The 51,279-nt window shown below is 43.9% G+C and carries 46 protein-coding genes and 1 pseudogene; 31 read left to right on the top strand and 16 right to left on the bottom strand.

The genetic code is table 11. From position 1 onward, the window contains the following. Nucleotides 1–147 precede the first annotated feature (147 nt). The 4 genes from tyrS to DQQ10_RS26655 all read right to left on the bottom strand — a co-directional run bounded on the left by tyrS (nucleotide 148) and on the right by DQQ10_RS26655 (nucleotide 4,132). Nucleotides 148–1,407 carry a tyrosine--tRNA ligase gene (gene tyrS, locus DQQ10_RS26670; RefSeq protein ID WP_112750010.1) on the bottom strand — a complete coding sequence of 420 codons (1,260 nt, stop codon included), beginning with the start codon at nucleotides 1,405–1,407 and terminating at the stop codon, nucleotides 148–150. Between the two features lie 54 nt (nucleotides 1,408–1,461). Further along, entirely contained in the window at nucleotides 1,462–2,115 is a 654-nt protein-coding gene (can, locus tag DQQ10_RS26665; RefSeq protein ID WP_112750009.1) for a carbonate dehydratase, read from the bottom strand. 9 nt (nucleotides 2,116–2,124) lie between these two features. Then, nucleotides 2,125–3,753: a SulP family inorganic anion transporter gene (locus DQQ10_RS26660; protein WP_112750008.1), complete on the bottom strand. Its 1,629-nt coding sequence runs from the start codon at nucleotides 3,751–3,753 to the stop codon at nucleotides 2,125–2,127. Nucleotides 3,754–3,901: 148 nt separating this feature from the next. Then, nucleotides 3,902–4,132, bottom strand: a complete 231-nt coding sequence (locus DQQ10_RS26655) for a hypothetical protein (protein ID WP_133259778.1) — start codon at nucleotides 4,130–4,132, stop codon at nucleotides 3,902–3,904. A 263-nt stretch (nucleotides 4,133–4,395) separates the two neighbouring features. Here DQQ10_RS26655 and DQQ10_RS26650 point away from each other — a divergent pair, with 263 nt between their 5' ends. Continuing rightward, complete coding sequence (locus DQQ10_RS26650) at nucleotides 4,396–4,866, top strand: pyrophosphohydrolase domain-containing protein (protein WP_112750006.1); 471 nt, start codon at nucleotides 4,396–4,398, stop codon at nucleotides 4,864–4,866. Nucleotides 4,867–4,893: 27 nt separating this feature from the next. Here the strand turns inward: DQQ10_RS26650 and DQQ10_RS28040 are convergent, their stop codons facing one another. Next, nucleotides 4,894–5,043: a hypothetical protein gene (locus DQQ10_RS28040; protein ID WP_165824140.1), complete on the bottom strand. Its 150-nt coding sequence runs from the start codon at nucleotides 5,041–5,043 to the stop codon at nucleotides 4,894–4,896. A 68-nt stretch (nucleotides 5,044–5,111) separates the two neighbouring features. On the opposite strand from DQQ10_RS28040, the gene DQQ10_RS26645 reads away from it, so the two are divergent. The 10 genes from DQQ10_RS26645 (at nucleotide 5,112) to DQQ10_RS26600 (ending at nucleotide 18,053) form a co-directional block, all read left to right on the top strand. Beyond that, on the top strand, nucleotides 5,112–6,002 hold the full coding sequence (locus tag DQQ10_RS26645) for a hypothetical protein (protein WP_245970554.1): 891 nt from the start codon (nucleotides 5,112–5,114) through the stop codon (nucleotides 6,000–6,002). 133 nt (nucleotides 6,003–6,135) lie between these two features. Beyond that, nucleotides 6,136–8,175: a carboxy terminal-processing peptidase gene (locus DQQ10_RS26640; RefSeq protein ID WP_112750005.1), complete on the top strand. Its 2,040-nt coding sequence runs from the start codon at nucleotides 6,136–6,138 to the stop codon at nucleotides 8,173–8,175. Between the two features lie 120 nt (nucleotides 8,176–8,295). Beyond that, nucleotides 8,296–11,373: an ATP-binding cassette domain-containing protein gene (locus DQQ10_RS26635; protein WP_112750004.1), complete on the top strand. Its 3,078-nt coding sequence runs from the start codon at nucleotides 8,296–8,298 to the stop codon at nucleotides 11,371–11,373. A gap of 48 nt (nucleotides 11,374–11,421) precedes the next feature. Next, complete coding sequence (locus DQQ10_RS26630; RefSeq protein ID WP_112750003.1) at nucleotides 11,422–11,886, top strand: hypothetical protein; 465 nt, start codon at nucleotides 11,422–11,424, stop codon at nucleotides 11,884–11,886. Between the two features lie 119 nt (nucleotides 11,887–12,005). Then, a complete protein-coding gene (sdaAB, locus tag DQQ10_RS26625) occupies nucleotides 12,006–12,683 on the top strand; it encodes an L-serine ammonia-lyase, iron-sulfur-dependent subunit beta (protein WP_112750002.1) in 678 nt (225 codons plus the stop codon). Nucleotides 12,684–12,688: 5 nt separating this feature from the next. Next, on the top strand, nucleotides 12,689–14,152 hold the full coding sequence (locus tag DQQ10_RS26620; protein WP_165824139.1) for a TolC family protein: 1,464 nt from the start codon (nucleotides 12,689–12,691) through the stop codon (nucleotides 14,150–14,152). Between the two features lie 12 nt (nucleotides 14,153–14,164). Further along, nucleotides 14,165–15,532: an efflux RND transporter periplasmic adaptor subunit gene (locus DQQ10_RS26615; RefSeq protein ID WP_112750000.1), complete on the top strand. Its 1,368-nt coding sequence runs from the start codon at nucleotides 14,165–14,167 to the stop codon at nucleotides 15,530–15,532. Between the two features lie 55 nt (nucleotides 15,533–15,587). Beyond that, nucleotides 15,588–16,127, top strand: a complete 540-nt coding sequence (locus DQQ10_RS26610; protein ID WP_112749999.1) for an inorganic diphosphatase — start codon at nucleotides 15,588–15,590, stop codon at nucleotides 16,125–16,127. 39 nt (nucleotides 16,128–16,166) lie between these two features. Then, nucleotides 16,167–17,000 (top strand): glycosyltransferase family 2 protein, encoded by an 834-nt coding sequence (locus tag DQQ10_RS26605; protein WP_112749998.1) that lies wholly within the window; start codon nucleotides 16,167–16,169, stop codon nucleotides 16,998–17,000. A gap of 3 nt (nucleotides 17,001–17,003) precedes the next feature. After that, nucleotides 17,004–18,053 (top strand): glycosyltransferase family protein, encoded by a 1,050-nt coding sequence (locus DQQ10_RS26600; RefSeq protein ID WP_112749997.1) that lies wholly within the window; start codon nucleotides 17,004–17,006, stop codon nucleotides 18,051–18,053. On the opposite strand, the gene DQQ10_RS26595 is transcribed toward DQQ10_RS26600, so the two are convergent. The 5 genes from DQQ10_RS26595 to accC form a co-directional block, all read right to left on the bottom strand. Beyond that, nucleotides 18,029–19,252 carry an O-antigen ligase family protein gene (locus DQQ10_RS26595; protein WP_165824138.1) on the bottom strand — a complete coding sequence of 408 codons (1,224 nt, stop codon included), beginning with the start codon at nucleotides 19,250–19,252 and terminating at the stop codon, nucleotides 18,029–18,031. The two genes, DQQ10_RS26600 and DQQ10_RS26595, sit on opposite strands and share 25 nt — an antisense overlap. Before the next feature lie 153 nt (nucleotides 19,253–19,405). After that, the gene (locus DQQ10_RS26590) at nucleotides 19,406–20,332 is read right to left on the bottom strand and encodes a CPBP family intramembrane glutamic endopeptidase (RefSeq protein ID WP_112749995.1); all 927 of its coding nucleotides are present in this window, start codon (nucleotides 20,330–20,332) and stop codon (nucleotides 19,406–19,408) included. Continuing rightward, on the bottom strand, nucleotides 20,332–20,901 hold the full coding sequence (locus tag DQQ10_RS26585; RefSeq protein ID WP_112749994.1) for a Maf family nucleotide pyrophosphatase: 570 nt from the start codon (nucleotides 20,899–20,901) through the stop codon (nucleotides 20,332–20,334). Before DQQ10_RS26585 ends, DQQ10_RS26590 begins: the two co-directional genes overlap by 1 nt. Further along, the gene (locus tag DQQ10_RS26580; protein ID WP_112749993.1) at nucleotides 20,898–22,202 is read right to left on the bottom strand and encodes a DUF1015 domain-containing protein; all 1,305 of its coding nucleotides are present in this window, start codon (nucleotides 22,200–22,202) and stop codon (nucleotides 20,898–20,900) included. Before DQQ10_RS26580 ends, DQQ10_RS26585 begins: the two co-directional genes overlap by 4 nt. A 10-nt stretch (nucleotides 22,203–22,212) precedes the next feature. Next, nucleotides 22,213–23,700 (bottom strand): acetyl-CoA carboxylase biotin carboxylase subunit, encoded by a 1,488-nt coding sequence (gene accC, locus DQQ10_RS26575; protein ID WP_112749992.1) that lies wholly within the window; start codon nucleotides 23,698–23,700, stop codon nucleotides 22,213–22,215. Nucleotides 23,701–23,812: 112 nt separating this feature from the next. Between accC and DQQ10_RS26570 the strand changes: the two genes are divergently transcribed. Together DQQ10_RS26570 and DQQ10_RS26565 are read left to right on the top strand one after the other, a co-directional pair. Continuing rightward, on the top strand, nucleotides 23,813–25,069 hold the full coding sequence (locus DQQ10_RS26570) for an aminotransferase class I/II-fold pyridoxal phosphate-dependent enzyme (RefSeq protein WP_112750012.1): 1,257 nt from the start codon (nucleotides 23,813–23,815) through the stop codon (nucleotides 25,067–25,069). A gap of 87 nt (nucleotides 25,070–25,156) precedes the next feature. Continuing rightward, nucleotides 25,157–25,333, top strand: a complete 177-nt coding sequence (locus tag DQQ10_RS26565; protein WP_112749991.1) for a histone H1 — start codon at nucleotides 25,157–25,159, stop codon at nucleotides 25,331–25,333. A 183-nt stretch (nucleotides 25,334–25,516) separates the two neighbouring features. Here DQQ10_RS26565 and bcp read toward each other — a convergent pair. From bcp to DQQ10_RS26550, 3 genes and pseudogenes are all read right to left on the bottom strand, one after another. Next, nucleotides 25,517–25,960, bottom strand: a pseudogene (gene bcp / locus DQQ10_RS26560) (thioredoxin-dependent thiol peroxidase); the annotation flags it as partial. A 14-nt stretch (nucleotides 25,961–25,974) separates the two neighbouring features. Next, entirely contained in the window at nucleotides 25,975–27,903 is a 1,929-nt protein-coding gene (locus tag DQQ10_RS26555; protein ID WP_165824137.1) for a M23 family metallopeptidase, read from the bottom strand. After that, on the bottom strand, nucleotides 27,890–28,504 hold the full coding sequence (locus tag DQQ10_RS26550; protein ID WP_112749988.1) for a fumarylacetoacetate hydrolase family protein: 615 nt from the start codon (nucleotides 28,502–28,504) through the stop codon (nucleotides 27,890–27,892). Before DQQ10_RS26550 ends, DQQ10_RS26555 begins: the two co-directional genes overlap by 14 nt. A 171-nt stretch (nucleotides 28,505–28,675) precedes the next feature. On the opposite strand from DQQ10_RS26550, the gene DQQ10_RS26545 reads away from it, so the two are divergent. Next, nucleotides 28,676–29,470 (top strand): M48 family metallopeptidase, encoded by a 795-nt coding sequence (locus DQQ10_RS26545; RefSeq protein ID WP_112749987.1) that lies wholly within the window; start codon nucleotides 28,676–28,678, stop codon nucleotides 29,468–29,470. A 24-nt stretch (nucleotides 29,471–29,494) separates the two neighbouring features. Next, a complete protein-coding gene (locus DQQ10_RS26540; RefSeq protein WP_112749986.1) occupies nucleotides 29,495–30,121 on the top strand; it encodes a DUF1684 domain-containing protein in 627 nt (208 codons plus the stop codon). Between the two features lie 179 nt (nucleotides 30,122–30,300). Here DQQ10_RS26540 and DQQ10_RS26535 read toward each other — a convergent pair whose 3' ends face one another. Together DQQ10_RS26535 and DQQ10_RS26530 are read right to left on the bottom strand one after the other, a co-directional pair. Next, nucleotides 30,301–31,116 (bottom strand): 3'-5' exonuclease, encoded by an 816-nt coding sequence (locus DQQ10_RS26535; protein WP_112749985.1) that lies wholly within the window; start codon nucleotides 31,114–31,116, stop codon nucleotides 30,301–30,303. 33 nt (nucleotides 31,117–31,149) lie between these two features. Next, on the bottom strand, nucleotides 31,150–32,526 hold the full coding sequence (locus DQQ10_RS26530; protein WP_112749984.1) for a UDP-N-acetylmuramate--L-alanine ligase: 1,377 nt from the start codon (nucleotides 32,524–32,526) through the stop codon (nucleotides 31,150–31,152). Between the two features lie 356 nt (nucleotides 32,527–32,882). Between DQQ10_RS26530 and dnaB the strand changes: the two genes are divergently transcribed. The 3 genes from dnaB to DQQ10_RS26515 all read left to right on the top strand — a co-directional run bounded on the left by dnaB (nucleotide 32,883) and on the right by DQQ10_RS26515 (nucleotide 37,230). Next, entirely contained in the window at nucleotides 32,883–34,415 is a 1,533-nt protein-coding gene (dnaB, locus tag DQQ10_RS26525) for a replicative DNA helicase (protein ID WP_112749983.1), read from the top strand. 100 nt (nucleotides 34,416–34,515) lie between these two features. Continuing rightward, entirely contained in the window at nucleotides 34,516–35,319 is an 804-nt protein-coding gene (locus DQQ10_RS26520; RefSeq protein WP_133259777.1) for a hypothetical protein, read from the top strand. Nucleotides 35,320–35,385: 66 nt separating this feature from the next. Beyond that, the gene (locus tag DQQ10_RS26515; protein WP_112749981.1) at nucleotides 35,386–37,230 is read left to right on the top strand and encodes a tetratricopeptide repeat protein; all 1,845 of its coding nucleotides are present in this window, start codon (nucleotides 35,386–35,388) and stop codon (nucleotides 37,228–37,230) included. Here DQQ10_RS26515 and DQQ10_RS26510 read toward each other — a convergent pair. Continuing rightward, nucleotides 37,191–37,508, bottom strand: coding sequence for a tetratricopeptide repeat protein (locus tag DQQ10_RS26510; RefSeq protein WP_112749980.1), 318 nt, complete (start codon nucleotides 37,506–37,508; stop codon nucleotides 37,191–37,193). The two genes, DQQ10_RS26515 and DQQ10_RS26510, sit on opposite strands and share 40 nt — an antisense overlap. 122 nt (nucleotides 37,509–37,630) lie before the next feature. On the opposite strand from DQQ10_RS26510, the gene DQQ10_RS26505 reads away from it, so the two are divergent. The 13 genes from DQQ10_RS26505 to rplT all read left to right on the top strand — a co-directional run bounded on the left by DQQ10_RS26505 (nucleotide 37,631) and on the right by rplT (nucleotide 51,132). After that, the gene (locus tag DQQ10_RS26505) at nucleotides 37,631–38,371 is read left to right on the top strand and encodes an electron transfer flavoprotein subunit beta/FixA family protein (RefSeq protein ID WP_112749979.1); all 741 of its coding nucleotides are present in this window, start codon (nucleotides 37,631–37,633) and stop codon (nucleotides 38,369–38,371) included. A gap of 31 nt (nucleotides 38,372–38,402) precedes the next feature. After that, complete coding sequence (locus DQQ10_RS26500; RefSeq protein ID WP_112749978.1) at nucleotides 38,403–39,356, top strand: electron transfer flavoprotein subunit alpha/FixB family protein; 954 nt, start codon at nucleotides 38,403–38,405, stop codon at nucleotides 39,354–39,356. Between the two features lie 74 nt (nucleotides 39,357–39,430). Then, on the top strand, nucleotides 39,431–40,027 hold the full coding sequence (locus DQQ10_RS26495) for a bifunctional nuclease family protein (RefSeq protein WP_112749977.1): 597 nt from the start codon (nucleotides 39,431–39,433) through the stop codon (nucleotides 40,025–40,027). Nucleotides 40,028–40,124: 97 nt separating this feature from the next. Further along, complete coding sequence (locus DQQ10_RS26490; protein ID WP_112749976.1) at nucleotides 40,125–41,429, top strand: NupC/NupG family nucleoside CNT transporter; 1,305 nt, start codon at nucleotides 40,125–40,127, stop codon at nucleotides 41,427–41,429. 115 nt (nucleotides 41,430–41,544) lie between these two features. Beyond that, nucleotides 41,545–42,729: a parallel beta-helix domain-containing protein gene (locus DQQ10_RS26485; RefSeq protein WP_112749975.1), complete on the top strand. Its 1,185-nt coding sequence runs from the start codon at nucleotides 41,545–41,547 to the stop codon at nucleotides 42,727–42,729. A gap of 7 nt (nucleotides 42,730–42,736) precedes the next feature. Continuing rightward, nucleotides 42,737–43,786 (top strand): SO2930 family diheme c-type cytochrome, encoded by a 1,050-nt coding sequence (locus DQQ10_RS26480; RefSeq protein WP_245970553.1) that lies wholly within the window; start codon nucleotides 42,737–42,739, stop codon nucleotides 43,784–43,786. Nucleotides 43,787–43,844: 58 nt separating this feature from the next. Further along, complete coding sequence (locus DQQ10_RS26475) at nucleotides 43,845–44,525, top strand: TrmH family RNA methyltransferase (RefSeq protein ID WP_112749974.1); 681 nt, start codon at nucleotides 43,845–43,847, stop codon at nucleotides 44,523–44,525. Nucleotides 44,526–44,661: 136 nt separating this feature from the next. Continuing rightward, the gene (locus DQQ10_RS26470; RefSeq protein ID WP_245970552.1) at nucleotides 44,662–45,189 is read left to right on the top strand and encodes a SanA/YdcF family protein; all 528 of its coding nucleotides are present in this window, start codon (nucleotides 44,662–44,664) and stop codon (nucleotides 45,187–45,189) included. A gap of 68 nt (nucleotides 45,190–45,257) precedes the next feature. Beyond that, a complete protein-coding gene (locus DQQ10_RS26465; RefSeq protein WP_133259776.1) occupies nucleotides 45,258–47,762 on the top strand; it encodes a DUF5686 and carboxypeptidase-like regulatory domain-containing protein in 2,505 nt (834 codons plus the stop codon). 143 nt (nucleotides 47,763–47,905) lie between these two features. Further along, nucleotides 47,906–49,840: a threonine--tRNA ligase gene (thrS, locus tag DQQ10_RS26460; RefSeq protein ID WP_112749971.1), complete on the top strand. Its 1,935-nt coding sequence runs from the start codon at nucleotides 47,906–47,908 to the stop codon at nucleotides 49,838–49,840. A 116-nt stretch (nucleotides 49,841–49,956) separates the two neighbouring features. Beyond that, nucleotides 49,957–50,493, top strand: coding sequence for a translation initiation factor IF-3 (infC, locus tag DQQ10_RS26455; RefSeq protein ID WP_112749970.1), 537 nt, complete (start codon nucleotides 49,957–49,959; stop codon nucleotides 50,491–50,493). Between the two features lie 20 nt (nucleotides 50,494–50,513). Further along, the gene (rpmI, locus tag DQQ10_RS26450) at nucleotides 50,514–50,708 is read left to right on the top strand and encodes a 50S ribosomal protein L35 (protein WP_112749969.1); all 195 of its coding nucleotides are present in this window, start codon (nucleotides 50,514–50,516) and stop codon (nucleotides 50,706–50,708) included. 79 nt (nucleotides 50,709–50,787) lie between these two features. After that, nucleotides 50,788–51,132 carry a 50S ribosomal protein L20 gene (gene rplT, locus DQQ10_RS26445; RefSeq protein WP_112749968.1) on the top strand — a complete coding sequence of 115 codons (345 nt, stop codon included), beginning with the start codon at nucleotides 50,788–50,790 and terminating at the stop codon, nucleotides 51,130–51,132. Nucleotides 51,133–51,279: the final 147 nt, after the last annotated feature.

Raw genomic sequence — 51,279 nt, 5'->3', positions numbered from 1 at the left:
AAGACTACTTTTGTTTTAGTACACACAAGCAAGATAACGACTTGCAACTAGAAGAGGACTCACGTTCTCTTCTTTTTTTTTATCCATACACAAAAGAAGAGGCTGCCCTTTTGAGACAGCCTCTTTTGCTTTTATAATGATTATGCGTTATTCGATGATCACCAGGAAGTAATCTTTCTTTCCTTTTTGAGCAAGCATGTATTTCCCATGAAGCAAATCTTCGTTGGTAACTTTTTTGTCTAGCGTAATCTTCTGCTTGTTAAGACTTACACCATTACCCTGAATTGCTTTTCTTGCTTCTCCTTTAGATTTATAAATCGTGGTGAGTTCACCTAACAAACTCACGGTGTCAACGTCGGGTGCGAGGATGGATTTGCTTAAACGGTACGTTGCATTTTGGTCAAAGGCATCTTCGATATCTGCTGGCGTAAGCTGAGTGAATCTCTCGAAGGAAGAACCAAAAAGAATGTCTGTCGTATTGAGTGCATGTTGCAACGCCTCAGGACTGTGTACACGTGCTGTAATATCTTCTGCCAATGCTTTCTTCAACGTATTTGGATTACCATCGGCTTCCAGCGCTGCAATCTCCTCTTGATTTTTGAAAGTGAAAATGCGAATGAAGTTTGCGATATCGGCATCAGCTACGTTTCGCCAAAACTGGTAGAACTGATAAGGTGACGTTTTTGCTGGGTCAAGCCATACATTTCCGCCTTCTGTTTTTCCGAACTTCGTGCCGTCAGCTTTCTTGATGAGTTTTGTCGTTAATGCAAAGGCATCGCCTCCTGATTTTCTTCTGATCAATTCAGTACCAGTCGTAATATTTCCCCACTGATCCGAGCCGCCCATTTGCAACTTGCAATTCTTGTTCTGATTCAACCAATAGAAATCATATCCTTGCACGAGCTGATACGTGAACTCTGTAAAAGATAATCCAGACTCGAGGCGCTTTTGAACAGAATCCTTAGAGGTCATGTAATTAACGGTGATGTGCTTGCCAACGTCGCGAATGAAATCCAAGAATTTAAACTCTTTGAACCAGTCGTAGTTATTGACCATCTCGGCACCTGACGTACCCGTGAAATCCAAAAACTTTTCGAGTTGCTTTTTGACACATGATTCGTTGTGTCTTAGAATTTCTTCGGAAAGCAGATTGCGTTCTGCAGATTTTCCTGAAGGATCGCCTACCATTCCGGTGGCACCACCCACCAGGGCTACAGGCTTGTGCCCGCAGCGCTGGAAGTGCATAAGTGTCATGATCTGAACCAAATGCCCGATGTGTAACGAATCGGCCGTTGGGTCAAATCCAATATATCCTGCTGTGCTTTCTTTCGAAAGTTGCTCCTCTGTACCTGGCATGATATCATGTAACATGCCGCGCCAGCGTAATTCTTCTACAAAATTCTTCATCGCTATTAAACTGGCGCAAATATAGAATTTGCCTGCGGATTAATAAATCGTTGCCTAATCTTCAGCGTACTGAAAAACAGGCGCTTCATAGCGATAAATGGGGTCTACCTCCGAATTTGAATCAAGCATGCAGACCTCATCTAAAATGCCGTTTTCAATGTGATATACCCATCCATGAATGTTCGGGCGCTGTCCCTCGCGCCACGCCTGCTGGATCACCGACGTCTTGGCAAGGTTCATACATTGCTCTACAACATTCAATTCAGTTAAACGATCCGCACGGTCATCGAAATTCGGAATCGCCTCAAGCTCGTTACGGTGAATTCTATAGGTATCCTTGATGTTGCGCAGCCATTTGTTGAGCAAGCCAAGATCTTGATTGGTCATGGCGGCTCTAACACCACCGCATCCATAATGACCACATACGATAATGTTCTTGACTTTCAATACTTGAACGGCATATTGAAGCACGCTCAGTACGTTCATGTCAGTATGAATAACAAGATTGGCAATATTTCGATGAACGAATATATCGCCAGGCTCAGTACCTGTTACTTCATTTGCTGGAACCCGACTGTCCGAACAACCGATCCAAAGAAATTCCGGCGTTTGTGTCGTTGCATGTCGAGCGAAATACTCGCTGTCCGATTTTATACGATCGTTTGCCCAGGCTTTATTTTGTGCTAATAGTTTTTTATAGGATTCCATGTGTGTTTCTTAATGTGTTTGGTGTTCTTTAACGAGTTGACCATGCTCTTTTTTCATCGTCACAGCAATGTTTCGTGACGGCGCGTCTTGTATAAAATCATCGATGGTATTTCGAATATCGTTGTCAATGTATTCGGCATGCTCACTGTCGATGACGAGTGTTGAACCTTCCGGAATACGTTCGAATGTCTGACGAAGTACTGAGCGATTCAAGAATGAAACATCCTTGTTGAGTTTGATCAAATACTTCTCGCCCTGTTTCATAATCGTGATTGCAGACTTAATCTTTTTGAAAATTGAAAATCTTCCATTCCCATTTCCGTCAACGCCATTTTCATGATGGTGACTGCCGCGAATATTCGACCGTACCACAAAGAATAATCCGACGACCATACCAACTGCGATACCTACCAATAAGTCGGTGAACAGAATAGCGAGTACGGTGATGATGAAAGGAAGAAATTGGTCCCAACCTTTACGGAAGAAATCTCGGTAGATCGAAGGCGATGTTAATTTGTAACCGGTCATCAACAGGATCGCGGCGAGAGCCGACAAAGGAATCATGTTGAGGACAGTTGGAATCAAGATTACTGTCGACAGCAGGAGCGTGCCATGAACGATAGTAGAAAGCTTTGTCCTTGCGCCAGCGTTGATGTTGGCAGAAGAGCGAACAATTACGGCTGTGATCGGAAGCCCGCCGAGCAATCCTGATATAGTGTTACCGATACCTTGTGAACGAAGTTCTCGATTCAATGGCGTTGACCTCTTGAATTGATCCAACTTATCGGCGGCCTCGATGCTAAGAAGACTTTCGAGACTGGCAACCAAAGCAAGTGTAACCGCTACTTTGTAGATCAACGGGTTAGAAACTTGTGAGAAATCTGGAAGCGTAAACAGCCCTACAAATTCTGAGAAGTTTCGAACAGATTGGAGACTCACAAGGTGTTCTTGCGCTAAGGCTAGGCCGTCGGAAAACTGATTGAACAATGTATTCAATACGATACCAACAATCACCGCGATGAGTGGACCGGGAATGAACTTGAGTACCTTGTTTTTCTTGATTGCCGGCTTATCCCATAAAATCAAGATAATGATCGCCGTGAGCGAAATGATAATCGCGCCGGGCGTTACTTTGCTCGCGGCGTTTATGATTTCAGAGAAAGTGTTTTGTCCATCTTGTTGGATGAATGTTTCATCACCTTCATAATCCTTGTCGTATCCCAACGCATGGGGTATCTGTTTTAGAATAAGAATAAGTCCGATCGCCGCGAGCATACCCCGAATGACGGATGAAGGAAAGAAAGCTCCGATCGTACCGGCTCGGAAAACACCCAAAAAGAATTGGAGAATGCCACCAAACATCACAGCAAGGAGGAAAGCTTGATAGGAACCGAGGTCGTGAATAGCAGCGATAACGATAGAGATCAACCCAGCTGCGGGACCACTCACGCTCAAGTTAGAGCCGCTAAGTGATCCGATCACGATACCACCGATAATCCCCGCGATGATACCCGCCAAAATCGGGGCACCACTGGCGAGAGCTATTCCTAAGCAGAGGGGAAGGGCGACAAGAAATACAACGATACTTGCCGGCAAATCATATTGAAGGTTCCCAAAGGGATTCGAAACATTGCGCATTTTGAAAAAAGATAATGTAGGCGACAGCCAATTTCAGACGAAGCGCGCATGACCGATTAAAGCAATCATACTAGCCCCTGTTGATTTTGGAAGTCAGATAATTCAAAAAAATCTAAAAGGAGAAGGCTGCGAGATGTTGCAGCATGAATTATGCCTTAGGCGGCGGGGAGAGTGTTTCGCGATAAGCAGCTTTTGTGTCGAAAGTGGTCCAGCAGTGCAGCGTCATTTTCTTAGACTCCTTCGTGCTGGAAAAATCATGTAAGGCTGGTGTGAATAAGACTGTCTCTTTGGCAACGGATTCTTCTTCAACGGATTTTGAGAAATCCTTTTCCTCTTCATTCGCCGCGCCAGCAAGGAGCTTGTAAATGTTTACTTTCATCTGGCCGTCATTTAGAAGCTTAAGAGCTTCGACTTCAGCGAGAAACAAACTCATATTCATAACCAGAAGACCCGTAATCACGGTCATTATCTTCCGACAGAATATGGTCCTAAACATTTTCATGTTCAAAAATACGTCATTTTTTTAAATTAGTTACCTTTCCGTTTTATGAATGCTGATCAAACCCGGATCAATGGTGAATTCGACCTGATCAGTTGTGGTCACCGAAGGACGAAAACTTTAATATAGATTTAATCTTACCTATGAAACAGCCCGACGCGCTAAACCTAGTCGCACAATTCCATCAAACATTTAAACATCCAGTGCTCAATACGCCCACCATACCCCATGAAGATCGGTGTAAGCTGCGTGTGGCACTGTTGGCAGAAGAACTAAAAGAACTTGAAGTGGCCATCTTGGAAAAAGATATCGTAGGTGTAGCCGATGCGTTGTGTGATCTTCAATACGTATTGTCGGGTGCAATTTTAGAGTTCGGTCTTGCTGAAAAGTTCGCGGCGCTGTTCGAAGAAGTTCAACGCTCAAATATGAGTAAGGCTTGTAACTCTGAAGAAGAAGCGAAAGCCACAGTTGAACACTATTTAAAAAAAGATGGCACCGAATGTTACTACAAAGAGGAAGCAGGGAAGTGGTTAGTGTATCGCAAGGCTGACAATAAAACCATTAAGTCAATCCAGTACAGTCCTGCCGAACTCGAATCGATAGTTCTCAAGTAAAGGGTTGATAGACTGTCCTTTAAAGGGTTAGTCCAGGGCATTCTTTGTGACCCAGTAACGGTAGGCAACCAATACCTTGTCGACATTTGATAGGCGGTTAATGTCGCGCTTACTATAGCGCGGCAGTATTGCTCTGTTGATGCGCGCGAGTGTTTTAAAAACAATCTTTTTGAACATGGTCTTATATCGAGATAGGTGGTGATTTCGTTTTTATAAATTATATTTAAAATTACTAACTAAGACGAATGGAAACCACAAATACATTTCTCGACATATGGAATACCATTATGCTCTCTGGCGCACTTGTGATTGCCGGCTTGGGCATATTGATCTACCTCTTACACAAACTTCGTGTAACAACAATCCAAGATTACAAAGCGAAGTACGACTACATCAATCAATATGAAATCAAAACGTATAAGCGCGTTTTTCTTTGCTTCGCCATCGCTGCAGCAATGGTGATAAACCTTTACGGGATGAGCAAATTGAAGACGGTCGAGGTCTGGTTCTTTGTACGACTCTTCATGTCTATTGCGGGCGGAACTTTAATTGCTTACGTAGCGGCGCTTGTGCTTGATTATTACTATCCAACCGTGTTGAATAAAAAGCTTCGGAAGTGGCGCTATTTATCTCGTCCGAGTAAAGCCGGTGGTAAGATGAGGTTATTAAGCGAGGATGAAGAGGATGTTCACCTGGAAGAAGGGATGCAAGCCGAAGAAAATGTGTTCTCTATCGATTATGATGTGTGGCTTGATGAAAGTTCAGGCGAAATTAGAATTGATAAATATCCCGGTCACCTGCAAGCGTTGAAGTGCAATAGCTGTGGATTTTATACGATGCGTGTCGTGAAAGAAGAAATCACACGCCATCCAAGCAAGGATGCTAACGGCGAGTTGATTAAGCATTTTCAGTGCTCGTATTGCAAGTCGGTACGTGCAACCGCGTACAATATATCAACAAAAGAAGCTGGCGATTATAAAGCGGCAACGGAACACAGCTTTAGAAAGAACAAGAATATTGATTTGGTGCGCGTGGAAATACATTCCAATGTCGCAGGGAAAAAATTCTTTGATTTTTCAAACATCGAGCAGGCGCAGAAGTTTTTAGAAGAATACGACGCCGAAAAAGTGTCTTGATCTGGAGAATTTTATCGCCGATTGAAACGTTTTTCGTTGTAGTTATGTAAAAAACATGGCCTGCTTGATAGCATGGACGTTTAGAAGGGAAAGGCATGGATTTTGCCTAAGTATTACATTAATCGTGGGAAAGATGAAGAAAAAAGTATTAGCAGGGCTTATGGGTTTGACCCTAATGGTCACCAGCCTGGCGCAAGCAAATGTAGCCGACACAACGCGACTAAAACCGAAAGCGGTCTATGGGAAAGAAGCGAAGGCTATAGCGTATCTTCTGGATAACAACCATTATCGTAAAATTGCACTGAACGATTCTTTGTCGAGTGTGATCTTAACTGAGTTGATCAAGAATCTGGATAATAATAAAACGTATTTCACTACTTCAGATATTCAGACGTTTGAAAAATACAGAACAAAACTCGACGACCAAATCAAGGCCGAAGATGTGAGCATTGCGTATGAAGTGTATGCGCTTTTCAGGAAACGTTTCGATGAACGAATGACATACGTATTCAATAAGCTGATCAATCAGACTTTCGACTATTCTGCGCAAGAGGATTATGAAACGGATCGTGATAAAGAACCTTGGTGCAAGAACGAACAAGAATTGAATGAAGTATGGCGTAAGTTGATTAAGAGTCAAGCGTTAAGCTTAAAGCTTGCAGGTAAAACGCAACCTGAAATAGAAAAGACGTTGCGCGATCGTTACGAACGATTCCAAAAGAATATCGTGCAGTTTAACACAGAAGACGTATTCAGTCTCTATATGAATACGGTAACAGAAGCGTATGACCCACATACCAACTACTTTTCTCCAAAAGCAGCCGACTTGTTTAAACAAAGCATGAGCTTATCGTTAGAAGGTATTGGTGCACGTTTGCAAATTGAAAACGATTATACCAAGGTAGCCGAGATCATCAATGGTGGGCCTGCTCAAAAAAGTGACCTCATACACGCAGGCGATAAAATTACAGCTGTAGGACAAGGTGAAGACGGGCCACTGGTTGATGTGGTGGGATGGCGTTTAGATGAAGTGGTGAAGTTGATCAAAGGTCCTAAAGGAACAAAGGTGAAACTTCAGATCTTACCATCTGAAACAGGGATGTCGGGGCCATCAAAAACGATTGTGATTGTTCGCGATAAAATTAAACTCGAAGACCAACGCGCTCAAAAAGATGTGAAGCGCTATACAAAAGATGGGAAGGATTTGAAACTCGGCGTAATTACGCTTCCAAGCTTTTACATGGATTTTGAAGCGTATCAAAAAGGAGATCCTAACTACATGAGTACCACTCGCGATGTTCAAAGGTTGATCAAAGAGCTTCAAGCCGAGAAAGTTGATGGCTTAGTGTTGGACCTTCGTAATAATGGCGGAGGATCACTGACCGAAGCGATCGATCTCACCGGGTTGTTTATTAAAGACGGCCCAGTGGTGCAAGTGAAAAATTCAGCAAATAGAATAGAAGTGGGTGCCGACGATGATCCAGGGGTCGTCTACAACGGACCGTTGGTGGTAATGACGAACCGATTTAGTGCTTCAGCTTCCGAAATTTTTGCAGGCGCAATCCAAGATTATCACCGTGGTGTGGTGGTAGGCGAGTCTACTTTCGGCAAAGGAACTGTGCAGACTGTAATTGACCTTAGTAGGTTTATCAACGATGAAGAACAGGTAGGAGAGTTGAAATTGACGTTCCAGAAGTTCTATCGTGTTACGGGAAGTAGCACCCAAAATAAAGGGGTAACACCCGATGTGAAATTGCCAACAGCGTTAGACCCGGAGCAGTTTGGTGAAAGCGCTAGTCCAAGTGCGCTTCCATGGGATGAAATCCGCGGGACGTTGTTTCAAAAGACACCAGTGATTACCGATCGCGTGATTACAGGATTGAATAAGTCCTATCAGGAGCGTTTGAAGTCTGATCAAATTCTTCATCGCTTTGTTACCGATACAGAAGAAGTTAGGAATAGCTACAAAGAGACACGTATATCATTGAATGAGGCTGTGCGGAAGAAAGAAATCGAGGAAGCTGAGAAAAAGAAACAGAATGCTGCCATGAGCACTGAGATTGGCGGTGAAAATAAGAAAGTCAATTCTGGCGGTTTAGAAGATCTTGATGATGAATACCTTCGCGAAGGCTTGTTCGTACTTGGCGATTTGATCACTTCCAAGATTGGATGACCTCAATCTGCTAGCATAAAAGAAGGGAGCGAAAATTCGTTCCCTTTTTTTGTATCCGATGCCATAAGAATAAGTGTTATTTGGATCAAATTATTATTTTCGGGCTGCTTAGGATAACTCATGAGTGAAGAACTACTCAAAGCCATCATTCAACTTTTTGCAATCGTTGCCCGCGAACGGATCACCGAAGATGAGCGAACGAATATTAAAGAGTTTTTAAGTCTTCACCTGAATCGTGAGGCAACCAGCTACTATCTCAAGCTGTTTGATGAATTCTGTCAGGCACAGGAGTCCGGCGTAAATCAGGAGTTGAGTCTAGATGCCGACACGCAACAATTCGTTGACGATTGGGCCAAGATCATGCAGATCGTTAAGAAGGTTAATCAAGCCTTGACGATGCAGCAGAAGCTGGTACTCATTGTCAAGATCATTGAACTCGTTACAGCTGACAATGAGATTTCTGACCGGCAAGGAAACCTGATCTTTTACATCGGGCAAGCGCTGAAAATTCCGCAGTCTGATGTGCATGCCCTTCAGCAATTTGTCATGGGGCAAGACATTGATGAGCTTGCTTCCAAGAATGTTCTCATCGTCGACGAAGGTTCTGGAGATTATATCGGCCCGAGGTTGATAGAGAAAGACCTGACAGGTCTTATTGCTGTTTTAAGACTTCCGGATGCCGAGGCATACTTTATCAAATATTTGGGTATTACCACGCTGTATCTGAATAGTATACTCCTGAAAAGCCGGAAGATTGATGTCTTTCCGACGGGAAGTACGATCCGCGGCGATAAAGTCGGACCAATCTACTATAGCGACATCGTTGGGAAATTCCTCATCGATCATAGCAAATCTCAAATTACGTTTACGGCAGATCATATTTTTTACCATTTCAAAAGTGGTCGTGCCGGAATTCAAAATATCAACATCGCTGAGCAAGGTGGGAAATTGATCGGCTTGATGGGCGCCAGTGGCTCGGGTAAGTCAACGCTGCTAAATGTTCTTAATGGAACGGAGAAACCGTCCAGTGGTCGCGTGTTGATTAATGGAATAAACATTCATGAGCACCCTGAAAAAGTTCAGGGAATCATAGGTTATGTTCCTCAAGATGATTTACTCATCGAAGATCTGAGTGTATTCGAAAACTTATACTACGCTGCGAAACTTTGCTTCGGGCATTACACAGAGCGACAAATCATGGAACTTGTCGTACGTGTGTTGATGAATCTGGGGCTTACCGAAATTAAAGATTTGAAGGTTGGCTCGCCGTTGCAGAAAACAATCAGCGGTGGCCAACGGAAGCGATTAAATATTGCACTGGAGCTTTTGCGAGAGCCTACCATTCTTTTTGTTGATGAACCAACATCAGGGCTTTCGTCGCGGGATTCCGAAAATATCATGGACTTATTGAAGGAACTTGCACTTCGTGGGAAGATGGTATTCGTGGTGATTCATCAGCCGTCGTCCGATATTTTCAAGATGTTCGATAGTTTGATCATCATGGATGTTGGCGGCTTTCAGATTTATTATGGCAACCCGGTTGAGGCTGTGATCTATTTTCACGAAATCATCCATGCGGCTAACAAAACGCCAGGCCCTTGTCCGGAGTGTGGTAATATCAATCCAGAGCAGATTTTCAGTATCATTGAGACGAAAATTGTAAACGAGTATGGTCGTCTCACCAATACGCGCAAAGTTTCGCCAGGGCAGTGGTATCAATACTTCAAACAAAAGATTCGTGTCGGTAGGGTCGAACATACCCAAGCTACACTGAGCGTTGCGCAGGAAATACCCAATTGGTTCAGCCAATTGAAGGTGTTTGCCACAAGGGACGTGCTGGCGAAGTTTGCCAATAAGCAATATTTATACATCAATATTTTAGAAGCTCCCGTGTTGGCATTCTTTATCGCATTCATGGTAAAGTATTACAACGTGCTTGATAGTACGCCGGAGTATAGTTTCTATCATAACCACAACGTGCCGGTTTACTTTTTTATGAGTGTTGTCGTGGCGTTGTTCTTTGGATTAACCTTGAGCGCCGAAGAGATTTTTCGTGATCGGAAGATTCTGAAACGGGAACAGTTCTTACACTTGAGCAGGAGCAGCTATTTGGTGTCTAAGGTGCTTATCTTGTTCGTTATTTCCGCAGCGCAGACGTTGCTGTTCACGGTTATCGGAAATGCTATTCTTGAAATTCCTGTGCTTGAAACGAGGTATTGGGTTATCCTATTCTCGGCGGCGTGTTTTGCTAACATGCTTGGGTTGAATATTTCAGCCTCCTTTAATTCGGCTGTAACCATTTACATTCTTATTCCCATTCTCATTATTCCGCAGCTCCTTTTGAGTGGTGTGGTGATTAGTTTCGATAAGTTTAATCCGCGTGTAGGAAAGCCAGTGGGTATTCCCGTAATCGGCGAAGTGATGGCTTCGCGATGGGCGTTCGAGGCGTACATGGTAACGCAGTTTAAAGACAACGCATTCGAAAAACAATTTTACGAATGGGATAAAACGGCCGCGATAGCAGAGTATAAACGTGTGTACTACATCCCGGCGTTGGAATCAAAACTGGCGTATTGTCTCAATCATCGTGGCGACTGGCGCAACACCCGCAACGAAAAAATGGTGGGTAACTTGGCACTGGTTCATCACGAGATCACCAATGAGTTGGAACTTGTCGGTAAGGATAAGTTTCCAGAAGTTGACCTGCTGACCATCGGAAAATTTGATTCCTTGGTGGCGAATAAGGCTTCCAATTTCTTGTCTACTTTAAAACAGTTTTATGCCAATCGCCTGAATAAAGCTGCCGAGGCGAAAGAACATTTGATAGATTCCTTAACCTCCACACCAGAACTGTCGGAGGAGTATGCAAGTGCCCGTGAACGTTATACAAACAAATCGGTGATTGATGCGGTCAAGAACACAACAAGTCCCGAGCGTATTTTGGAGTATGATGGTCGGTTGATTCAAAAGCTTTATCCGATTTATCAAGACGAACATCATCCTTCTCATTTCCTTGATTTTTCGGCAAGCCTCTATCAACCGACAAAGCATTTTGCCGGAAAAACCTTTGATACGTTGTATTTCAACCTGGCTGTAATTTGGTCGATGGTCATCTTGCTCTATATCACGTTATACTACGACGCATTAAAACGCATTATGCACAAGCTCGAGCGGCACCGGAAATACCGCATAAAATAGAATACATTTGTCGGGCTTTATTATTTTTGCAACAAAGGCTAAACATCAATGAAAAGAAATTATTATCTAATGTTGGGCGCCCTGATATGCTTCGCGGTGGCCATTGCGTCTTGCGGTAAGAAAGATGCTAAAGCGGAAGAAGAGAAACACGATCACGCACACGACGAACATGCTGAGTGGAAGGAGATGGACGCATTTCATGAATTGATGGCGGCGTCATTTCATCCTTACAAGGATACAATGAACCTTGCGCCGGCAAAATCACTTGCGGATAGCATGAAGGTCTCTGCTGAGCAATGGTTCAATGCACCGCTCCCTGAGAAAGTTAACAATGACGAGACGAAGGCAAAGTTGCAGGCCCTGAGAGATGGAACGGCATCATTCGCCGATCTCGTAAAATCTGGCGATGACAAAGCCGTTGGCGATGCACTCAATAAGCTTCATGACCTGTTCCATGAGATTCAGAATTTGTGGTACGGAGGCAAGGGGCACGACCATCATCACGAGCATTAAACATAAAAAACAAAGCAAGGCCGGTTAAAAAAAAAGACTGGCCTTTATTTTTTTTAAGGTTTTTTGCAATTTTTTGTAACGATTCAAATTCAATCACGACAGATTCCACATTCTAACCAATGGCAGAAAAAAGTAGCGTTTTTGATATGATCGGCCCTGTAATGATTGGCCCTTCAAGTTCTCACACCGCGGGTGTGGTACGCATTGCGCGTGTAGCGTTCAAGTTGCTGGGAGGGAAGCCTGACGTGGCAGACATTACTTTTTATAACTCATTTGCAAGCACTTATGAGGGCCACGGGAGCGATAGAGCAATTATCGCCGGGCTACTGGATTTTAAGACTGATGATAAGCGAATCAAAGATTCGTTGACGTTGGCTAGGCAGGAGGGCGTACAATATCATTTTAAGTCGGTAGGAAATGCTTCGACGCTGCATCCCAACACCATCCGTCTTAACCTTCAAAAGGGAGACAAAAAGGTTGAAGTTCTGGGCGAAAGTCGTGGAGGCGGGATTATCAATATTGCAGAAGTGGATGGCTTTAAGGCCGACTTTAGCGCGAACTTGCATACCCTAATTATAACAGCCGAAGATAAGAAAGGCAGCATTGCCTTCATTGCCGATGTGCTGGCCCATGACGACTGCAATATTGCAACCATGTCTGTGTCGCGTAAAGGTAAAAATGACGTGGCTTGTCAGGTAATCGAGATGGATTCTGGTCTGAAGCCTGTAACATTAGAATACCTTCGGAGTCTTAGCTGGATTAAAGCAGTAATTTATATACCCGATATCGATCGTTGATGAAAATGAAAAAAGTATCAGTTCTAATTCTTTCGTTCTTCACGCTTCCGTTTCTGGCGTCGGCACAGGTCGACTCGCTCGCTACGGAATGGACCTTGAAGCAATGTATTGACTATGCATTGGCCAATAGCCTTACCGTTAAACGGAGTACGTACGCCGTCGAAACAAGCGAGGTAGATTATGATGAAGCGAAATATTCACGACTACCATCTGTGAATGGGCAGGTGTCTTACGGCTCTAGTTGGGGGCGTGGTCTTGATCCGGTAAGTAATGACTTTGTTACCCAACAGATTAACTCATCTAACATCGGTGCGCAGGCATCCCTACCGCTGTTTAATGGTATGCGAATTCATTCGGCCATCAAGCAGTTGAGAACTGCAAATGCTGCCGCCGAGCAAGACTTGGCTAAAACGAAAAACGATATTACCATCAACGTTGCTACGTTGTTTATCAATGTGGTTTTTAATAAGGAGTTAGTTGAAAATGCGAAATACCAACTTGCGTCAAGTCAACAGCAATTGGATAGAACGAAGAAGCAAGTAGCAGCCGGATCCTTAGCAAAATCGGAGGAGCTTAACCTGGATGCGCAGGTGGCTACGAATGAGGTTAATCTTGTGCAGCAGGAGAACGCGCTTGCGCTATCCCTACTTCAATTAAAGCAGGCGTTGCAGATTCCGGCGTCGCAGCCTTTCGATGTAGAGATTCCAGCCATTGAGCCGCAAGATGTGATGTTGACACAATCGCGCGATGAGGTTTTCGATATTGCCAAACAAGTAATGCCTGAAATCAAGGCAGCTGAATATAAAGTTCAAAGTTCAGAATTTGCTGTTAAAGCAGCACGCGGAAATTTGTATCCTCGATTGAGCTTGATCGGAAACATCAACACAAACTACTCAAGCGCAGCGAGTCCGCGTCGAATTGTCGACGAGGGACGTTTCCTCTATGACGACTCGAATGGTGATGGGGTCGCAGATCTTGATGCTGCAATTGGAATGTCAAATGGCCAGCCTGTATACACCTATGTGCAAAATTCACATATGGAGAATTATAATGCGAGACGTCAATTCGAAGATAACATTTATCGGACCGTAACGCTCCAATTGTCGATTCCGATTTTCAATAGTTATCAAGCACGCGCAAGTGTGAGAAGGTCAGTCATTCAACGCGAAGTGGCGAAAGTAAGCGCTGCAGAAACAGCACAAACCCTTCGTCAAGATGTTGAAACGGCATACAACAATGCGGTGGCGTCGTCGAAAAGTTACAACGCGAATACACGTCAAGTACAGGCGCGTGAAGAAGCTTTCAGAATGATGAAACAACGATACGAAATTGGCGCTATCAATTTCGTAGAATATCAAGTTTCAGAAAACGATCTGTACCGGGCAAAATCAGATCTGTTGAGAGCGAAATATGACTTTATCTTCAGAACGAAAGTTTTGGATTTGTATCAAGGAAAATCAATCTATTAATTATCTACATCCATGGCAAAGCAGACAAAGAATTCAAATCGTACTCTTAAGCGCGTGATTATAGGCATCGTCGTTGTTATCGGCGTGTTAGTCATCGCCAAGATGAATGGATGGATAGGTAAGACCAGCGACATTGAGGTCGAACTAAGCAAGGCGAAACGTGTAACGATCACCGAACGCGTAAGTGCATCGGGAACTGTGCAGCCTGTTACAGAAGTAAAACTGGCGCCGGAGGTTTCCGGGGAAATCCGTGAGTTGCTCGTGGAAGAAGGAGATTCCGTAAAGAAAGGACAGTTACTCGTAAAAATTCGCCCAGATACATGGGTTTCGCAGGCGGAACGCGCCGAAGCTGCCTTGAATCAGCAACGCGCGAATCAAGTGTCTTCCGAAGCTGCGTTATCGAGAGCAGAAGCAACCTACATCCGAGCGCAGCAAGAGTTCAAGCGTCAGGAAAAACTCTGGAATGAGAAGGTGATTTCAGAAGCTGACTGGCAACTCGCGCAGCAAAATTTTAAAATTGCTGAAAATGACCTTAAGTCTGCGAAGCAGTCACTAGAAGCAGGTCGTTTCATTGTGAAAAGCAGTGAGGCAAGTTTACGCGAAGCACAAGAAAACGTGCGCCTTACAAGCGTTCTTGCGCCCATGGACGGTATCGTGTCTAAGTTGAGTGTAAAGAAAGGGGAACGGGTGGTAGGAACACAAACAATGGCCGGAACGGAAATGCTTCGTATTGCGGATCTTAATGCAATGGAAGTTCGCGTAAATGTGAATGAAAATGATATCGTGCGCGTGCAAGTTGGCAATGAAGTGGCCATCGATGTAGACGCTTACTCTAGTCAAAAGAAAGAATTTAAAGGGAAGGTTACGCTAATTGCAAACACGGCAAAGGATAAGGTTTCCGCAGACGCCATTACCGAGTTTGAAGTTCGCATCCTGATCGATAACGAATCTTATAAGGATCTCGCACAAGGTAAAGTTCCTTTCCGTCCGGGGATGACAGCCAGCGTTGATATCATGACTCAGAAAAAAGAGAATATCCTTTCTGTGCCGTTGGCAGCAGTAACTACGCGCAACCCGGATAAGAAAGAAGAAGGTAAGGACGGTCCTCCAAGTGACGAAGCTCAGAATAGTGATAAGCCTAAGCCAAAAGGTCAGGATCAAACCGTCGTATTTGTAAACCAAGGCGGAACAGCAAAGATGATCGAAGTAAAAACAGGTATTAGCGATTACGACAATATTGAAATCGTCAGCGGTGTTGCCGATAGCACTGAAGTTATCACAGGCCCGTTCTTGGCAGTATCAAAAAGGTTGAAAGATGGTGACAAAATAAAAACTCAACCGAAGCCGGAATCGAAACCGAAGACGGCAGAAAATAAGTAAAGTGAAAGCCTCGTTTTGAACGGGGCTTTTTTATTTATATTCAGGCAAAAAAAGTATGGTTAAGCACCCTTGGCATGAAGTATCGGTAGGAGAAAACCCTCCAGAAAAAGTAAACGCTATCATCGAGATCCCAAAAGGTTCACGGGCAAAGTACGAGATAGACAAGGATAGCGGGTTGATCAAACTCGATCGCGTTATTTTTGCCTCGATGTATTACCCCTTAAACTACGGCTTTATTCCGCAGACACTGGGCGAAGATCATGACCCATTGGATATCGTCGTTCTTACGCAAGTAACCGTGGTGCCCCGTTGTTTGATACCGTCAAAAGTAATTGGTGTCATGCAGATGATCGACCGTGGAGAAGCTGATGATAAGATTATCGCGGTAGCAGAACAAGATCCTAGTGTGAGTCATCTCACCGATGTAAAAGATCTGCCGGATCATTTGATGGCAGAGCTAAAACATTTCTTCGAGAACTACAAAACACTCGAAAATAAGAAAGTAATTGTCGATGAGTTCCTTGGGAAAGAGGAAGCGATGAAAATCATCAATACCAGTATTGATTTTTACAAACAACATTATCCAAAAAAGTAAGCGCCTTCATTCCACTTCAAATCTTTATCTTTGCCGCTGATGAAAATATCTGTAATCATCAGTACGTATAACTCGCCAGCGTGGCTTGAGAAAGTCTTGTGGGGCTACGAATGTCAAACCTTTAAGGATTTTGAAGTGGTAATCGCTGACGACGGTTCGGGTGAACCTACACGTCAACTTATCGAACAATTTAAGCAGGCGGGTACGCTCAATATTATTCATGTGTGGCATGAGGATAGGGGATTTCAAAAATCCGAGATCCTCAACAAAGCAACCGTCGCGGCGTCGGGTGATTATCTCATTTATTCCGATGGTGATTGTATACCAAGAAAGGATTTTGTTGAGGTTCATCGTCTGAAAGCCGAGGTGGGATATTTCTTGTCGGGCGGGTATTTTATGCTTCCGATGGACACAAGCAAGGCCATCGAGAAGGACGATATCTTAAACGGGAGTGCGTTTGATGTGCAGTGGCTATCAGAACATGGCTTGCCCAATACCTTCAAGACAATGAAGCTTACCAGCACGGGTTTTAAAGAACGATTCCTCAATTTCATCACACCCACAAAGCCTACTTGGAATGGACACAACGCCTCGGGTTGGAAAAAAGATATCCTTGCCGTGAATGGATATAACGAGCAAATGCAGTATGGCGGACAAGATCGGGAGTTAGGTGAACGTCTTGTAAATAAAGGCATACGCGGCAAACAAATTCGGTATAGTGCAATTTGTGTACACTTGGATCACAAGCGCGGATATAAAACACCAGAATCAATTCAGAAGAATCAGAATATTCGGAAAGAAACGCGTCAGCAGAAAAAGGTGTGGACTGCATTTGGAATTCAAAAGACTGCCGCTCCACCAACAACGCTCTAGCGCATGCGCCGAAAAGTACTGCTCGTTGAATTCAAATATCACCAAGAGATTATTCCGTCTCAGTTGATGCTATTACTCGACGCTGGGTATGACGTCCATGTTTTTCTCGATAAAAATCTCTGGGATGAACAACTTCTTGGTGTGTTCAAAGATCGTGTTTCGTTCACGCTTCTTCATGACACTAAAAAAATATTCCGAAAAATTGCGGCCATTTTTCAACTCCGGAAATATGTGCGCAAACACGGAATCTCACACCTGGTAATTAATACGCTCGATTCAAATTTTAATTACTATGTACTGAAGTTTTTGCCAGGCCTTCATGCCGTTGGTATTGTGCACCAAGTACATCGGTTTGTAAAAAAGCAATCTCATCGTAAAAGTCTGAATAAGGTAAATGCTGTTGCAACGCTGTCAGACTATACGCTTGATTATTTTCGAAAGCACATAGTGCTGAAAGTTGAGTCTGCTTTTTTCTATCCAATTTATTTCGAGACAAAATACCAAGCCACAACAAAAACGCGTGCCGAGGTGACCGTTGTTGTTCCCGGTCAACTGGATTTACGGAAACGCGACTATTTCCAATTGATAGCAGCGGTTGAACGTATGCCAAAATTGGAAGGCGTTAAGTTTATCTTGTTGGGGAATAAAAATAAAAATGATGGCAAAGCTGTAGTTGCTACAATTGAATCGAAAGGATTGTCAAAGTATTTTGTTCTCTCGGAAGGGTTCCTTCCTTACGACCAGTTTTTTCAATACATCGCTAGTTGCGATTATGTGATGCCGCTTTTGAGTGATAACATTTCAAATTATCGTCAGTATCTACAGAGTCAGATATCGGCTAGTTTTAATTGGGGTTACGCTTTTAACAAGAAGCTACTCCTGCATATCGATTTTTCACAGGTGGTGAAACGAGTTGATGCTGTTTTTTATGATAACGACACGTTGTCGAATGTTCTATCGCAACTAAAGAAGGAAGATACCTCGATGGTGAGGTCCGAGTACTTTGATTTTAAGAAGCAGCAGGAAGCTTATCTTTCTTTGTTTGGGACCTGAATGTCGGTACGCCCAAGTTGATTTAACTTCATCATTCGGAATAGAATTGCATTGAACATAGTGAAGAAAAACAAAGCGCTTTGCAAGTTTAATGTGTTAAAAAGGAATGTTGCCATCCACATTAATAGAAATGCTACGTATAAATAATTTTGGCTGCGCAAGGCCATCAAGCATGGTATAAATAAGCATCCAACCAATAAAAGCAGCTCCGTAATCCCTGTTCGAATCATCGAGCTTAGGTATTCATTATGGGCATTTTGTCTTTCGTGCATCATAATTACCCAGCCGTGTGATTCATAGCAAGGTTGAAGTACATCCTTCTCGTCGCCGGATCCATATCCTGTGAAAAAGTGATGGTCGCTAAGCAAATCAATAGCACAATACCATGAGCGCAGGTGGTAAACGGTCGACAGAGATGATGATGCTGAATTGTCGATCTCAAAATCAGATTTCATCGCGATCGCTGCGGCATCGTCAAGACCTAGTTGCATTCGCGTGACAACAGACTTACTGTTGAATACGACAATTCCTACAACGACGAGCAAGACAATGATTCCGGCAATCGCCATTCGAGCATTGATTTGCGATCGGATGACAAGGACCAGGACAAATGCCAACACAATGAAAACGAATGCCGCGAGCGGGGCACGTGATTGCAAAAGAAAATTAAAGACGCATAGGTATGCAGCAAGCCCAATTAAGATACCTCGCTTGAGTGTAGATGCCGCGTAGGTGTATAGATCATAGGCAATAAAAAACACTGCGAAGGATACGAAGACGGTGACAAACGAAGGATGAAGATCTAGAAAATCAACAAGATTGAGGTAAGTGATTTGATCAAAGCTCCGCACGTCTGGGGGGGCCGAAAGCATGTTATATCCCGCTTCAGCCAAACTGATGAACGAGCAAATACTTAAGCCCACAATGAAGGCATAACAAATTGCTCTAAGTTGATGTCGATCGAGGTCGCTAAAGAATACAAGCAGTGGAAAAATCAGGTAACTTAATCTGGACTCCAGTCGCAGATAGCCAGCGTCCATGTCTTCGGTTAATATCAGTCCCGGAATGTTAATCAGGTAGAGTGAAGCAAACAGGAATAAAAATTTGCCGTAAACACCCCATTCATAACGAATATATTTTATCGAAGAAACGGCCCACAAAATGAATGAGATTGCTACAAAAAGTTTAGTTACGACCATGTCAAAAGGGATGAGCAAGGCCACCAGGCACAAACTGTAGAAGAAAAGCTTTCCTTTAGACATTCGAAGGCGTAGGCTAAGTAAAGCGCAAATAGCACTTAAATTTTTAAAATTAAAAAGCACAAATCATAGTAAAGATCACCAGAAAAAATGCTAATGTTTTGATAAGTAAGCGGCTATTTCCATCAGCCAAGCAATTCCCATATGAACGATGATCCCGCCCCACACACTCCTCGTCTCCAGTGCCACCACACCCAGAATAAAACCACCAAAAATTGAACTAATCGCTTCGCCCATAGGCTTACCGAAATGAATGAAACAATAGGCAGTAATCATCGGCAGAATGCACTTACGTCCGAGGACATGCGCCATGCCGATCACCATGAATCCGCGGAATAGATACTCGACGGTAACAAAATCTAACCCGTACACCAGCTCATAAATCCCAGCGGTGACCCACTCGGGAATGCCTAAATAAATATGAGCACCCGAAGGCTTATACATCGGGTATTGCCGGCCAAAACTTCCTTCGATTGAAGCAATCGCGATCAAGGGTATCATGATTGCCAGCATGATAAAATAAGGTCTAACATTAAAGCGGTCTGGCTTAAGACCATAGATGTGCTTCTCCGTACGATCAAATTTGTAATAGTACAGCAGCAATGGAATCATGATGATCATCTGACTCAGGATGTTGTTGCCAACTTTATACACCCACCGCTGCAAGTCTTCATGAAAAAAGTAAGCAATCACTTCCCGCACGTATGGCATACTGCAGTCTATACTAAGGATTATCAATACAAGAAGACTCTTACGCCAGAATATACGATCTGACCAAAATGCATCCTCGTTCCTGAAAAAAGTGTATGTTGATAACGCGACATAATACGCTGTGGCATACGTAAGGAAAAAACAAAAGACTTTGAATACGCCTACTTGCTTGTCAAGAAATCCGTTCTCCAGATTAAACGTGTAGTTGATGAATAGGCCGAACGCAATAAACGCGGCCAGAGACGTGTATTGGAGAAGGTGGAAATCTTCTTTAAGGTGATGCCGTAAATAGTTCCAGATCTTTTTCATCACCAGCTAACCAAATGCTGGTGTACGCGATGAATAGGTAAGCCCATGACATTAAAATAAGAACCCGTTATCTTTTCGATGGCAACCATGCCGATCCAATCCTGTGCACCGTAGGCACCGGCCTTATCGTAAGGTTTGTAGTTGTCGACGTAAAATTCAATTTCAGCTTGTGTAAGCGTTTTGAAAGTTACTTCAGTCGTGTCATCAAACGATTCCTCTTTTTCTTTCGATACTATGCACACGCCGGTAATGACGAGATGTGTTTTTCCGGAAAGACTGGAAAGCATTTTAATCGCTTCACTACGATCGAAAGGTTTGTTGAGGATCGTTTTTCCGAGAACCACTACGGTATCGGCCGTCACGATTATTTCATTCTGAATTTTAGGACGGAAGTATTCCGCTTTTTTTGCAGCCAGGAATTTTGCAACCTGATCCACAGGTAATGTATCCGGAAAATCTTCTTCGACATCAGGCTTCTCTACAGTGAACGTAAATCCCGCCTCCTTCATTAAATATTGTCGGCGTGGAGAACTTGAGGCCAGGATTAACGGTCGATTTGAAGGTATCATGCGAAAGGATAATAAACAGGTGTGTTGAATTCACGATCTATGATTGAGCTGAAGAGAAATCCACAGATCACCTTGGGATAAAAGTATGTCGATTTCTGCGGCATCGTAAAACCGCTATCGCAAATTTTCTTTACTTCTTCGATAGAAACTTCATTGGTGATGATTGCCATCTGTGAACGTCCATCATTAATGCGGTTCAAGCAGTCTGCAAAGTTTCGATCAAACGCGATATGCTCGGACTTGCGTTGTTCTTTTCCTGCAATTCCAAGAATTTTTTCAATAATGAAATAGTGCATTACTGTTAAATCCAGCGCTTTCACTTCCGGCGGAAATGGCCAGTGAAGTTTTTCAATAGACTCTGGTTTAAGTTGAATTTTATACGCGGTGTCTTTGAAGACAATACCGAAAGTCCATTGCTTACCAGCGATGACTTCTGGCAGCGTCGTGGCATCGTCGATCACTTTCACCTTGAAATGCTTCTCTAATTTTTCCAGTACGGATTCGGAACTGAAATTTGGTAAACCAACGATGAGCCTGTGCGTCGGAAGGATTCGCAGGTCATCTGATTCGGTATTGGTAAAGTACATCAAATGAAAATTGTATCCTTCTTTGCCCGTATGATAGGGGTTGGATCGCTTTTGCTGGTGCATGTTGGCGAGGGATCCCTCGTATCGATGATGACCGTCGGCCAGTATGATTTTCTTTTCTTTGATTAAGCTGAGAAATTGGTTGACTGCCTTGCCGTCGTGAATCACACCCACAACGTCACGGACGCCTTGATAGTCTTCACTTTCATACAAGGGTGATGCAATGGCTTCATCCATTAGTTTTTCTAAAGTGAAGGTGGGGTCTGTGTATAGCCCATGCGTTGGACTCACGTGCAATCCTGTTTTTTCAAGAATTTCAACACGGTCATTGACAGATTTTGGAATTGTATTCTCGTGACGAAGGATGACTTTGTCCTCCCAATCGTACACGCGTACATGTGCAATGAATCCTTTTCGACACGAGGGACGTGTGCTTCCCGGTGTTTTGAAATATTGATAGTAAACGTAGATCGCTGGTAATTTATCTTGTAAGATCACGCCGTTTTTTTTCCAGTCATCCAACAACATGGCAGCGCGTTCTCCGGCCAACGGTGGCTGTGGAACGGAAAGGTGAATGCTGTTCAAAGGATTCTTGTAAAGCGCCGCGCGTTGCTTGTCGGAAACAACGTCGAACAGTGGTGATAAGAGGTCGTCTATATTGGTGGCGAGCTCGGTGTTGTATCGCCAAGCTCTTACCGGTAAAATTTCTGCCATTCGTGTTCAGTTAAACGCGGTTCTTTTTCCAGCGCGAGGGTTGTGTGGTTGGTACCGCCTCGGCTGCTGACTTTGCTTTGTTTGTAAGCGTAGTTGCCAATGCCGCCGCGAGCATGGCTTCCGTCGACGATGTATGTTCTTTTAGCAGCGCTGGTCGAAAGAAGTTTTCTACAAACTTGGTGTCGAATTTACCCGTTCGAAACGCTTCATGTTTCATTACGAAGAGACAAAAGCCAAGCGTCGTTTCGAGTCCCGTAATTTCATACTCGTGAATTGCGCGAATCATTTTCTCGATTGCTGCTTCTCGCGTCTCTGCATGACAAATCATTTTTGCAATCATCGGATCATAGTAGAATGGAATCGACATCCCTTGTTCAAATCCGTCGTCAACGCGAATGCCATGTCCTTGTGGACGTTTATACGTTGTCAAGGTGCCGATGTCAGGGAGAAAGTTGTTAGCAGGGTCTTCAGCGTAAACGCGAATCTCTATGGCATGTCCATTGATCTGTAAGTCTTCCTGTTTGAAGGGCAACGGTTCGCCTTGTGCCACTTTGATTTGACATTGCACGAGGTCTAGCCCTGTAATTTCTTCGGTCACAGGGTGCTCGACCTGCAGACGTGTGTTCATCTCCAGAAAATAGAAATTCAATTTTTCATCGAGAATGAATTCAACAGTTCCGGCGCCATAATATCCGCATGCTTTAGCCACGTTGATGGCAGCTTCGCCCATCTGTTTTCGCTTCGCAGGTGTGAGCACGGATGAAGGCGCTTCTTCAACAACCTTTTGGTGACGTCGTTGAATCGAGCATTCACGTTCGAACAGGTGAACAACATTTCCGAGTTTGTCGCCAAAAATTTGGAACTCGATGTGACGCGGACTAGTAACGTACTTTTCAATGAATACAGAACCGTCGCCGAATGCTGATTTTGCTTCGCTGATCGCGCGCTCCATCTGTTCTTCGAACTGGCTTTCGCTATCGACAACACGCATCCCCTTACCACCGCCACCGGCACTTGCTTTGATCAGAACGGGATACCCGATCGCTGATGCAATTTGTTTCGCCTCTGATAGGTCTGTAATTGGCTCCGCTGTTCCCGGTACCAACGGCACGTTAAACTTTGCCACGGCTGCCTTTGCAGCGAGCTTGCTACCCATCAGCTCGATCGCGGCCGCGGAGGGACCAATAAAGATTAGTCCCGCGTCTTCTACGGCTTTGGCGAAGTCTTCATTCTCCGATAGAAATCCATAACCAGGATGTATGGCATCGGCGTTGGTTTGTTTGGCTGCAGCAATGATCTTTTCGATGCGCAGGTACGATTCGGAAGATGGGGGAGGTCCTATGCAAATTGCTTCATCCGCATAGCGCACGTGAAGCGATTGTCGATCGGCTTCGCTAAATACGGCGACTGTTTGGATTCCCATTTCGCGGGCAGACCGCATAATTCGGAGTGCAATTTCTCCGCGGTTTGCTACCAAGATTTTATTGATTTTTGACATGAATTGGCCGGAAAATGCAATGGTAAGCATAATTATTACGTGCACAAATAAACAGGCACTCTTCCGATCCCAATTTTTCCTTATTTTTGCCGCAATTTTAATGAACCGTGAAATGGTAGATTTATTCGACAAGCTCAAAATGGAGGCCGGTCCGCTGGCTAAGTATTCCCATCTTCCTGATGACTATTTCTTCTTCCCGAAACTTGAAGGGGAGATTGGTCCTCACATGAAATTCAATGGTAAAGAAGTGCTCAACTGGAGTTTGAATAATTACCTCGGTTTGGCTAACCACCCAGAAGTTCGTAAAACCGATGCTGACGCTGCTGCGAAGTACGGCATGGGCTTACCAATGGGTGCGAGAATGATGTCAGGAAACTCGTTAAACCACTTGGAACTTGAACGTCAGCTCGCTGAATTCGAAAAGAAAGAGGATGTAATGCTGCTCAATTTCGGCTACCAAGGCGTAGTATCAATTATTGATGCTCTGGTTGATCGCAAGGACGTGATCGTTTATGACGCAGAATCGCATGCATGTATTATTGATGGCGTTCGCCTACACATGGGGAAACGCTTCGTGTACTTGCACAACGATATGGATAGTCTCGAAAAACAACTCCAACGTGCTACTAAGCTGGCTGAAGAGACAGGTGGTGGAATTTTGGTGATTACTGAAGGTGTTTTCGGGATGTCTGGAAAGCAAGGTGACTTGAAAGGCGTTGCCGAGCTCAAGAAGAAATATAAGTTCCGTTTGTTCGTTGATGACGCCCACGGTTTTGGGACTATGGGTAAGACCGGTGCTGGTTGCGGCGAAGAGCAAGGCGTGCAGGATCAGGTCGATCTATACTTCTCTACGTTTGCCAAATCAATGGCGAGTATTGGTGCATTCGTTGCGGGACCGAAGAATATCATCAAGTACCTTCGTTATAGCGTTCGCTCACAGATTTATGCGAAGAGCTTGCCGATGCCACTAGTGGTGGGCGCGCTCAAGCGTCTTGAATTGTTAAAAACTCAACCCGAATTGAAAGCAAACCTTTGGAAGATCGTGAATGCGATGCAAAATGGTCTTAAAGAGCGTGGTTTCAATATTGGATCAACATCTTCGCCTGTTACGCCCGTGCTGTTTAAAGGCGGTGTAGGTGAGGCTGCGAACATGGCGATGGACCTCCGTGAGAACTTCGGCATTTTCTGTTCAGTTGTAATCTATCCTGTTGTTCCTAAGGACGTTATCATGTTCAGGATCATTCCAACGGCGGTACACACGCTTGACGATGTGAACCGTACATTAGAAGCCTTCTCGAAACTGAAAACGAAGCTTGATAGCGGTTTCTATAAAGAAGAAGTACTGGTGTCGGTAACTAAGGGAGTCTAAAAAAAGCCGCGTTTCTGGTTGTTTTTTAAGGTTTTTATTTAAATTGGCAGAGGAAACTAATTTTTAAATCCTAAAATCTGAAAGACAATGCAAAAGTTTCAAGAGCTTAAAGATCTCATTACTTCACTTGAAGGAGATATAGACAAGTTTTACAACAAAGGAAACAGTGCTGCAGGTACCCGCGTTAGAAAGGGAATGCAGGATCTGAAAAACCTAGCTCAGGCTATCCGCACTGAAGTTCAGGAACTTAAGAATAAAGCTTAGGCTTCAGATACACCCTTAACAATCAAAAGCTATTAAAGTAAAGCCGTTCATTTGAACGGTTTTCTTTTTTTATGTCTTGCGCTTCTTGGCCGCTGATTTCTTGGCCACTTTGGTCGCGGTTGTCTTTACTTTCTTTGGTGCGGTTGCCTTCTTCGCAACCACTGGGCTTTTAACCTCATTACCAAGGATCTGGGCTGCGTGATTCTTGGTATCTACCTTTTGGATGATTTGCTCCAGTAAGCCCTCCTCATTGATTATAAACGTAACGCGCGCGGTGCCGATATACTTCCGACCGTACATTGACTTTTCAACCCACGTGCCGTACGCGTCGTGCACTGTCTTGTCTGGATCGGCAAGCAATCGGAAAGGCAATTTCTCTTTTGCAATGAATTTCTGATGCGACTTCTCGGTGTCGGTGCTGATCCCCAAAATTTCGTAACCCGCCTTTTTAAGTGCTTTGTAGTTATCCCGAAGGTCACACGCCTCAGCCGTACAACCCGGTGTCATGTCCTTAGGATAGAAGTATAGTACAAGCTTCTTTCCTTTAAAGTCCGAAAGCTCGACAACATTACCCTGTTCGTCTTTTGAACGGAAGTCTGGTGCTTTGTCTCCAACTTGAAGTGTCATAGAAAGTTAGGGGATTATAAGATCCTTTTTGAGAAGGTCGACGTATTTCCTGCTCTGTCGGTCACTTTCAGTTCAAAATTACCTTTCAGAGGCACATTTTTATTGAGGAGTTCAGACCATATCGTGGCAGTCTTGCTGTCGTAGTGCATCAAAAGCCACTCTCCATTGATCGATGCTTCGAACGTATCAATTCCAGAAAGCTCGTCACGTATCTTAAAGCGAACTGCAGACGAATTTACGGTAACCATTTTAATGGATGGTGCGATGCGATCCACCAACACGATGAAGCTGCCAAATTCCTTTGTCGTGAAGTTGATTCGGCCATTGGTGAGCTTTCCTCCAACGAATGTATAGCCCTTTCCGGCCTGACGGTATACAGCATGTGAGGTGGTCCAATTGATCTTTCTTGCAGGCAATAGGGAAACTTGGACACTGCTTTTTAACGGTACAGTTCGGTCGCCTATCGTGTACACCTCGCCGCTGTCCTTCATCATGGTGTATTTGGTGTTGAGGAACAATGTATCGTACAAGGCTTCTGCGGGAAACTCGATGTTCATTCGATCGCCGTAGTATTTATATGCTGTACCCGATGGAATGCTTACGTTGATGTTTGGGACAATACGGTTGTCGCATACTACAACAGAATCTGGTATGGTTTGTCTTAAATCTACCAAGTAAACAGATCGATTGAAATTGCCGTAGTCCGGCAGTACCTCTATGACATTTCCTTTTACGTAAATTTTTGCTTTCGTGTCGGCTGCAGTACAAGGCTTGGCGGCAATTGTCATTACGTTTTCAGTAATGTCATAGGTGATTGGAACGGTGAGTGGCTCTAGCGTTTTTACCTCTTTAACTGGTTCCATCGGCGTAATTTGAAATGTCACCATACTGCTATTGCCATAACTATCTTTCATGGTAATCTGCACTGTGGAAACTTTCTTTTTGTTGACAGTGATTTTTCCTGATCCTGGCGATTTGTCGTAAAACTTCAAGGCGTTCCCATCGTCGATGTATAATTTGTAGAAGCGTGTGCCTTTATTTCGGAAGGTTTTGAAATCCATGAGAGTGTAAATGGCGCGCGTCTCAGTGATATCGATCTTTTCAATCGCTTGGCTGAACACTAACTGGCTATCGACGCGCATTTCGATATAGTTAACACCCCCATAGAATGGGCTCTTCGCTGCGAGCCGGTCTTTCGCAATAATCTCAATACCGATAACGCCGGATGCCATGATCGGACTCGCGATGGAATAGTTATTGCCAACGCGCGTGGCAGCATAGAATTCAAATCGTCCAAAACGATCGTTGATACGGGCGTTCTTGTCGAGTGTTCGCACGGCAATTTTCTCCGGTGCTGGTGGAAGTGTTTCCGCTACCTCTGGAAAGTCTGCTACTTTTAATGGGTCGAGTGCGTAATTGTTTGCATCGCGAATATCGAAATGTAAGTGAGGACCAGATGAAGAACCGGAGTTGCCCGACAACGCGATCGTGTCGCCTTGGTTCACGCGAAATTGATTCTCTGTGAAGAATAAATCGACGTCGAATTTCTTAGCATTGTATTGTTCTTGAAGAATATGTTTGGCGACGGCACCTTTGAATTTGTCCAGGTGAGCATACAATGTTGTGTTGCCGTCTGGATGTGTCAAATAAATAATATTACCATAGCCGCTCGGCCCAACCGTTACACGTGAAATGTAACCGCTCTTCGACGCACGCACGGGGAATCCAATCATGTTGTTCGTGCGGATGTCAATTCCCGAATGAAAGTGTGTGCTTCTCAACTCACCCATGGTCCCCGCTAAAGAGCCGGGCTGACCAGGGTTGATGGGATAGATGTACTTCTCTGCTGGCGCAAATGTTATCTCAGGTTTGCTAAATTGTGATTGTGCATAAAGCGCGTTTATCGTAAAGAAAAAAATCAATACGATCTTACTTGATCTCAAATTCCAACAGTTTCTCATTTTCAATATAGGCGGATAACACATTGCCGACTTTAACTGGACCAACGCCTTTGGGCGTGCCCGTAAAAATTAAGTCTCCCGTGCGAAGTGTAAAAAATTTTGACAAGTACGAAATTATATAATCGAAGTTAAAAAGCATAAGACTCGTGTTCCCTTGTTGCCTAATTTCTCCATCTACTTGTAAACTAAAGGAGATATTTTTCAGGTCGGCAAATTCATTAACGGAAATAAATTTGTCAGATATCGGTGCCGAACCGTTGAAGCCCTTTGCGATATCCCAAGGAAGTCCTTTTTCCTTAGCCTTTTGCTGTAGATCACGTGCTGTAAAATCAATGCCAACACCGATCGCATCGACGTATTTGCTCGCGAATTTTTCTTGAATGTTTTTTCCTTCTTTGCAAATCCTCAACACAAGCTCCGCTTCATAGTGAATATCTTTTGAAAATTCAGGATAAAAGAATGGCGCGTTGTTTCGTATGATGGCCGTGTCCGGTTTTGTGAAGATAACGGGTTCGTCTGGCCTTTCATTGTTCAATTCTTGAATGTGCTCTGCATAATTTCTTCCGATAGCAAAAATTCTCATGGATATAGCTTGGTTAATGAAGTGTTACACTTGATGCGTGAGCGGGGCGTGTCCGGCTCAATGGTAATACGGCATCGATTTTTACGATTTGTTCCGCTAAGGTTTAGATTCGTCCAAATTTATAAAACAATAAATCTTCAGATTTGTATTTTTATCCAAAATTTAAAAGATATGTTCAAAAAGGTATTGATCGTTCTGATCGCTGGTCTTATTGTGAGCGCGTGCGCTTCCGTTGCTGTAACGGGACGAAAGCAGCTCAGCTTGGTGTCTAATGGTGAAATTATTCCGATGGCCAATCAACAATACGCCGAAGTGTTGAAGAAAGGTCCATTGTCGACGAACCAAGAGCAGGTTCAAATGATTAAACGCGTTGGAGCAAGAATTCAAAAAGCCGTAGAGCAGTACATGGCAGAAAAAGGATTGTCATCGGAACTTAGTGGCTTTGCATGGGAATTCAATTTGATTGATGATCCGAAAACCGTAAACGCATGGTGTATGCCTGGGGGTAAAGTTGCTTTCTACACCGGTATCATGCCGATTTGCAGAGACGAAACGGGTATCGCCGTAGTAATGGGTCACGAAGTTGCACACGCCATCGCCAATCACGGTAGAGAACGCATGAGTCAACAAATGCTTGCGCAATATGGGTTGGGTACACTTAGTGCCGTGATGGGACAAAATCCTACTGCCGGTAAAGATCTGCTTCTTCAAGCAGTGGGCGCCGGAACAAACATCGGAATGTTGAAGTTTAGCCGTGAACATGAATCAGAGGCAGATCATATTGGACTTATTTTTATGGCGATGGCAGGATATGATCCTAACGAGGCGCCGAAATTCTGGGAGCGTATGACTGCCGGTGGAGGCCAAGAGCCACCTGAGTTTATGTCCACTCACCCTTCACACTCTACACGTATCAAGGATCTGCAAGCTTGGATTCCAGAAGCCATGAAGGTATATAAGAAATAACCAACACTTACGTTCTAGATCATTATGAAAAACGCTTTTGGCGCGGCATTATTTCTTTGCTTCATTTTCTCTTTTGTGCAATTGGTAGCGCAATCGGCGGATGACGCTGCGTTGAAGGAGATTGCTGATCACCGAAAGAAACAATTTAAAGAGTTTAAGGATAAGTCGACATCGCCACTGCCGTCAAAGGATGTCAAGCGTTTTTCTGGTCTGAATTATTTTCCCATTGACCTAAAATATAGGGTACAGGCAAAGTTCGTGCTCAACGCTTCACCTGTACTCTTTAAAATGAAAACGACCACAACGCGACTACCGAACTATAGAAAATATGGTGAAGTACAGTTCACGTTGGATGGACAAAACTTCGTTCTTGAAGTGTATCAAAGTCCTGATTTGATGAAGATGCCTGGATACGAAGATTACCTTTTTATCCCGTTTACCGACAGTACAAATGGCGACGAAACATATGAAGTTGGTCGTTATTTAGAATTTCGCGTTCCAAACTCAGAAGATGTTGTGATAGACTTTAATCTGTGCTACAATCCTTACTGCAGCTATGGCAAGGAGGATGGTAGTTATTCATGCCCCATTCCGCCGGCAGCCAACGCTTTGAACATTCCTGTGAGGGCAGGGGAGCTTAAATACCATTAAGATCATACTATCATAGTCCGTCATAAGGTCTTGGTAAGACTTTAGGTGGACGAAGTGTGGAGAAAGAGTGGAAGGAGAGTGGAGGAAATACCTATCTCGGAAGTAGCTCGTGCAATAAACCAGGATTATGGAGATGGGCCGTCATTACATATTTCAGTCGATAAATAAACTTACAAATTTTACCGTCCTAGCTTTCCGCCAAAGCCGCGTAGCTTGATCTCGGTAAGCTTGCGTTTCGTGTCTAGGGGAAAATCGCCGTTCATCATCCAATCGTAGTAAGCAGGTTCTTCTTTCAGTACCGCGGTCACACCTTTATTCTTGTGTTTGCCGAAGTTGAAGATCTCTTCACCCTTTTGATTTTTAATCATCCTTCCTGCGAGGTCAACGAGATCGGAAGATGTCAACTTTGATAACGTTTCTACATCATTTTTGATCTCACCGATTTTTCTGTTTGCGCCGTCGATTACATCTTGTCCTTCATACTTCTCAACTTGCGCAAGCAGTACTTCCATGGTTGCTTCGGTATCGGCTTCAGCCGTGTGTGAATTTTGAAGTTCTTTATTCAGGTAGAATTTGTACGCGGCAGAAAGCGTACGCTTTTCCATCATGTGGAATATCTTCTGTGCATCTATAATTTTTTTACGTGCGTAATCGAAGTCGACGCCGGTACGTAAAAATTCTTCGACCAACATGGGGATATCAAATTTTAACACATTAAATCCTGCGAGGTCGGCACCTTCCATGAACTTCGCATAGTCTTTAGCCACGTCTTTAAACGACGGTTTGTCTTTTACGTCTTCGTCCGTTAACCCGTGGAAGAGTGTAGACTCCGCAGGGATTGGTATTGTTGGATTAAGTACGTTTGACTTGCGCAGAATTTCGCCGTTGGGCATCATTTTGACAACGGCGATTTCGATAATGCGATCTTGCGTGATATTTGTCCCCGTAGTCTCAAGGTCAAAAATGCAAAGTGGGTTTTTTAAGTTAAGTTTCATTGGGGAACTAATACTAAAGGATACAAGGTGCCGTTAAGACACAATTTTTTCGCTCAATTCGATGAGATTCAATCCGCCGAAATTTCCACTGCTCATCAAGAGCAAGTTTTTATTCTTCCATGATTGTTGCAGGAGGAAGTCTTTCAGTTTGGCAGCGTCTGTAAATACAATCAAGGAAGGATTTGCAAAAGCTGCTTTGACGTCTGTCTCGGAAAGTGCTTCAAGATTTTTTTCTTTTACCTTCTCTGGATTGAAATATACGATTGGCGTTTGCACCGCCTTCATACTGTCTTTATACTGAGGAATAAATTTTTTATTGAGGCTGCTAAATGTATGCAGTTCAAAGCAGGCTACAAGCTCACGTGACGGGTGTATTTCTTTGACAGCTTTCACCGTAGCGCGTACTTTGGATGGCGCGTGGGCGAAATCTTTAAAGACCACTGTAGTGTTGTTCTCGCTGATTTTCTCAAGTCTACCGGCGGCACCTTTGAACGTGGTGATGGCTTCGAAAAATTGCTCCTGGCTAATACCAATTTTTTTTAGTACTTCTTTCGCTGCGCTCAGGTTCTGGAAGTTATGACTTCCGAAGACCTTTACCGGATACTTTTCTTTGCCATTGGTGATAAAGAATTGTCCGTTGTTGTCAGATGTTTGTGGATGACTTTTGTAAGAAATTTCAAGTGTATCGGAGCGTTCTTTTTTTCCAATCATCAACGCCATCGGATCTTGTTCGCAGTAGATCAGAATACCGCCCTTTGGAGTTTGATCGGCAAAACGATCGAACTGTTTTACATACTCTTCCTCCGTCGGGAATACGTTAGCATGGTCCCAGGCAATTCCGCTAATGATCCCAATGTGATGTTGGTATCTTAAAAATTTTGGTGTAGGGTCTAATGGAGAGGAGAGGTACTCGTCGCCTTCAATGATAATGATAGGCGCATTGTCACTTAGCCTAACGGTGTATTCAACGCCCGGCACACGTGCGCCGATGACATAGTCGAAATTTCTGTTAAAGAAGTTCAACACGTGAATGATCATGGCGGTGATGGTAGTTTTGCCATGACTGCCGGCGACCACGATGCGTTGTTTGTCGATCGATCGTTGGTATATGTATTCAGGAAAGGAAACTATTTTTAATCCAAGTTCCTGTGCTTTAAGAAGTTCAGGATTGTCCTTGCGGGCGTGCATGCCCAAGATGACAACATCTAATCCAGCGTGAATTTTGCCAGTATCCCATCCGTTGCTAGCGGGCAATAGTCCATGGGCTTCCAAGGTTGAGCGCGATGGGTCAAAGATCTCATCGTCAGATCCTGTAATAATGTGTCCATCTTTCTTCAGTGCAACGGCCAGGTTGTGCATAACAGCACCGCCTATAGCAATAAAGTGAATCTTCTGTTTATTGTCATCCATCGAAAAACGAATTCGGGGTTTAAAATACGGTAAAATGTTTGGAGTGAACAAGAGGGGCCTGTTCGCGATCGAAGGATCATCGTTCGGCAGTGTTATCGATCTGAAAATCAGCGGGTGATTGGACGTGCGTGACATTCGTTGTCATTGGTCGCAGCTAGCTTTAACACCGTCATGTACTTGGCGTCGTCAACAGAACTTGTGTGAAGATCGCGGTGCGGGCAGGTGATTGAACTGTAAACATTCATTTATCGTTTGTTTGTGGAATGTTGACAACTTGTTGATGTTAATAAGAATATCTGCATTCCTTTTTATACGTTTGTCGCCCTTAAAATTTAAACACGTACAACAACCACTGTATGGAGCAAAGATCAACGTTTCTGAGGTCAGGCGGCAAATCTAATAAAGTACTTACTCGGGATATCTCCGAAAGTTTAGGTAAGCTTCCTCCTCAGGCACTTGATCTGGAAGAAGCTGTACTGGGTGCGTTGATGCTCGAGAAGAACGCGCTCAATGCGGTTGTTGAATTTTTAAAGCCTGAACACTTCTACGTTGAGGCACATAAAGAAATCTATACTGCCATTGTTGACCTGTTCAAGGCTTCTGAGCCTGTGGATATGCGCACCGTTGTGAATCAACTTCGGAAGCAAGGCAAAGTCGAACTCGTTGGCGGTGCATATTACATTGCCGAGTTGACGGCGAAGGTAAGCTCAGCGGCAAACATCGAATATCACGCGCGTGTGATCATCGAGATGGCCATCAAACGCGAACTTATCCAAGTTGCTTCTCAAATCCACCACGATGCCTATGAAGATGTGACAGACGTGTTTGAGCTTTTGGATAAAACCGAACAATCAATTTTTCAGATTTCGGATGCCAACCTAAAGAAGAATTACGATAACATGCGTAACCTCATGGCGCGTGCTATTCAGGAACTTCAGGCACTGAAAGATCATACAGACGGTTTAACGGGAGTGCCAAGCGGATTTACAGAACTCGATCGTATGACCTCCGGATGGCAGCGTTCAGATCTTGTCATTATCGCTGCTCGTCCTGGTATGGGTAAGACTGCATTTGTGGTTTCTGCACTCCGTAACGCGGCCGTAGACTTTAAAATCCCTGTGGCGATATTTTCATTGGAGATGGCTTCTATCCAGTTGGTAAACAGGATGATCTCAGCAGAGGCAGAGTTAGAAAGTGAAAAGATCAAAAAAGGTAACCTTGCTGATCATGAATGGACACAGCTCGTTCATAAAACTTCGAAACTTTCTTCAGCGCCAATCTTCATCGACGATACACCAGCGATTTCCATCCTTGAGCTTCGCGCAAAGTGCCGACGTCTTAAGGCGGAGAACGGTATCCAAATTATTGTAATCGATTATTTGCAGCTCATGCGAGGTGAACAAACTGGTAACCGCGAACAAGAGATCGCTTCGATTTCACGCTCCTTGAAAGGTATTGCAAAAGAATTGAATGTGCCCGTGCTAGCACTTTCACAGTTGAGTCGAAGTGTAGAAACCCGCGGGGGAGACAAAAAACCTCAGCTTGCCGATTTACGTGAATCCGGTTCCATCGAACAAGATGCCGATATCGTTATGTTCTTGTATCGCCCTGAGTACTATAAGATCACTGTTGACGAAGAAGGTATGCCAACACAAGGTACGGGTGAAGTCATTATCGCAAAACACCGTAACGGTTCTACCGGTAGTGTGAAGCTCAAGTTTATTGGCAAATACACAAAGTTCGCAGACCTCGACTCTCCATCATCGTATGATAATCCATTCTCTGGCATGGTGACCCGTGAAAGTAGATTGAATAGCTTTAATCCAGAACCTCCTCCATTACCACCGATGGGCGGTGGTGGTGTTGACGACGAGGAAACACCTTTCTAAAAGATCGTTCAACGTGTTGATACGTTGTAAGTCGGGCGATAACACGTCAGAGTGATTACCAATCTTAATTTTATTTACTTTCGCTGTTTAACAGTGCATTGTGAAAAGTATTTTTTTAAGCGCCATTACAGCGGTGATGCTCACATTCCTAACCGCATGCGTTTATCATGACATCGCGGGCCGGATTGATTGCTCAAAGTCCAATCTAACAATACAGATCGATTCTGTGCGTGGTGCCGCGAGTTGTTCCGTAGCAAATGGAATCATCTATGCGACAGTGACCGGTGGAGAGCCTCCCTATCAATTTATGGCGAATAACAAGCTGTTCGAAACAGACAGTATGAAGGGGCTTTCTCCAGGTATATATGTTGTTAAAGTAATTGACGCTTTGGGATGTGAAGCGATTCAAACCAATGTAACGGTTCCGGCGGCGGGTTTTACATTTCTCACCACTTTTGAGCCTGACACAGAATGCCTCTCCAATAATGGCAAAGTCACAATCGACATCGATCAAGGTAATCCTCCTTATGTTTTTAGTATCGACGGTGGTGAGTTTTCTGCGGATAGCACCTTCGTTGGACTGCAGTTCGGTGTCCATATCGTAAAAGTTAGTGATGTTGACGAATGTGCGAGCGAGTTGCAGGTGGATGTACCGCGCGGAGCCAGTGACGTACGGTGGTCAACGGATATCCAACCATTGCTTACATTAAAATGTTCTGATGTCGGATGTCATAACGGAATTTCACGAACAAACGATTTCAGAAAGTATAAATCCGCGAAAAAATTTGCGGCTGACATTAAGACTCAGACACAAAATCGAAGTATGCCTTTCGAGGGATCGCTAACCCAAGATCAAATTGACATCATAGCCTGTTGGGTCGATGACGGTGCGCCTGAAAATTGATGTGATCGAGGTAGAAGTATTGCAGAACTGTTGGCGCATTCATTTATATTTATCGAAAAATAATTTATGCCCCGTATTGTCATTGCGTTGTGCTTGATCCTGATAGTTGCTGCTGGTAAGCTGAGTGCGCAGGATAGTAATAATCCTTTTTTGAAATCTAATCCGATGATCGATACGCTTGAGGCGCAACTTGCTCGGGCGACCTCCAACACTGATAAAGTGAAGGTACTCGGCGAGCTGGCAGAGTTTTCGGTTGGGGCCAATAGGAAATTATCTGATGAATATTCAGCGCAACAATTCAGGATTGCGGAGGAGAGTCGGGACCGGAGTCTAATCATTCGTGCGCACCTTTCGAATGCGCAACGCCTTTATAACTTGAGTATTTTGCAGCAGAATATCACACAGGGCTTGAGTGCTTCGCGTAAAGCGCTTTCGTTAGCAAAAGCAAGTCACCTGCCGGAGTGGGAAGCGTGGGCTAATATGTATGTAGCCATAGGCCTGCGTCTCAATGCTGAATTTGATGAGGCACTTACCTTTAATAACCTGGCCTTGTCGTTGGCCACGGCAAGTGATAGTGATTCCTTAAAAGTTTTTGCTTTTAACGCGATTGCTAACACGTACATGCGTAAGAAAGATAAAATGTTGGCTTTTCGAAACTATCTCGCGGCATTGGAGATTGCCGAACGTGCCGATAATTTTAAGCTACTCAAAAATACCTATCAAAACCTGTCAGCATTTTACGCGAGCCTTGATGATTATGAGCGAGCGAAAGATTACTTGTATAAATTTGTGGCGATCACGAAGCGCTTCGATAAGAAACTAGATCGCTTAGAAGCTTACAATGGTATAGGGCGGGTGTATACTCAGGCGAAGCAGTATGATATTGCGATGAGTTTTTACGATCGCGCAATTGCCTTGGCTGACACAATGAAATTTGAACTGATCAAATTGAATAGCTATAGTAACATCGTCGACATGTATTTTAATAGTAACCAGATGTTGAAGGGGTTGCAATATTTGAACTCGAAGCCGGAGTTGAAAGCTTTTGTCGAAAATGCAGGATTCAGCCATAATATCGATCAAGCTTATGGTGCGATGTATATATCACTGAATAAACTTGATTCTGCTGAATATTTCCTGAAGCATGCGGAGCCTTCATTTGAGAAGACGGGTAGTAAATTAAGCCTGTTCTGGTTTTATGCGAATATGTCGAACCTATACAATGAAAAGAAAGACTACAAAAAAGCCGTCGCGTATACATTTAAGCAGAAAGCTATCGCGGATGCGATGGGAGATATGGAATTGATGAAAACTACTGCTCAGACGTTGGACTCACTTTATCAGAAATTGGGTGATTACAAGAGCGCGTATGCACACAGCCATGACTACTACGTGTACAAAGATAGTCTTGAAAAATTGTCGACTGAAAAAGATTTGATGCTGCTTGAAGTAGAAAACGAAAACAAACGAAAACAGCGTGACTCAATTCTCGAGGAGCAGGCAAAACGGGATCGTCATAATATTCAATACATGGGTATCACAGCCGCTATCGCAGGAGTGTTCATTGTGTTGGTGATGCTTGGGATATTCAGTGTTTCACATGCTACCATTCGCATCCTTGGCTTCTTTGCATTCATCTTCCTTTTTGAATTCATTATCCTCATCGCTGATAATCAAATTCATCATTGGACACATGGCGAGCCTTGGAAGATTCTCGGGATAAAAATTGCTTTGATTTCGATATTACTTCCGCTGCATCATTATTTAGAAGAAAAAGTTATTCACTATCTCACATCTCGGAAGTTGTTGGACATTAATAAAGAGGCGTTGTTGGCGAAGTTCTATAACAAGAAGGTCGCTGAGGCAGACTCCTATTCTGATTCAAAAAGCAATTCGTTCAAGGCCGACTGAAGCTCTCTTACTGTTTTATGTTGTTGCTGTTCACGGGCTTTCGCAATACCGTGTTCGAAGATTGTTGTGGCTTTTTGAACTTCCCCCGTGCTAGCAAAGAGTTTCCCAGCCGTATAGTAGGTGGGAAGATAATCGCTATGATTGATTAAGAGTTCATCAAACAATCGGATAGCCTCTTCTTGATTTGACTTTTGGTATTCCAAGGCTAGGGCATAAACATTGAAGGGATCGCTCGGATCATCCTTCAAAAACTGTTGGAGCTGTTCAAGACGTGTCATTTCTTCCTACAAAAATGAAAATAGAAAACCGAAATTTTAAAATTTTCGCTTTTCAAAAACGGATTTTTGTATCTTGAGCCCTTATTGAAAAATTAGTTTAGAACTTATTGATTTAGAGCAAGATGAAGATTTTAGTCTGCATTACACACGTTCCCGATACGACATCTAAAATCAATTTTACAGATAATAATACCCGCTTTAATACGGCGGGTGTTCAGTTTATTATCGGTCCATACGATGATTACTCCTTGGCACGTGCTATAGAAATCAAAGAAGCGACCCCGGGTGCAACAGTAACGGTGTTGAATGTTGGACCCGCAGATACAGAGCCAACGATTAGAAAAGCATTGTCCGTTGGAGCCGATGACGCTGTGCGTATTAATGCCGAACCTACAGACTCTTTTTTTGTAGCCAAACAAATTGCTGAGCATGCCAAGTCGATTGGGTACGACCTTATATTAATGGGGCGCGAATCGATTGACTACAATAGCGGCGTGGTGCATGGTATTGTAGGTGAGCTGTTGGGATGGCCATCGGTGTCGCCTGTGATGAAGCTAGATATAGAAGGGACAAAGGCGAAGCTTGCGCGTGAGATAGAAGGAGGTAAAGAGTTTTTGGAAGTTAACCTTCCCTTTGTAGCTGGATGTCAAGAGCCGATAGCAGAATGGAAAATTCCTAATATGCGTGGTATCATGTCTGCGCGAACAAAACCGTTGAAAGTAGTAGAGCCAGTTTCTGTCGACAGCGGCGTGAAGCTTCAGCAATTTGAATTACCACCACCGAAGGGTGCTGTGAAGATGATTGCAGCGGACAATGTTGCCGAGCTGGTAACGCTTCTGAAGAATGAAGCAAAAGTACTCTGATTTTAATACCCACTCTTAAAATATTAACGCAATGCCTGTACTCGTTTTTGTAGAAAGCGCTGAAGGAAAAGTGAAGAAGACATCGCTTGAAGCGGTAGCCTATGCCCATGCGATGGGACAGGGTGTTACTGCGATTGCACTTGGTAATGTCGATAAAGAAGAACTCGAAGCACTCGGAACATACGGCGCTCAAAAGGTGCTACACGCTTCGGATTCGAAGTTGAACGACGGCATCATACAAGCGTATGCATCTGTTTTGGTGAAGGCGCTTCAAGATGAGCAAGCTGACATTTTGGTACTTGCAAATTCTTCGTTGGGAACACCCGTGGCGGCGAGGGTTGCTGCCAAGATATCGGCTAGCCTTGCGTCTAACGTAGTAGAGCTCCCGAATACCTCAGCTGGTTTTGCCGTGAAGCGAAGCATTTATACCGGTAAAGCATTTATGCAGGTTGAGCTCAAGAATCAAAAGAAAGTAATCGGTATTAAGAAGAACGCGGCGGAGGCTAAAGCAGTGGGATTACCAGTGCAAGCAACGCCATACGCAGTGACATTAAACGACGCAGACTTTGCTGTAAAAATAACGTCATCAGAGAAGGCCACTGGCGAAGTACTTCTACCAGAAGCGAACATTGTTGTTTCAGGAGGAAGAGGAATGAAAGGTCCAGAGCATTGGGGGATTCTTGAAGAACTTGCCAAGACTTTACATGCGGCAACAGGATGCAGTAAGCCTGTGTCGGACATGCATTGGAGACCACATCATGAGCACGTGGGTCAAACAGGTGTAAAGGTCGCCCCGCAGCTTTATATTGCTGTTGGTATTTCGGGGGCTATTCAACATTTGGCAGGTGTGAACTCGTCAAAGTGCATCGTGGTGATCAATAAAGACGCTGACGCACCATTCTTCAAAGCGGCCGACTACGGTATTGTTGGTGATGCATTCGATGTAGTTCCGAAATTGACTGCCGCTATTAAAGCCATAAAATAAATTTCGGAAGCAGATGTGCACAAGACTGAATTTTGTAAGTTGTAATAAGAATTGAAGCTTAGGAAAGCGCGAAAGTGAAAAAAATAAAACTCGAAATATTAGGTCTCTCCTCCAGTCAATCGCAAACAGGGTCTTTCGCCCTGGTGCTTGGTGAAACAGAAGGAAACAGAAGGCTACCCATTATCATCGGAATGTTTGAGGCGCAAGCCATCGCCATTGAGATCGAAAAGATCATTCCTAATCGACCGATGACGCACGATCTTTTTAAATCCTTTGCCAGCAACTTTCATTTTACGGTCGAGGAAATTATCATCTCAGATTTGAAAGAAGGTGTCTTCTTCGGAAAGATTGTATGCTCTGATGGGTTAAAGAAAACGGAAATCGATGCGCGTCCTTCCGATGCAATCGCTATCGGTCTACGCTTTGACTCACCTATCTACACCTACGAAAACATTTTAGCAGAAGCAGGTATCGTGTTAACAGATGAAGCTGAGGAAGAAAAGCCGGAACCTAAAGTAGAAAAGGCAAAAGTTAAGAAAGAGACGACCAAGAAAGATGACTTCAAAAACTACACAGTAGATCGTTTGAACGAGCTGCTGAAAGAAGCTATCGATAAAGAAGATTACGAGCGTGCCGCGAAGATTCGCGACGAGCTAGGAAAAAGAAATTAATTTTCACCAACGAAGCATAAGGTAAATAGACTTTATGCTTTTTTTGTGCTCTGAATAACCTAAAACCTTAAGGGCCTGTGGCCTTGTAACACTTGCTATGGAGTATCTGCGCGCGCTTGGAGGCCTTATTTTTATCGTTGGTATAGGCTATCTCTTCTCCTCTAACAGAAAAGCAATTAACTGGAAGCTCATTGGTGTGGGGATTTTGCTTCAAGTAATCCTAGGACTTCTTATTGCAAAGGTCGACATCGCGAAAGACGTTTTTGAGTACCTCAGTGCGCAGTTTATGACCTTCTTGAGTTTTGCGCAAAAAGGTGCTGAGTTTCTTTATGGAGACCTCTCCAAAAATTCGAACAGCGATCCCAACGCTAAGCACAGCTTAGGGTTTCTATTTGCATTTCAAACGCTGCCCACCGTTATCTTTTTCTCGGCGGTAACAGCTGGGCTCTATCACCTGGGAATACTTCAAAAAATTGTATATGGATTTGCATGGCTGATGACGCGGACTATGAAAATGTCTGGCGCGGAAAGTCTATCGTTAGCCGGCGATGTCTTTATGGGACAAACTGAAGCGCCATTGTTGGTGAAACCTTTTATTCCCCACATGACACGCTCGGAGTTGCATTGTCTCATGACAGGAGGGATGGCTACGATCGCCGGTAGTGTGTTTGGTGCTTTTGTGACTTTCTTAGGAGGGGCTGATCCTCAAGAGGCACTTCGATTTGCTACGCATCTTTTAACGGCCTCCATCATGAGCGCACCTGCAGCGGTCGTCATGGCGAAACTGTTCCTTCCGGAGACAGAACCCATTGATCAATCTTTGAAACTAACGAAGGAAAATGTTGGCGTTAACTTGATCGATTCGATTGCAACCGGCGCATCGGATGGATTAAAACTGGCGCTTAATATCGGCGCGATGTTGCTTGCATTCATCGCTGTAATTTATGCTGTGAATTGGGTTTTGGTGGATTTTGTGGGAAAGTATACTGGACTTAATGAAATAATTAAGGCTAGCACCGACGGGACATTCGATGGCTTGTCTCTTCAGTATCTGCTTGGGCAGATCTTTCGGGTGTTCGCATTTATGATTGGTGTGGATTGGCAAGACTCCCTTGAGGTTGGAAGCTTGCTCGGTCAAAAAATGGTGATCAATGAATTTGTTGCGTATATCGATTTAGGAAAAATGAAAGCCGCTGCCGCCATCAGTGAAAAATCTGTTATTATCGCGACCTACGCCCTCTGTGGATTTGCTAACTTCAGTTCAATAGCCATCCAAATCGGAGGCACAGGCGGGATGGCGCCGAGTCGGCAAGCCGATATTTCCAAGTTGGGAATGCGGGCCATGATCGCAGCGACACTCGCTACCATGATGACGGCCACAATTGCCGGGGCATTATTCTAATCCCTATTTTCAGAAAGTTTAAAATCGTAACTTACTCCTAAGACAGCCACCGCAGCTTGTGCTTGCCTGGGCGTCTTCCTACATTCCATTTACCACCAGAAATAGAGGAGGATTTATGAAATCGTTGTTCGTCTACATTTTATTATGCTGCGCTCTTCCCGTTGTAGCGCAAAAGGAAATTCAAAAGAAAATTCAAACACAATTTATCGATGTTGACGACGGCGGCGTGATTACGCTGCCCGAGGGAAATTTTCATTTTGATGCAAGCTTATCGATGGATGGAAAGAAAAACGTGACTATCAAAGGCGCCGGCATGGACAAGACAGTGCTTAGCTTTAAAGGACAACTGTCAGGCGCGGAGGGAATTAAAATTACCAATGGCGCGAACATAACATTACAAGATCTAACCGTTCAAGACGCGAAAGGTGACGGTGTAAAAGCCCAACTCGTGGAAGGTATTACTTTCGTCAATGTTAAAGCTGAATGGACTGGTGGTGCCAGCAAGGACAATGGCGGATACGGACTATACCCGGTGCAATGTACAAATGTATTGATCGATCGATGTCATGCAGTCGGCGCAAGTGATGCTGGAATTTATGTGGGTCAGTCGAAACATATTGTAGTGAAAAATTCGAAGGCTTATAAAAACGTGGCAGGTATTGAAATCGAAAATTCGTGGTATGCCGATGTGTATGACAATGAAGCGTATGATAACACAGGGGGGATTTTGGTTTTTGATTTGCCGGATTTAATTCAAAAAGAAGGAGGCTTCGTTCGGATTTTCAGAAACCATGTTCACGATAATAATCATATCAATTTTGCGCCGAAAGGAAATACTGTTGGAAAGGTTCCACAAGGCACAGGCTTTATGATTTTGGCAACGCGCAATGTTGAAGCATTTGAAAATAAGATTGTCAATAATATTTCTGCAGGCACGGCGATCGTCAGTTATTACATTACTGAGAATCCGATCAATGATAAAACGTATAATCCTTTTCCGTCTAACATTTATATCCATGATAACTACTATGAGCGTCCGATGGTGAAGGCGACGAGTAAGGGTAGGCTAGGGAAGATGTATAAGTTCAAACTGCGTTTTGGTAAGAAGGTTCCGCATATCCTTTATGATGGTATTGACGATCCGGCCATGAAGGAACGAAATATCTGTATTCGTAATAACAGCAATGCCACGTTCGTGAACATCGATGCAGGCAACAAGTTCAAAAATAAGTCGACCGATATGCTTAAGCACGATTGTGCTCGGCCGTCAATCGAGCCCGTCGTGTTGAGTTCAAATTAAAATTAGCATGGATATGAGAAGTGCGGTCGGTGCCTTGATGTTGATTGTCGTTGCAGTTTTCTTTGTTTCATTTGAAAATCAGGAACGCGTGGAACGTCACGACACGTTGTCGGCATACGGCTTTTTCACGGGATCATTAAAGTCTCTTAATCCGGCAGCGCACGTAATTCCCTATACGGTTAACACGCCACTCTTCAGCAACTATGCGGAGAAGTCAAGGTTTGTTATTGTTCCGAAAGGACAAAAAGCTGTTTATAATGATAGCATAGCTTTTGATCTTCCCGTTGGAACAATTTTAATTAAGAATTTTTATTACCCGCTGGATTTTCGAAATCCCGACAAAGGAAAGAAGGTCATTGAAACACGGCTGCTGGTACATCAATCTACAGGGTGGGAAGCCTGGCCATACATTTGGGATGAGGAACAGACTGAAGCTACCTACGATGCAGCTGGCGATACAAAGACGATCTCTTACGTAGACAAAAATGGAAAGAAGATTACTACACCGTATGTTGTGCCCAATAAAAATCAATGCAAAGGATGTCATATCCGTGATGGCAAGATGAAACCTATTGGTGTTTCGGCGCGGCAGTTGAACGGCAACTACAATTATTCAGCGCGTACAGAAAATCAGTTGATATACTGGCAGCGCCAAGGGTTGATTGATGCCCTACCGGCGCAAGAACAAATTCCCGCGCTAGCGGTTTGGGGAGATGTGCGCAACACCGACCTGAATCATCGTGCGCGCTCTTATTTAGATGCCAATTGTGCGCATTGTCATTCGAGAAAGGGGCCTGCAAATACCTCAGGATTATTTCTAGACATTCAAGAGACTGATCGTGCACATTTGGGTGTTAACAAATCGCCTATTGCTGCCGGACGCGGTGCTGGAGATTTGCAATATGATATCGTTCCGGGGCAGCCGCACAAATCAATTTTGGTGTATCGAATGAAGACGAACGATCCGGCCATAGCGATGCCAGAAATTGGACGGGAGCAAATTGATAAGGAAGGCGTGGCACTGATCGAAGAATGGATCAAAAAAAATACTTTCTAAAAAGGTAAAAACTAGGTGTATCTTTGTTCTTTCTTGAGAACACCATGTACACCGCCTCATGACCCCGCGCGAACTTCAGGTCTTTAATCATCTCGCACAGTTTGTTTCAGAGCATAAGAAGCAATTTATCGACAAGGTACTCGGCGAACGTACCCGTCACCTTACGATCGTTCTGGAGAATATTTATCAATCACAGAATGCAAGCGCCGTGGTGCGCACGTGTGAATGCATGGGCATCCAAGACGTGCACATTATCGAAAATACGGCCAAATATTTGCTGAATGTTCGTGTGTTAAAAGGTGCTTATAAGTGGATGAACATGGAACGTTACAATGAACGTGGCGTCAATAATACCGAGACGTGTTATAAAAAACTTCGCGACAACGGTTATAAAATTCTTGTGGCGGATCCAGATCCTGATGGTGTATCGATACATGAAGTGGATGTCGATCAAAAATTAGCCGTGGTATTTGGCAACGAACTTCGCGGTGTATCGTCTTATGCATTAGCGCATGCAGATCAGAAGGTAAGAATCCCCATGTATGGCTTCACTGAGAGCTTGAATATCTCAGTGAGCGCGGCAATTTGTGTGAATTCGGTCATCAATAGGTTTCGAAGTAGCGGTGTTTCGTTCGGTCTTTCTGAAGCGGAAAAGGAGTCATTAAAACTAGAATGGTACCGCAAAGTGGTGAAGCGTTCCGATTTGATCGAGCGTGAGTTTTTGAGAGCAATTGAGTAAGTTTGTATTTGAAATGTCTATAGTAATGCGCAGGCTTAAGCGGTTCGTATTCGTCTTAGTACTAGTGTTTTTTTTGTTTATTGTCGGATGTAATGTTTGGGTGGTTCAGAGTACGCGCGATCAAATTTATGATGACTTGAATAAGCTCCCAGATCATAGCATTGCCTTGGTGCTAGGAACTAGTCATCGACTTGCAGGCGGTGGCTCTAATCCTTTTTTTGAGCACCGAATTGAAACTGCCGCAAAGCTCTTTAAACTTGGCAAGGTAGATCACTTCATTCTTAGCGGCGATAACAGCACGCAATATTACAACGAGCCCGTGGCGATGCAGAAAGCGCTTATCGAAAAAGGCATACCAAAGGAAGCCATCACTTTAGATTATGCAGGGCTGCGAACGCTTGATTCAGTCGTGCGTAGCAAGAAAATCTTCGGACAGAATAAAATCACCATCATCACACAACCCTTTCATAGCTATCGCGCAATTTTCATCAGCAACTACTATGATATGGATGCCGTGGCGATGGTGGCCGATGAGCCAGAGCTTAATATATCATTCAAAGTACTCGTGCGCGAATACTTTGCTCGTCCGAAAGCGGTGCTTGATCTCTATATCCTCAAAACAGACCCTCAATTTTTGGGTGAAAAAGAGGAACTTAATTCTTGAATAGTGAAACCCCGCGTTGTTTTTTATGGTTAGAGTTATTCATATTTTTGTCATTAAAATTGGTATTTGTGCGAAAGATTAGAGGCCGAATTATTCAACGATCGATTTTCTTCCTCTCCACGTTTCTACTCATGGCATTTTCGGCGTTTAGCCAGACCATAGTGAAAGGTAAGGTCACCGATGCCACAACAGGAGATCCACTTCCGTTTGCCAATGTTGTGTTCGTTGGGACTACCACTGGTATTACAACGGATTTTGAAGGCAACTATCAGCTGAAGACAAGTACCCCTGTCGATTCAATTAAAGTCACTTCAGTTGGTTATCAGACCAAAGCCAAAGCGATCACGCGTGGGACAACACAAACGGTCAATTTCCAGTTACAGGAAGATGTTACGGCGTTGGCTGAAGTGGTGGTTCTTGCGGGCGAAAATCCGGCCTTTGAGATTCTCCGCCGCGTAGATAAGAATCGGAAGTATAACGACAAGCGGAAACTCGAAGCGTACGAGTACGACACCTACACCAAAATAGAAATCGACGTCGATAATATTTCTGAAAAGCTTCGTCAAAAGAAAACTATGCGAAAGATTACGCAAGTACTCGACAGCGTTGAGCGCATGGCCGGTGAAGATGGTAAACCGATCTTGCCGATGTTCATCTCTGAAAGCGTGTCGAAATTTTATTTCCGTGATAACCCACAACTTCGCTATGAAAATATCCTCCACTCAAAGATTAGCGGCGTAGGTATTGAAGATGGAACCCTGGTCACGCAATTTATTGGATCATCGTTTCAAGAATACAACTTCTATCAAAACTGGCTGAACATTGTAAGCAAGGAGTTTATATCACCCATCGCCGATGGGGGTAGAATGTACTACGAATACGATTTAACGGACAGCATGTACGTGGGTGATCACTACTGCTACCGATTAGACTTCTTTCCGAAAAGTCCCCAAGATTTAGCCTTTACAGGAACCGTTTGGATTACGAAGGAGGGCTATGCTTTGAAGCAAATCGACGTCACCATTGGTAAGCAAGCCAACTTAAACTTCATTGAGAAAATCAAGATTCAGCAAGAGTTGGAAAAGGTAGAGGGTGGTGCCTGGCTGCCCATAAAAAATCGTGTATTGATTGATGTGAGTGAACTTACAAACGCATCTGCTGGGATGCTCGCGAAGTTCTATACTTCCAATAAGAACTTCACAGTTAATAAGCCTCACGAAGCTACGTTTTATCAGCATCCAATTGTGATGGCTGAAGATGCGCGACTACACGAAGAAGATTCTTTTTGGGATACACTTCGTCACGAACCTTTGACAGACACCGAGAAGAATGTTTATAAGATGATCGACACACTGCAGAATATTCCTGTAGTGAAAACGTATACGGACATCATCAAGATTGTTGTTAATGGCTATTACGATGCGGGTAAAATATTTATTGGTCCATATATCGGGTTGTTTGCTGTCAACAACATTGAAGGATTTCGCTTACAGTCGGGTTTCAAAACCAGTTATGACTTTAGCGGTCGTTGGGTGTTCGGTGGACAGCTAGGCTATGGATTTAAAGATGAACGTTTCAAATACTCAGCGTTTGTTCAAAATATTCTTTCTCGCGATCGATGGACGACGATGAGTGTACGCGTGCGGCGTGACATCGGTCGTGTGGGAATAGACGATGAAATTCTCGCCGATAATTATTTGTTTTTGGCAGCCCAGCGTTGGGGAGTTTTTAGAAAGGGCTACTACTTTGATGAAGCACGCTTTAATTTTCAACGGGAAGTCTGGAAAGGATTTTCACAACGGATCGCATTCAAGTACATGACCTTCGAACCCACGTTTGACTTTACCTACCGGAAGCCATCGGAAGGAGGAGTCTACGATACGGCATCCAGGTTTCAAAACGCCGAAGTGATGATTGAATCACGCTGGGCACGTGATGAACTTTTTGTTCAGGATGGAAATGACCGCATCAGTCTTGGTACGTCGAAGTGGCCGATCATCACGGTGAGATACACGCGCGGGATCAAGGGAATTGCTGGGAGTGATTTTAGTTACAACAAGATCAGGCTTTCGTTCTACAAGCGCGTTCGGTTTGGTCCGTTGGGCGTTGGATACATGAATGTGTTTGGTGAGTATATGTTCGATCAGGCACCATATCCGCTTCTCAGTCCGCACCTGGGCAATCAAACGCCGGTGTATACTTCTGCGACGTTCAATTTGATGCGCTATGGAGAATTTGTGAGTGACCGCTATGTAGGCTTACAATATCAGCATCACTTTGAGGGATTACTGTTGAATAGAATACCCTTGATGCGCAAATTGAAATGGCGTTTACTAGGAACTGCAAATCTTATTGCTGGTGGCATGAGTAAAGCCAACCAAAAGCTTGTGACCGCCAATGAGGAGGATGGTATCGGCTATCTTACGAACGGCAAGCCTTACATGGAACTCGGTTATGGCCTTGAGAATATTTTCAAGTTTATCCGGGTAGATTTTATTCACAGATTGTCCTATCTCGATAACCCCGATGTCAGAAAGTTCGGCGTGCTGGTGAGCTTCCAGTTTTCGTTGTGAGAGAGTGTTTTTCCTGGTTTATCCCCAGCACTTGGCTTAGGAGCCATCGAAATCATTTGACGCAACTGATTACCGGTAACCAATAACTTCTATATTTGCAAGCTGAATTAATGTTGTATTTTAATTCATAGCTGACAAAAAACATGAATGTAAAAATTTCGCTTCCTGATGGAAGTGTGCGGGAGTACCCGCAAGGCGTAAAAGGTATTGAGATCGCCAGCAGTATCAGTGAAGGTCTTGCACGTGTGGCACTTGCCATTGAAGTTGATGGAGAGATCCGCGACTTAGCAAGGCCAATCGACAATGATGCATCAATCAAAATTTTGACGTGGAACGACAAAGGTGGTAAGAGTACCTTTTGGCATTCGTCTGCACACTTAATGGCTGAGGCACTTGAGGCGTTGTATCCTGGCGTTAAGTTTGGCGCAGGTCCTGCTATCGAGAATGGCTTCTACTATGATGTGGATTTAGGAGGAAGGGCCTTTGGCGAAGATGATCTCGCAGCGTTGGAAGCGAAGATGAAAGAGTTTGCCAAAAAAGACAGTACATTTGACCGTTCATCTGTTTCGAAGGCAGAGGCTTTAAAATATTTCACAGAAAAAGGTGATGAATACAAAATTGAGTTGATCAACGATCTTCAAGATGGTACCATTACTTTCTACAAGCAGGGGAATTTCACGGATTTGTGTCGTGGTCCACATATTCCTAATACAGGTTTCTTAAAAGCTATTAAGCTGCTCAACGTAGCCGGTGCTTATTGGAGAAACAATCAGAACAATAAAATGCTCACCCGTATTTACGGTATCACTTTTCCTAAGGCAAAAGAGCTTGAGGAGTATTTGCATTTGTTGGAGGAAGCCAAAAAACGTGATCACAGGAAGCTCGGAAAAGAGTTGGAATTGTTTGCGTTTTCTGAACGTGTAGGGATGGGGTTGCCGCTATGGCTGCCAAAGGGTACACTGTTACGCGAACGTCTTGAGCAATTTCTACGTCGTGCGCAAGTGAAAGCAGGATATGATCCAGTTGTAACGCCACACATCGGAAGTAAACAATTATATGTGACTTCAGGTCACTATGAAAAGTATGGGAAGGATTCGTTTCAGCCGATCCGCACACCTGATGAAGGTGAGGAATTTTTGCTGAAGCCAATGAACTGTCCGCATCACTGCGAGATTTATAGGACTAAGCCGCGTTCATATCGGGATCTGCCTGTGCGTTTAGCGGAGTTTGGTACTGTATATCGCTACGAGATGAGTGGCGAGCTTCATGGCCTCACCCGGGTGCGCGGATTCACACAAGATGATGCTCACATCTTTTGCCGTCCTGATCAGGTGAAAGAAGAGTTTGTGAAAGTAATCGACCTGGTGTTGCACGTGTTTAACTCGCTTGGATTTGAAAACTTCACGGCCCAGGTTTCGCTGCGTGACCCTGAGAACAAAGCAAAGTACATTGGAGACGATGAGCTTTGGGATCGCGCGGAGCGTGAGATTCAGGAAGCTGCTGATGAGCGCGGTTTGAAAACTGTGGCAGTGCAAGGCGAAGCGGCATTTTATGGTCCCAAGCTCGACTTCATGGTTAAAGACGCCATTGGCCGCAGCTGGCAGTTGGGAACCATTCAGGTGGATTATCAGCTTCCAAACCGCTTTGAATTAGAATATGTTGGCTCTGATAATCAAAAACATCGTCCGGTCATGATTCACCGTGCGCCATTTGGTTCATTGGAGCGTTTTGTGGCGGTTTTGATAGAGCACTGTGCCGGTAAGTTTCCGCTATGGCTGTCGCCCGATCAAATTGCGGTATTGCCGATCTCGGAGCGATTCAACGACTATGCGAAGATCGTCTACGATAAGCTTAAAGAGCAGGATATCAGAGGGTTGCTGGATGATCGTGATGAAAAGATCGGTCGTAAGATTCGCGATGCCGAGACGAAGAAGATTCCTTATATGCTCATCGTGGGCGAAAAAGAGGTGGCAGAGAATAAAGTTGCCATCAGAAGACAAGGCCAGGGAGACCAAGGAAGCGTATTATTAGAAGAATTTGTTAATTCTTTTAAATTGGAATGTGCTGCTCCAGTTTAACTATTTTGAAAGAAAGAAAATATAGCGATATTTGCAGCCTGTTTTTTGGAACTTAAACATTTTCAGTTATTAACAGTCCTAACACAAATAGACCCGGCGGTAGTTTTGGTAGACCGATGCGGAGAGGCCCACAAAAGCCTGAAGAGCCATATCGGATAAACGAACGGATCACGGCACCACGCGTGCGCGTTGTCGGCGAAAACATTAAAGTGGATGTATATCCAATTCACCAGGCTATTAAACTGGCCCAAGAGCAAGGATTAGATCTTGTAGAGATCTCTCCCAATGCAGATCCGCCAGTTTGTAAGGTTGTTGATTATTCGAAGTTTAAATACGAGCAGAAGAAGAAACAGAAAGAGATCAAGGCGAAGACTCAAAAAGTAGTCATCAAGGAGATCCGATTCGGTCCAAACACTGACGATCACGATTTCAACTTCAAAGTGAAACACGCTTTTGAATTTTTGAAAGAAGGATTCAAGGTGAAGTCGACAGTGTTTTTCCCTGGTCGTTCGATTGTGTATAAAGAGCGCGGGGAGATTCTATTGTTGAAATTCGCTCAATTACTCGAAGAGCATGGCAAGGTTGAACAAATGCCTAAGCTTGAAGGAAAACGGATGAGCATGATGATCATGCCGAAGGTTGGAAAAAAATAGTAGTCTATAATTTTTATACAATGCCTAAGTTAAAAACAAAATCAGGCGCCAAGAAAAGATTCAAAATCACTGGCACTGGTAAGATTAAGAAGAAGAGCGCGTTTAAAAATCATATTCTGACTAAGAAGGAGACCAAGCAAAAAAGAAGACTTGGTAAGAAAAACCTTGTTAGCAAATCTGATATGAACAACGTGAAAGCAATGCTCATTCTTTAATGGTTTAATGTTTAACCCGGATGCTGGCTTAAGATCATTGTAACAGGTGACGCCATCAGCCAAAAAGTAACAAAGTAAAATGCCAAGATCAGTAAACAACGTAGCTTCAAGAGCAAGACGTAAGCGCTTTATGAAGCTGGCCAAAGGTTTCTTTGGTCGTAAAAAGAATGTTTGGACAGTAGCAAAAAATGCTATTGAAAAAGGGTTGGGGTATGCGTACCGCGACAGAAAGCAAAAGAAAAGAGAGTTCAGAGGCGTATGGATCGCGCGTATCAACGCAGGTGCACGTCTTCATGGAATGTCATACTCTGAGTTGATGGGCAAGTTGAAAAAAGCAGGCATTGATTTGAACCGCAAAGTTTTAGCGGACCTTGCTATGAATCACCCAGGTGCTTTCGAAGCTGTAGTGAAGAAAGTAAAGTAATTGCATTCATAAATGATGAAGAAGAGGCTGTCTCAAAAGGGCAGCCTCTTCTTTTGTGTATGGATAAAAAAAAAGAAGAGAACGTGAGTCCTCTTCTAGTTGCAAGTCGTTATCTTGCTTGTGTGTACTAAAACAAAAGTAGTCTTT

The sequence above is a fragment of the Pseudochryseolinea flava genome (genome assembly GCF_003286915.1).
GTDB classification, from domain to species: domain Bacteria; phylum Bacteroidota; class Bacteroidia; order Cytophagales; family Cyclobacteriaceae; genus Ohtaekwangia; species Ohtaekwangia flava.
Note: the sequence above shows the minus strand (reverse complement) of the source record. Positions and strands in the feature narration are given on the sequence as shown.

Excerpts from the sequence above, each read along its gene's own strand:
- tyrS (WP_112750010.1), bottom strand. The coding sequence starts at position 1,407 with ATGAAGAATTTTGTAGAAGAATTACGCTGGCGCGGCATGTTACATGAT.
- can (WP_112750009.1), bottom strand. The coding sequence starts at position 2,115 with ATGGAATCCTATAAAAAACTATTAGCACAAAATAAAGCCTGGGCAAAC.
- DQQ10_RS26660 (WP_112750008.1), bottom strand. The coding sequence starts at position 3,753 with ATGCGCAATGTTTCGAATCCCTTTGGGAACCTTCAATATGATTTGCCG.
- DQQ10_RS26655 (WP_133259778.1), bottom strand. The coding sequence starts at position 4,132 with ATGAAAGTAAACATTTACAAGCTCCTTGCTGGCGCGGCGAATGAAGAG.
- DQQ10_RS26650 (WP_112750006.1), top strand. The coding sequence starts at position 4,396 with ATGAAACAGCCCGACGCGCTAAACCTAGTCGCACAATTCCATCAAACA.
- DQQ10_RS28040 (WP_165824140.1), bottom strand. The coding sequence starts at position 5,043 with ATGTTCAAAAAGATTGTTTTTAAAACACTCGCGCGCATCAACAGAGCA.
- DQQ10_RS26645 (WP_245970554.1), top strand. The coding sequence starts at position 5,112 with ATGGAAACCACAAATACATTTCTCGACATATGGAATACCATTATGCTC.
- DQQ10_RS26640 (WP_112750005.1), top strand. The coding sequence starts at position 6,136 with ATGAAGAAAAAAGTATTAGCAGGGCTTATGGGTTTGACCCTAATGGTC.
- DQQ10_RS26635 (WP_112750004.1), top strand. The coding sequence starts at position 8,296 with ATGAGTGAAGAACTACTCAAAGCCATCATTCAACTTTTTGCAATCGTT.
- DQQ10_RS26630 (WP_112750003.1), top strand. The coding sequence starts at position 11,422 with ATGAAAAGAAATTATTATCTAATGTTGGGCGCCCTGATATGCTTCGCG.
- sdaAB (WP_112750002.1), top strand. The coding sequence starts at position 12,006 with ATGGCAGAAAAAAGTAGCGTTTTTGATATGATCGGCCCTGTAATGATT.
- DQQ10_RS26620 (WP_165824139.1), top strand. The coding sequence starts at position 12,689 with ATGAAAAAAGTATCAGTTCTAATTCTTTCGTTCTTCACGCTTCCGTTT.
- DQQ10_RS26615 (WP_112750000.1), top strand. The coding sequence starts at position 14,165 with ATGGCAAAGCAGACAAAGAATTCAAATCGTACTCTTAAGCGCGTGATT.
- DQQ10_RS26610 (WP_112749999.1), top strand. The coding sequence starts at position 15,588 with ATGGTTAAGCACCCTTGGCATGAAGTATCGGTAGGAGAAAACCCTCCA.
- DQQ10_RS26605 (WP_112749998.1), top strand. The coding sequence starts at position 16,167 with ATGAAAATATCTGTAATCATCAGTACGTATAACTCGCCAGCGTGGCTT.
- DQQ10_RS26600 (WP_112749997.1), top strand. The coding sequence starts at position 17,004 with ATGCGCCGAAAAGTACTGCTCGTTGAATTCAAATATCACCAAGAGATT.
- DQQ10_RS26595 (WP_165824138.1), bottom strand. The coding sequence starts at position 19,252 with ATGGTCGTAACTAAACTTTTTGTAGCAATCTCATTCATTTTGTGGGCC.
- DQQ10_RS26590 (WP_112749995.1), bottom strand. The coding sequence starts at position 20,332 with ATGAAAAAGATCTGGAACTATTTACGGCATCACCTTAAAGAAGATTTC.
- DQQ10_RS26585 (WP_112749994.1), bottom strand. The coding sequence starts at position 20,901 with ATGATACCTTCAAATCGACCGTTAATCCTGGCCTCAAGTTCTCCACGC.
- DQQ10_RS26580 (WP_112749993.1), bottom strand. The coding sequence starts at position 22,202 with ATGGCAGAAATTTTACCGGTAAGAGCTTGGCGATACAACACCGAGCTC.
- accC (WP_112749992.1), bottom strand. The coding sequence starts at position 23,700 with ATGTCAAAAATCAATAAAATCTTGGTAGCAAACCGCGGAGAAATTGCA.
- DQQ10_RS26570 (WP_112750012.1), top strand. The coding sequence starts at position 23,813 with ATGGTAGATTTATTCGACAAGCTCAAAATGGAGGCCGGTCCGCTGGCT.
- DQQ10_RS26565 (WP_112749991.1), top strand. The coding sequence starts at position 25,157 with ATGCAAAAGTTTCAAGAGCTTAAAGATCTCATTACTTCACTTGAAGGA.
- DQQ10_RS26550 (WP_112749988.1), bottom strand. The coding sequence starts at position 28,504 with ATGAGAATTTTTGCTATCGGAAGAAATTATGCAGAGCACATTCAAGAA.
- DQQ10_RS26545 (WP_112749987.1), top strand. The coding sequence starts at position 28,676 with ATGTTCAAAAAGGTATTGATCGTTCTGATCGCTGGTCTTATTGTGAGC.
- DQQ10_RS26540 (WP_112749986.1), top strand. The coding sequence starts at position 29,495 with ATGAAAAACGCTTTTGGCGCGGCATTATTTCTTTGCTTCATTTTCTCT.
- DQQ10_RS26535 (WP_112749985.1), bottom strand. The coding sequence starts at position 31,116 with ATGAAACTTAACTTAAAAAACCCACTTTGCATTTTTGACCTTGAGACT.
- DQQ10_RS26530 (WP_112749984.1), bottom strand. The coding sequence starts at position 32,526 with ATGGATGACAATAAACAGAAGATTCACTTTATTGCTATAGGCGGTGCT.
- dnaB (WP_112749983.1), top strand. The coding sequence starts at position 32,883 with ATGGAGCAAAGATCAACGTTTCTGAGGTCAGGCGGCAAATCTAATAAA.
- DQQ10_RS26515 (WP_112749981.1), top strand. The coding sequence starts at position 35,386 with ATGCCCCGTATTGTCATTGCGTTGTGCTTGATCCTGATAGTTGCTGCT.
- DQQ10_RS26510 (WP_112749980.1), bottom strand. The coding sequence starts at position 37,508 with ATGACACGTCTTGAACAGCTCCAACAGTTTTTGAAGGATGATCCGAGC.
- DQQ10_RS26505 (WP_112749979.1), top strand. The coding sequence starts at position 37,631 with ATGAAGATTTTAGTCTGCATTACACACGTTCCCGATACGACATCTAAA.
- DQQ10_RS26500 (WP_112749978.1), top strand. The coding sequence starts at position 38,403 with ATGCCTGTACTCGTTTTTGTAGAAAGCGCTGAAGGAAAAGTGAAGAAG.
- DQQ10_RS26490 (WP_112749976.1), top strand. The coding sequence starts at position 40,125 with ATGGAGTATCTGCGCGCGCTTGGAGGCCTTATTTTTATCGTTGGTATA.
- DQQ10_RS26485 (WP_112749975.1), top strand. The coding sequence starts at position 41,545 with ATGAAATCGTTGTTCGTCTACATTTTATTATGCTGCGCTCTTCCCGTT.
- DQQ10_RS26480 (WP_245970553.1), top strand. The coding sequence starts at position 42,737 with ATGGATATGAGAAGTGCGGTCGGTGCCTTGATGTTGATTGTCGTTGCA.
- DQQ10_RS26475 (WP_112749974.1), top strand. The coding sequence starts at position 43,845 with ATGACCCCGCGCGAACTTCAGGTCTTTAATCATCTCGCACAGTTTGTT.
- thrS (WP_112749971.1), top strand. The coding sequence starts at position 47,906 with ATGAATGTAAAAATTTCGCTTCCTGATGGAAGTGTGCGGGAGTACCCG.
- infC (WP_112749970.1), top strand. The coding sequence starts at position 49,957 with ATGCGGAGAGGCCCACAAAAGCCTGAAGAGCCATATCGGATAAACGAA.
- rpmI (WP_112749969.1), top strand. The coding sequence starts at position 50,514 with ATGCCTAAGTTAAAAACAAAATCAGGCGCCAAGAAAAGATTCAAAATC.
- rplT (WP_112749968.1), top strand. The coding sequence starts at position 50,788 with ATGCCAAGATCAGTAAACAACGTAGCTTCAAGAGCAAGACGTAAGCGC.